Origin of the sequence: Haloferax marisrubri (genome assembly GCF_001469875.2) — an archaeon.
GTDB classification, from domain to species: Archaea; Halobacteriota; Halobacteria; order Halobacteriales; family Haloferacaceae; genus Haloferax; species Haloferax marisrubri.
This window is the reverse complement of sequence record NZ_LOPW02000010.1, coordinates 706,293-762,025: the sequence shown is the minus strand read 5'-3', so window position 1 is coordinate 762,025 and position 55,733 is coordinate 706,293. Positions and strand designations below refer to the sequence as shown.

The 55,733-nt window shown below is 67.0% G+C and carries 56 protein-coding genes and 3 tRNA genes (1 of these 59 only partly in view); 27 read left to right on the top strand and 32 right to left on the bottom strand.

Going from position 1 to position 55,733, the window contains the following annotated elements; genetic code table 11:
* Positions 1-55, top strand: the 3' end of a protein-coding gene (locus tag AUR65_RS10855) for an RNA-guided pseudouridylation complex pseudouridine synthase subunit Cbf5 (protein ID WP_058566907.1). The gene continues 815 nt to the left of window position 1, outside the view; 55 of the gene's 870 nt are visible here — the last part of the coding sequence; its start codon lies beyond the left edge, outside the window; it ends in the stop codon at positions 53-55.
* A 7-nt stretch (positions 56-62) separates the two neighbouring features.
* Here the strand turns inward: AUR65_RS10855 and AUR65_RS10850 are convergent, their stop codons facing one another.
* Positions 63-347 (bottom strand): hypothetical protein, encoded by a 285-nt coding sequence (locus AUR65_RS10850; protein ID WP_058566906.1) that lies wholly within the window; start codon positions 345-347, stop codon positions 63-65.
* 173 nt (positions 348-520) lie between these two features.
* Here AUR65_RS10850 and AUR65_RS10845 point away from each other — a divergent pair.
* A tRNA-Pro gene (locus AUR65_RS10845) sits at positions 521-591 on the top strand.
* Between the two features lie 428 nt (positions 592-1,019).
* Here AUR65_RS10845 and AUR65_RS10840 read toward each other — a convergent pair.
* A complete protein-coding gene (locus AUR65_RS10840) occupies positions 1,020-1,289 on the bottom strand; it encodes a DUF7571 family protein (RefSeq protein ID WP_004042445.1) in 270 nt (89 codons plus the stop codon).
* A gap of 298 nt (positions 1,290-1,587) precedes the next feature.
* A complete protein-coding gene (locus tag AUR65_RS10835; protein WP_058566905.1) occupies positions 1,588-2,109 on the bottom strand; it encodes an HPP family protein in 522 nt (173 codons plus the stop codon).
* Between the two features lie 162 nt (positions 2,110-2,271).
* Here AUR65_RS10835 and AUR65_RS10830 point away from each other — a divergent pair, with 162 nt between their 5' ends.
* Positions 2,272-2,856: a GNAT family N-acetyltransferase gene (locus AUR65_RS10830; protein WP_058566904.1), complete on the top strand. Its 585-nt coding sequence runs from the start codon at positions 2,272-2,274 to the stop codon at positions 2,854-2,856.
* Position 2,857: 1 nt separating this feature from the next.
* On the opposite strand, the gene asd is transcribed toward AUR65_RS10830, so the two are convergent.
* Positions 2,858-3,892 carry an aspartate-semialdehyde dehydrogenase gene (asd, locus tag AUR65_RS10825; protein WP_058566903.1) on the bottom strand — a complete coding sequence of 345 codons (1,035 nt, stop codon included), beginning with the start codon at positions 3,890-3,892 and terminating at the stop codon, positions 2,858-2,860.
* Between the two features lie 197 nt (positions 3,893-4,089).
* Between asd and pccA the strand changes: the two genes are divergently transcribed.
* Positions 4,090-5,889 carry a propionyl-CoA carboxylase biotin carboxylase/biotin-carboxyl carrier subunit gene (pccA, locus tag AUR65_RS10820; protein WP_058566902.1) on the top strand — a complete coding sequence of 600 codons (1,800 nt, stop codon included), beginning with the start codon at positions 4,090-4,092 and terminating at the stop codon, positions 5,887-5,889.
* A 63-nt stretch (positions 5,890-5,952) separates the two neighbouring features.
* Entirely contained in the window at positions 5,953-7,011 is a 1,059-nt protein-coding gene (locus AUR65_RS10815; RefSeq protein WP_058566901.1) for a biotin--[acetyl-CoA-carboxylase] ligase, read from the top strand.
* 38 nt (positions 7,012-7,049) lie between these two features.
* Here the strand turns inward: AUR65_RS10815 and AUR65_RS10810 are convergent, their stop codons facing one another.
* From AUR65_RS10810 to AUR65_RS10790, 5 genes are all read right to left on the bottom strand, one after another.
* On the bottom strand, positions 7,050-7,616 hold the full coding sequence (locus AUR65_RS10810; protein WP_058566900.1) for a universal stress protein: 567 nt from the start codon (positions 7,614-7,616) through the stop codon (positions 7,050-7,052).
* A 126-nt stretch (positions 7,617-7,742) separates the two neighbouring features.
* Positions 7,743-8,756 carry an amidohydrolase family protein gene (locus AUR65_RS10805; RefSeq protein WP_058566899.1) on the bottom strand — a complete coding sequence of 338 codons (1,014 nt, stop codon included), beginning with the start codon at positions 8,754-8,756 and terminating at the stop codon, positions 7,743-7,745.
* A gap of 52 nt (positions 8,757-8,808) precedes the next feature.
* The gene (locus AUR65_RS10800; RefSeq protein WP_058566898.1) at positions 8,809-10,032 is read right to left on the bottom strand and encodes an HD domain-containing protein; all 1,224 of its coding nucleotides are present in this window, start codon (positions 10,030-10,032) and stop codon (positions 8,809-8,811) included.
* Positions 10,033-10,102: 70 nt separating this feature from the next.
* A complete protein-coding gene (locus AUR65_RS10795) occupies positions 10,103-11,275 on the bottom strand; it encodes an HD domain-containing protein (protein WP_058566897.1) in 1,173 nt (390 codons plus the stop codon).
* Between the two features lie 93 nt (positions 11,276-11,368).
* Entirely contained in the window at positions 11,369-11,971 is a 603-nt protein-coding gene (locus AUR65_RS10790; protein ID WP_058566896.1) for a hypothetical protein, read from the bottom strand.
* Positions 11,972-12,098: 127 nt separating this feature from the next.
* Between AUR65_RS10790 and AUR65_RS10785 the strand changes: the two genes are divergently transcribed.
* From AUR65_RS10785 to AUR65_RS10755, 7 genes are all read left to right on the top strand, one after another.
* Positions 12,099-12,359 carry a hypothetical protein gene (locus AUR65_RS10785; RefSeq protein ID WP_058566895.1) on the top strand — a complete coding sequence of 87 codons (261 nt, stop codon included), beginning with the start codon at positions 12,099-12,101 and terminating at the stop codon, positions 12,357-12,359.
* A gap of 105 nt (positions 12,360-12,464) precedes the next feature.
* Positions 12,465-13,457: a 2-phospho-L-lactate transferase gene (cofD, locus tag AUR65_RS10780; RefSeq protein ID WP_058566894.1), complete on the top strand. Its 993-nt coding sequence runs from the start codon at positions 12,465-12,467 to the stop codon at positions 13,455-13,457.
* Entirely contained in the window at positions 13,457-14,248 is a 792-nt protein-coding gene (locus tag AUR65_RS10775) for a tRNA-dihydrouridine synthase (RefSeq protein WP_058566893.1), read from the top strand. The genes cofD and AUR65_RS10775 overlap by 1 nt, the downstream gene beginning before the upstream one ends.
* Positions 14,248-15,108, top strand: a complete 861-nt coding sequence (locus AUR65_RS10770) for a triphosphoribosyl-dephospho-CoA synthase (protein WP_058566892.1) — start codon at positions 14,248-14,250, stop codon at positions 15,106-15,108. The genes AUR65_RS10775 and AUR65_RS10770 overlap by 1 nt, the downstream gene beginning before the upstream one ends.
* Positions 15,105-15,779: a DUF447 domain-containing protein gene (locus AUR65_RS10765; protein ID WP_058566891.1), complete on the top strand. Its 675-nt coding sequence runs from the start codon at positions 15,105-15,107 to the stop codon at positions 15,777-15,779. The genes AUR65_RS10770 and AUR65_RS10765 overlap by 4 nt, the downstream gene beginning before the upstream one ends.
* 24 nt (positions 15,780-15,803) lie before the next feature.
* Positions 15,804-15,992 (top strand): 30S ribosomal protein S17e, encoded by a 189-nt coding sequence (locus AUR65_RS10760; RefSeq protein WP_004042417.1) that lies wholly within the window; start codon positions 15,804-15,806, stop codon positions 15,990-15,992.
* Between the two features lie 193 nt (positions 15,993-16,185).
* The gene (locus AUR65_RS10755) at positions 16,186-16,842 is read left to right on the top strand and encodes a glycerophosphodiester phosphodiesterase (RefSeq protein ID WP_058566890.1); all 657 of its coding nucleotides are present in this window, start codon (positions 16,186-16,188) and stop codon (positions 16,840-16,842) included.
* Position 16,843: 1 nt separating this feature from the next.
* Here AUR65_RS10755 and AUR65_RS10750 read toward each other — a convergent pair whose 3' ends face one another.
* From AUR65_RS10750 to AUR65_RS10720, 7 genes are all read right to left on the bottom strand, one after another.
* On the bottom strand, positions 16,844-17,146 hold the full coding sequence (locus AUR65_RS10750) for a hypothetical protein (RefSeq protein WP_058566889.1): 303 nt from the start codon (positions 17,144-17,146) through the stop codon (positions 16,844-16,846).
* Between the two features lie 63 nt (positions 17,147-17,209).
* A complete protein-coding gene (locus tag AUR65_RS10745) occupies positions 17,210-17,479 on the bottom strand; it encodes a hypothetical protein (protein ID WP_058566888.1) in 270 nt (89 codons plus the stop codon).
* The gene (locus AUR65_RS10740; RefSeq protein ID WP_058566996.1) at positions 17,476-19,020 is read right to left on the bottom strand and encodes an acyl-CoA carboxylase subunit beta; all 1,545 of its coding nucleotides are present in this window, start codon (positions 19,018-19,020) and stop codon (positions 17,476-17,478) included. The genes AUR65_RS10745 and AUR65_RS10740 overlap by 4 nt, the downstream gene beginning before the upstream one ends.
* A gap of 221 nt (positions 19,021-19,241) precedes the next feature.
* Entirely contained in the window at positions 19,242-20,660 is a 1,419-nt protein-coding gene (locus AUR65_RS10735; protein WP_058566887.1) for a sodium-dependent transporter, read from the bottom strand.
* 172 nt (positions 20,661-20,832) lie between these two features.
* Positions 20,833-22,170, bottom strand: coding sequence for a sodium-dependent transporter (locus AUR65_RS10730; protein WP_058566886.1), 1,338 nt, complete (start codon positions 22,168-22,170; stop codon positions 20,833-20,835).
* A 251-nt stretch (positions 22,171-22,421) separates the two neighbouring features.
* Complete coding sequence (locus AUR65_RS10725) at positions 22,422-23,129, bottom strand: SDR family oxidoreductase (RefSeq protein ID WP_058566885.1); 708 nt, start codon at positions 23,127-23,129, stop codon at positions 22,422-22,424.
* 90 nt (positions 23,130-23,219) lie between these two features.
* Positions 23,220-24,185 carry an NADPH:quinone reductase gene (locus AUR65_RS10720; RefSeq protein WP_058566884.1) on the bottom strand — a complete coding sequence of 322 codons (966 nt, stop codon included), beginning with the start codon at positions 24,183-24,185 and terminating at the stop codon, positions 23,220-23,222.
* A 135-nt stretch (positions 24,186-24,320) separates the two neighbouring features.
* Here AUR65_RS10720 and AUR65_RS19485 point away from each other — a divergent pair, with 135 nt between their 5' ends.
* The 3 genes from AUR65_RS19485 to sucD all read left to right on the top strand — a co-directional run bounded on the left by AUR65_RS19485 (position 24,321) and on the right by sucD (position 26,640).
* Entirely contained in the window at positions 24,321-24,509 is a 189-nt protein-coding gene (locus tag AUR65_RS19485) for a hypothetical protein (protein ID WP_146047402.1), read from the top strand.
* A 119-nt stretch (positions 24,510-24,628) separates the two neighbouring features.
* On the top strand, positions 24,629-25,774 hold the full coding sequence (sucC, locus tag AUR65_RS10715) for an ADP-forming succinate--CoA ligase subunit beta (RefSeq protein ID WP_058566995.1): 1,146 nt from the start codon (positions 24,629-24,631) through the stop codon (positions 25,772-25,774).
* A complete protein-coding gene (gene sucD / locus AUR65_RS10710; protein ID WP_007274603.1) occupies positions 25,771-26,640 on the top strand; it encodes a succinate--CoA ligase subunit alpha in 870 nt (289 codons plus the stop codon). Before sucC ends, sucD begins: the two co-directional genes overlap by 4 nt.
* Before the next feature lie 47 nt (positions 26,641-26,687).
* On the opposite strand, the gene AUR65_RS10705 is transcribed toward sucD, so the two are convergent.
* Positions 26,688-26,981, bottom strand: a complete 294-nt coding sequence (locus AUR65_RS10705) for a hypothetical protein (RefSeq protein ID WP_058566883.1) — start codon at positions 26,979-26,981, stop codon at positions 26,688-26,690.
* Positions 26,982-27,141: 160 nt separating this feature from the next.
* Here AUR65_RS10705 and AUR65_RS10700 point away from each other — a divergent pair, with 160 nt between their 5' ends.
* The 3 genes from AUR65_RS10700 to AUR65_RS10690 all read left to right on the top strand — a co-directional run bounded on the left by AUR65_RS10700 (position 27,142) and on the right by AUR65_RS10690 (position 30,499).
* The gene (locus tag AUR65_RS10700; protein WP_058566882.1) at positions 27,142-29,445 is read left to right on the top strand and encodes a methyl-accepting chemotaxis protein; all 2,304 of its coding nucleotides are present in this window, start codon (positions 27,142-27,144) and stop codon (positions 29,443-29,445) included.
* A 1-nt stretch (position 29,446) separates the two neighbouring features.
* Positions 29,447-29,884 (top strand): CBS domain-containing protein, encoded by a 438-nt coding sequence (locus tag AUR65_RS10695; RefSeq protein WP_049967686.1) that lies wholly within the window; start codon positions 29,447-29,449, stop codon positions 29,882-29,884.
* A 105-nt stretch (positions 29,885-29,989) separates the two neighbouring features.
* Positions 29,990-30,499 (top strand): DUF2062 domain-containing protein, encoded by a 510-nt coding sequence (locus AUR65_RS10690; RefSeq protein WP_058566881.1) that lies wholly within the window; start codon positions 29,990-29,992, stop codon positions 30,497-30,499.
* 2 nt (positions 30,500-30,501) lie between these two features.
* On the opposite strand, the gene AUR65_RS19985 is transcribed toward AUR65_RS10690, so the two are convergent.
* The 3 genes from AUR65_RS19985 to AUR65_RS10680 form a co-directional block, all read right to left on the bottom strand.
* Complete coding sequence (locus tag AUR65_RS19985) at positions 30,502-30,651, bottom strand: hypothetical protein (protein ID WP_199180590.1); 150 nt, start codon at positions 30,649-30,651, stop codon at positions 30,502-30,504.
* A gap of 407 nt (positions 30,652-31,058) precedes the next feature.
* Positions 31,059-31,133 (bottom strand) — tRNA-Val (locus AUR65_RS10685).
* A gap of 45 nt (positions 31,134-31,178) precedes the next feature.
* Positions 31,179-31,253 (bottom strand) — tRNA-Val (locus AUR65_RS10680).
* 240 nt (positions 31,254-31,493) lie between these two features.
* On the opposite strand from AUR65_RS10680, the gene trpD reads away from it, so the two are divergent.
* The 4 genes from trpD to trpG are packed head-to-tail and all read left to right on the top strand — an operon-like array spanning position 31,494 to position 35,338.
* Positions 31,494-32,489, top strand: a complete 996-nt coding sequence (gene trpD, locus AUR65_RS10675) for an anthranilate phosphoribosyltransferase (RefSeq protein WP_058566880.1) — start codon at positions 31,494-31,496, stop codon at positions 32,487-32,489.
* 1 nt (position 32,490) lies between these two features.
* Positions 32,491-33,156 (top strand): phosphoribosylanthranilate isomerase, encoded by a 666-nt coding sequence (trpF, locus tag AUR65_RS10670; RefSeq protein ID WP_058566879.1) that lies wholly within the window; start codon positions 32,491-32,493, stop codon positions 33,154-33,156.
* A complete protein-coding gene (gene trpE / locus AUR65_RS10665; RefSeq protein WP_058566878.1) occupies positions 33,153-34,727 on the top strand; it encodes an anthranilate synthase component I in 1,575 nt (524 codons plus the stop codon). The genes trpF and trpE overlap by 4 nt, the downstream gene beginning before the upstream one ends.
* Positions 34,724-35,338, top strand: a complete 615-nt coding sequence (gene trpG / locus AUR65_RS10660; RefSeq protein ID WP_058566877.1) for an anthranilate synthase component II — start codon at positions 34,724-34,726, stop codon at positions 35,336-35,338. Before trpE ends, trpG begins: the two co-directional genes overlap by 4 nt.
* Positions 35,339-35,452: 114 nt before the next feature.
* On the opposite strand, the gene AUR65_RS10655 is transcribed toward trpG, so the two are convergent.
* On the bottom strand, positions 35,453-35,665 hold the full coding sequence (locus tag AUR65_RS10655) for a hypothetical protein (protein WP_058566876.1): 213 nt from the start codon (positions 35,663-35,665) through the stop codon (positions 35,453-35,455).
* A gap of 535 nt (positions 35,666-36,200) precedes the next feature.
* On the opposite strand from AUR65_RS10655, the gene AUR65_RS10650 reads away from it, so the two are divergent.
* Positions 36,201-39,302 carry an adenosylcobalamin-dependent ribonucleoside-diphosphate reductase gene (locus AUR65_RS10650; protein ID WP_058566875.1) on the top strand — a complete coding sequence of 1,034 codons (3,102 nt, stop codon included), beginning with the start codon at positions 36,201-36,203 and terminating at the stop codon, positions 39,300-39,302.
* A 787-nt stretch (positions 39,303-40,089) separates the two neighbouring features.
* On the opposite strand, the gene AUR65_RS10645 is transcribed toward AUR65_RS10650, so the two are convergent.
* Positions 40,090-42,837, bottom strand: a complete 2,748-nt coding sequence (locus AUR65_RS10645; RefSeq protein WP_058566874.1) for a BGTF surface domain-containing protein — start codon at positions 42,835-42,837, stop codon at positions 40,090-40,092.
* A gap of 718 nt (positions 42,838-43,555) precedes the next feature.
* Between AUR65_RS10645 and AUR65_RS10640 the strand changes: the two genes are divergently transcribed.
* Positions 43,556-43,984: a type IV pilin gene (locus AUR65_RS10640; protein ID WP_058566873.1), complete on the top strand. Its 429-nt coding sequence runs from the start codon at positions 43,556-43,558 to the stop codon at positions 43,982-43,984.
* Entirely contained in the window at positions 43,985-44,464 is a 480-nt protein-coding gene (locus tag AUR65_RS10635) for a type IV pilin (protein WP_058566872.1), read from the top strand.
* Positions 44,465-44,625: 161 nt separating this feature from the next.
* Here AUR65_RS10635 and AUR65_RS10630 read toward each other — a convergent pair whose 3' ends face one another.
* The 4 genes from AUR65_RS10630 to AUR65_RS10615 all read right to left on the bottom strand — a co-directional run bounded on the left by AUR65_RS10630 (position 44,626) and on the right by AUR65_RS10615 (position 46,984).
* Positions 44,626-44,814 (bottom strand): hypothetical protein, encoded by a 189-nt coding sequence (locus AUR65_RS10630; protein WP_058566871.1) that lies wholly within the window; start codon positions 44,812-44,814, stop codon positions 44,626-44,628.
* Between the two features lie 52 nt (positions 44,815-44,866).
* Positions 44,867-45,427 carry a DUF1684 domain-containing protein gene (locus AUR65_RS10625; protein WP_058566870.1) on the bottom strand — a complete coding sequence of 187 codons (561 nt, stop codon included), beginning with the start codon at positions 45,425-45,427 and terminating at the stop codon, positions 44,867-44,869.
* Positions 45,428-45,485: 58 nt separating this feature from the next.
* Positions 45,486-46,469, bottom strand: coding sequence for an aldo/keto reductase (locus tag AUR65_RS10620; RefSeq protein WP_058566869.1), 984 nt, complete (start codon positions 46,467-46,469; stop codon positions 45,486-45,488).
* A 248-nt stretch (positions 46,470-46,717) separates the two neighbouring features.
* On the bottom strand, positions 46,718-46,984 hold the full coding sequence (locus AUR65_RS10615) for a hypothetical protein (protein ID WP_058566868.1): 267 nt from the start codon (positions 46,982-46,984) through the stop codon (positions 46,718-46,720).
* Positions 46,985-47,328: 344 nt separating this feature from the next.
* Here AUR65_RS10615 and AUR65_RS10610 point away from each other — a divergent pair, with 344 nt between their 5' ends.
* On the top strand, positions 47,329-47,610 hold the full coding sequence (locus AUR65_RS10610) for a hypothetical protein (protein ID WP_058566867.1): 282 nt from the start codon (positions 47,329-47,331) through the stop codon (positions 47,608-47,610).
* A gap of 9 nt (positions 47,611-47,619) precedes the next feature.
* Here the strand turns inward: AUR65_RS10610 and AUR65_RS10605 are convergent, their stop codons facing one another.
* The 6 genes from AUR65_RS10605 to AUR65_RS10580 all read right to left on the bottom strand — a co-directional run bounded on the left by AUR65_RS10605 (position 47,620) and on the right by AUR65_RS10580 (position 54,848).
* Entirely contained in the window at positions 47,620-48,555 is a 936-nt protein-coding gene (locus tag AUR65_RS10605) for a DMT family transporter (RefSeq protein WP_058566866.1), read from the bottom strand.
* Between the two features lie 114 nt (positions 48,556-48,669).
* A complete protein-coding gene (locus AUR65_RS10600; RefSeq protein ID WP_058566865.1) occupies positions 48,670-50,001 on the bottom strand; it encodes an ABC transporter ATP-binding protein in 1,332 nt (443 codons plus the stop codon).
* Entirely contained in the window at positions 49,994-51,187 is a 1,194-nt protein-coding gene (locus tag AUR65_RS10595) for an ABC transporter ATP-binding protein (protein WP_058566864.1), read from the bottom strand. Before AUR65_RS10595 ends, AUR65_RS10600 begins: the two co-directional genes overlap by 8 nt.
* Before the next feature lies 1 nt (position 51,188).
* Positions 51,189-52,253, bottom strand: a complete 1,065-nt coding sequence (locus AUR65_RS10590) for an ABC transporter permease (protein ID WP_058566863.1) — start codon at positions 52,251-52,253, stop codon at positions 51,189-51,191.
* Between the two features lie 6 nt (positions 52,254-52,259).
* Complete coding sequence (locus AUR65_RS10585) at positions 52,260-53,258, bottom strand: ABC transporter permease (RefSeq protein WP_058566862.1); 999 nt, start codon at positions 53,256-53,258, stop codon at positions 52,260-52,262.
* 3 nt (positions 53,259-53,261) lie between these two features.
* Positions 53,262-54,848: an ABC transporter substrate-binding protein gene (locus AUR65_RS10580; protein WP_233194358.1), complete on the bottom strand. Its 1,587-nt coding sequence runs from the start codon at positions 54,846-54,848 to the stop codon at positions 53,262-53,264.
* Between the two features lie 199 nt (positions 54,849-55,047).
* On the opposite strand from AUR65_RS10580, the gene AUR65_RS10575 reads away from it, so the two are divergent.
* Entirely contained in the window at positions 55,048-55,686 is a 639-nt protein-coding gene (locus AUR65_RS10575; protein ID WP_058566860.1) for a ribonuclease H family protein, read from the top strand.
* Positions 55,687-55,733 lie beyond the last annotated feature (47 nt).

Sequence of the window (55,733 nt, the reverse complement as noted above, 5' to 3'; positions counted from 1 at the left end):
CGATGCGGACGCCGACGCCGGCGAGGTCGTCTCGCTCGAAGCCGTGTTAGTCTGAGGGCGCGCTACTTTCTTCGGCGCTTTTTGTCCGCGTCCGCGAGCGTCTCCGCCTGTTCGTTGACCGACGCGACCTCCCGTTTCGCGTCCGATTTGTCGAGGTCGTAGACGTAGCGCCACGACGCCAGCGGGTAGCCGTGCGACTCCTCGTCCCGGTCCGCGGCCGGTTCGGACCCGCTCCCGCGGCGTATCGACCACCACCGGGCGGCCGCGACGCCCAGCGCGAGGAGGACGAGGAGCATCACGACGAACGGGAGGAGTCCGAGCGGGACGCTCTGGAGGGACGTGAACATGCGTTGTCATTACTCGCCGCGCGACAAAAGCGTACCCGCGGGCCGACTCCGCCGACTCGGAACCGGTCGAACCGCGGGACGACGGTGCGATACCGTGGCACGGCAGAGCCTCGCGTCGCCGCGACGAAACGAAGGGCTTAACCGCGAGACACGCATCGCTTTGAATGCACCCTGGGACCGTGGGGTAGTGGTATCCTCTGCCGATGGGGTCGGTAGGACCTGAGTTCGACTCTCAGCGGTCCCACTCCACCTTTTTACTTCGTTGACTATCGCTCGAAGAGCGACAGTTTCCTCGCAGAAGCCTGGACGAAAAACGTCCCACGAAGACTCGCTTCGCTTGCTCGCGGTGCAGAAATCGAGTCCGTCTGTGGTCCACTCACGCGTCACGAGAGAACTCCATCCGAACGAGAACTATCTAATCTGCCACGCTCGCCGTCCACTCGATGTTCACCTCCTGTAGAACAGATACGAAAACGCCAGAAACGCTAGCACCGACCCGATAGGAGAAACGCGCCGCGTTGCCACTCCTCGACGAACTCGACCACACTCTTTTCATCCATACAACAACCCTCGCATCGTCGGGAAAAATCTCGTGCAACGCCGGAACCGACGCGGCGTGAATCCTCGTCACTCACGGATGACAGCCGCAAAAAACCGGTCGAGAACCGCTACTCAGGTCGAGACGGCATCGCAGGTCCAGCCGGGGTCGCTCCCCGTCCGCCGGATGAGGTCCGCGCGGCACGCCGGACAGTAGTCGGGGACCGTCGTTTCGCCCCGCGGGACATAGACGCCACCGCCGCATTCCACGCACGCATCGGCGACGACTGTGGTGCAGTCCGCACACAGGTTGAAGTCGTCAACCGTGAGGTCGCGCAGCACTTCGAGCTTTTTGTCCAGGATGTACTCGTCGATAACCGCCTGACAACTGTGGCACGGCTTCATAGCGATACAGCGTGCCAAATGTGACCATGGCACATATACTTGTCGTCGTCGGTGTCTCTTGTCGCGGAATGTCAGTCGGAAACGAACCTCTCCAATGACGGATTTTGCCACGTTCACGCGCGAGCGACGCTAGCGCGCCCGATGCGAACGTGTTTCACAGAAATCATAAGTGACTCGGTGACGAGTTAGTATTTGCTGCTGTCAGAGGCACATCAGGGCGACGACTCGTTCGTTCGCCCGCCACACACCCCATTCTCCCGCACCGTCTGTTTCGAGCGATATCACCGACGACGAAAACTCAACTCCGCGAACCCGCATCTGCCGGAGCGTCTCCGCGCGTCTCGCCGAGGAGCGCGTTCGTCCCGCGGTGGACCCCCACGAGGAGCACCACGCTCGCGACGATAGTTGCGACCGACTGCGGCGTCGAGAGCAACCCGAGCGAGATGATGAGCGTCGTCGCACAGGCCGGCGGGTGGACCGCGTCGAGTTCGACCATCCCCCAACTCGTCGCGGCGACCGACACCGCCGCGCTCGCGACGAGTCGAAGCGTGTCCGTCGACGCGACCGGAAGCGACGGGGTGAGCGTCACGCCCGGGGCGACGAGCGCGTAGGCCGCGAACCCGACGACGGCACCGACGGCGTGGCCGCCCACGATGCGAGTCGAACGGGAGCGCCCGACGCGTCGCTGGAAGGCGAGCACGAACGCCGTGGGGCCGAGGCTCGGAAAGACGAACGGTTCGCCGGTTACCCACGCGACGCCGCCGAGCGCGGCGACGAGCAGACCGGCGGAGAGCCCCGCTTCGAGGCCGCGTCGGGACATGCGAAACGCTCTGTCGGCGCGGCGTGAAAACCGTGTCTAACTCGGGACGGATGGACGAGGGGCGCGAAGGTGGCGTGTGACTGTTATGCTGTGCGGCTGGTACGCGAACGGACGGTACCAGACACGCCCACGTTGAAGTGCGGCCGCGACGACGGACGGGGTATGTCCGGAGCCGCGTTTCTCGAAGGCAACCGCGTCGAGCTCAGAACCGTCGAGTCGGAGCACGTCGAGTTCCTCCACGAGACGGTCAACGACCCGCGGGTCCGACAGGGAATCGCCGCCGTCGACCCCGTGACGCGCGCGGCGGAGCGCGAGTGGGTCGAATCGCGCGGCGACGGCGACGACATCAGTTTCGTCGTCTCGGTCGGCGGCGACCCGGTCGGGACAATCGGCCTCAAACCGCCGAACGTCGTCACCGGCGCGGCCGAGGTCGGCTACCTCGTCGCGCCCGACTACTGGGGCAACGGCTACGCGACCGACGCGTTGCGGACGCTCTGCGGCTACGCCTTCGGCGAGCGTCGGCTCAACAAACTGTACGCGAACGCCTACGAGACGAACCCGGCGTCGACCCGCGTGCTGGAGAAAGCCGGCTTCGAGCGCGAGGGCGTCCACCGAGAACAGGGGTTCGTCGACGGGGAGCACGTCGACGTACTTCGGTACGGTCGGCTCGCCGACGAGTGGCGAGACGAAGAGAGTGCCCGTGGCGCCGAAGTCGGGGTCGCAAGCGACGCCGACGGGTGGATATAGCCTAAATCCAGCCCTCTTGGGCGAGGAGTTCGCCGTTGAGGACCGACGCGCCGGCCGCGCCGCGAATCGTGTTGTGCGCGAGGCAGTTGTACTTCACGCCGTTCTCGGTGGCCTGGATGCCGCCGGCGGAAATCTGCATGCCGTCGCCGCGCTCGCGGTCGAGGCGGGGCTGCGGGCGGAAGTTGTCCTCGAAGACGTGGATGAGCTGTTCGGGCGCGCTCGGGAGGTCGACGCCGGGGTACTCCCGCATCGCGGCCGCGACGTCCTCGGGGGAGGCGTCGTCGGCGAGGTCGGCGAAGACGCTCTCGAGGTGGCCGTCGAGCGTCGGGATGCGGTTACACGAGGCGTTGACTTCCGCGCCGTGGAGCGCGACTTCCGCGCCGTCGAACGAGCCCAGAAGTTTGCGGGACTCCGTCTCCATCTTCTCTTCTTCGCCGCCGATGTGCGGGATGGCGTTGTCGATGATTTCCATCGAGGTGACGCCGTCGTAGCCCGCGCCGGAGACGGCCTGCAGAGTCGTGACGTCGACGCGTTCGAGGCCGAACTGGTCGAGCGCGGCGAGCGTCGGGACCATCGTGATGGTCGAGCAGTTCGGGTTCTTCACGAGCGCGCCGTCCCAGCCGCGCTCGTCGCGCTGGACCTCGATGAGGTCGAGGTGCTCCGGATTGATCTCCGGAATCGTGAGCGGCACGTCGGGGGCCATGCGGTCGTTCGAGGAGTTCGAGGAGACGACGTAGCCCGCTTCGAGGAACTCGGGTTCGACCTCGGCGGCGACCGACGACGGGAGCGACGAAAACAGGAGGTCGATGTCGTCGGGCACGTCCGCGGGGTCGGTGCTGCCGACTTCCATCGCGGCCACGTCGTCCGGGATGGGCGTGTTGACGCGCCACTTCGCGGCCTCGTCGTATCGCTTGCCCGCGCTCGACTCGCTCGCGGTCAGCGCCGCGAGTTCGAACGTCGGGTGGTCTTCGAGGAGTTGGATGAATCGCTGTCCGACTGCGCCGGTTGCACCGAGGATGCCGACTCGTACTGCCATTACCCGTGTCGTAGTGTGGCACACGCATAAGGCCGTTTGGATTTGAACCAGTATTCGCGGCGTATAGTGCCAGAGAAGTGTAAGCTCGGTCGTTCCTTCACGGTCGAACACGTAAATCGTCGTCTGTCGAATCGGCCACCGACGTGCGTTGGTAAAATCGATAGAATAACGTGCGGTTCCCTGAAAGACTACCGCAAATGTTCAGCAAGGTTCTCGTCGCCAACCGAGGCGAGATCGCGGTGCGCGTCATGCGCGCCTGCGAGGAGCTCGGAGTCCGAACCGTCGCCGTCTACAGCGAGGCGGACAAACACGGCGGGCACGTGCGGTACGCCGACGAGGCGTACAACATCGGTCCCGCCCGCGCGGCCGATTCCTACCTCGACCACGAGTCGGTCATCGAGGCCGCGCGGAAGGCCGACGCAGACGCCATCCACCCCGGCTACGGCTTCCTCGCGGAGAACGCCGCGTTCGCCCGGAAGGTCGAGGAGTCCGAGTTCAAGTGGGTCGGTCCGTCGGCCGACGCCATGGAGCGCCTCGGCGAGAAGACGAAGGCCCGCGCGCTCATGCAGGACGCCGACGTGCCGGTCGTCCCCGGCACGACCGAGCCCGCCGACTCCGCCGAGGACGTGAAGGCCGTCGCCGACGAGTTCGGCTACCCGGTCGCAATCAAGGCCGAGGGCGGCGGTGGCGGCCGCGGCCTGAAGGTCGTCCACTCCGAGGACGAGGTCGACGAGCAGTTCGAGACGGCAAAGCGCGAGGGCGAGGCGTACTTCGACAACGCCTCCGTCTACGTCGAGAAGTACCTCGAAGCGCCGCGCCACATCGAGGTGCAGATTCTCGCCGACGAGCACGGCAACGTCCGCCACCTCGGCGAGCGCGACTGCTCGCTCCAGCGCCGCCACCAGAAGGTCATCGAGGAGGCCCCGTCGCCGGCACTCTCCGACGACCTGCGCGAGCGCATCGGCGAGGCCGCCCGCCGCGGCGTCCGCGCCGCCGACTACACCAACGCCGGCACCGTGGAGTTCCTCGTCGAGGACGGCGAGTTCTACTTCATGGAGGTCAACACGCGCATCCAGGTCGAACACACCGTCACCGAGGAAGTGACGGGTCTCGACGTGGTGAAGTGGCAACTGCGCGTCGCCGCCGGCGAGGAACTCGACTTCTCGCAGGACGACGTGGACATCGAGGGCCACTCGATGGAGTTCCGCATCAACGCCGAGGCCCCCGAAAAGGAGTTCGCGCCCGCGACGGGCACGCTCGCGACCTACGACCCGCCGGGCGGTATCGGCGTCCGCATGGACGACGCCGTCCGCCAGGGCGACGAAATCGGCGGCGACTACGACTCGATGATTGCCAAGCTCATCGTCACCGCCTCGGACCGCGAGGAGGTCCTCGCCCGCGCCGAGCGCGCGCTCGCCGAGTTCGACATCGAGGGGCTCCGCACGGTCATCCCGTTCCACCGTCTCATGCTCACCGACGAGGCGTTCCACGAGGGGAGCCACACGACGAAGTACCTCGACGAGGTGCTCGACCCCGACCGCATCCAGGCCGCCGTCGAGCGCTGGTCGCCCGAGGCCGTCGCCGACGATGACGACGACGACGAGGTCACGGAACGCACCTTCACCGTCGAGGTCAACGGCAAGCGCTTCGAGGTCAGCCTCGAAGAGCGCGGCGCGCCCGCCATCCCGGTCGGCAACGCGTCCGCGGGCGGTTCCAACTCCGCCGGCCCGCGCAAGCGCCGCGACGACGGCGACGACGACTCCCAGCAGATTATCGAGGGCGACGGCGAGTCCGTCACCGCCGAGATGCAGGGGACCATCCTCTCCGTCGAAGTCGAGGAAGGCGACGAGGTCGAACCCGGCGACACCGTCTGCATCCTCGAAGCCATGAAGATGGAAAACGACGTGGTCGCCGAGCGCGGCGGCACCGTCTCGCAGGTCCTCGTCTCCGAGGGCGACAGCGTGGACATGGGCGACGTGCTGCTCGTCCTCGAATAGTCCCGCGGCCGAAGCGACGCTCGAACCGCGAACCTCTTTTCCCGTGCGCCGGTACCGACCTCCATGAGCGACACGCGACGCGCCCTCCTCGACGCACTCGCCGCGGGTCCCGTCTCCGGGCCCGACCTCGCCGACCGACTGGGCGTCTCCCGCGCCGCGGTCTGGAAGCACGTCGAATCACTCCGCGACGAGGGGTTCGGCGTCGAGAGCGCCGGCGACGGCTACGTCGTCACCGACGTGCCGGAGTACGGCGGCCCGGCAATCGAGTACGGTCTCGACGCCGACTACGACGTGGAGTTCCACGAGACGCTCGACTCCTCGAACGACCGCGCCCGCGACCTCGCCGCCGAGGGCGCGAGCGACGTAGTCGTCGTGGCCCGCCAGCAGACCGCCAGCCGAGGCAGGAAAAATCGGGAGTGGTCCGCGCCCGACGGCGGCGTCTGGATGAGCCTGCTCGTCCGCCCGGACGAACCGCCGGCGTACGCCCCGCTGTACACGCTGGCGATGGCCGTCGCCGTCTGCGACGCGGCGCGCGAGGCCGGGGTGGACGCGAGCATCAAGTGGCCGAACGACGTTATCGTGAGCGAAGCGAACGATAACCCGTCGGGCGCGAAAGCGTCCGACGGTGTCTCCGCGAGCGAAGCGAGCGGAGGTTCACCGGCTCACGCCGGTGACCGTTCGAACGACGCCGACACGCCAGGCGACCGCGGCTACCGGAAGCTCTGCGGCATCCTCACCGAGATGGAAGGCGAGGCCGACCGCGTCTCGTGGCTCGTCATCGGTGCCGGCGTCAACGTCAACCTCGACCCCGCTTCGCTTCCCGAGGGCGCGACGAGCGTCGCCGCCGAGGCCGGTCCCGTCGAGCGCCGCGTGTTCGTCCAGCGGGTGCTCGAACGCTTCGACGAACTGCGCGGCGACCTCGACGCGGTCCTCCCCGCGTGGCGCGAGCGGGCGGACACGCTCGGCAGGCGGGTCCGCGTTCACACCGCGAGCGGCGTCGTCGAGGGCGACGCAATCGACGTCGAACACCCCGGCACGCTCGTCGTCCGAACCGACGAGGGCGAAAAACGAGTCCACGCCGGCGACTGCGAACACCTGCGCCCGGCCGACGGCGGGCGCTGAAACCGCGACCGACCCGCACCGCTGTTTCTGCTGTTTCGCTACTCTCCGCCGTCGGCGGTCGCCGTCGAGTCGGCGGCCGCGTCCACCTCCCCAGGCGACTCGGTGGGCGACTCCGGCGCGGCGTCGTCCGGCACCTCGACGGCGTACTCGTCGGCGTCGTCGTCGCCGCCCTCGATGCGGACGGTCAGGACGGGGACTTTCGACGCCCGGACGACCTTTTCGGCGACCGACCCGAGGAGGAGGCGGTCGATGCCGCCGCGGCCGTGGGTCCCCATCACGATGAGGTCACACTCGCCGCGCTCGGCGAACTCGACGATTTCCCGGCTCGGCGTCCCTTCGAGGACGTGCGTCTCGGCCGGGACGCCCTGCGATTCGGCCGCGCGCTCGACTTTGTCGAGCGCCGACTCGGCGTCGGCGCGCAGCATGTCGTCGAGCCCCTCCCACGACGATTCCATCGGGAGCCCCGCGAAGCTCCCCGCGTTCACCACGTACACACCGTGGAGTTCCGCACCGTGGACGGCCGCTAAGGCCGCCGCGTGGACCGCGACTCGCTCGGAGCCGGCGGAACCGTCGATGGGAACGATGATTCGGTCGTACAACACCATGACACTTGATAACATATTCTCGGGGTCGGTAATAACCCTTTGCTACGGGAGGAGTACTGCGAGAATAGGTCGGCGTTCGTGAGCGTTCTGCGACCCGGACGGTCCGGGCGCGGTCGTCGTCCGAACTCAGAGGTACACGTCTTTCACGTCCGCCTGCCCGGCGCGGCGGACGACGGCGCGGACCACGTCCTCGACGCCCGCGAGGTTGTCCGTGTCGCCGTCGAGGACGAGCAGTTTGGCGTCGCGGCCCTCCTCGACGAGGCCGTAGTTCAGCCCGGCGATTTCGGCCCCGTTGACGGTCGCCATGCGGAGGACTTCGGCGGCGGAAACGTCCGCCAACTTGGAGGTGAACTCCATCTCGCGGAACATCGAGGGGCTGTTGAGCATCACGTTGTCGGTGCCGAGCGCGACGGTGGTGCGGTCGACCAGTTCGCGAATCGGCGCGACGCCCGCGTCGGTGACGAGGTTCGACCGCGGGCAGATGACGATGGGTATCTCGCTGTCCTCGACGCGTTCGAGGTGGGACGCCTCGGGGTGGACCATGTGGACGAGGAAGTCCGGTTCGAGGTCCAACGCGGCGCTGATGTCGTGGGGGTCGCGCTCGCCCGCGTGGATGCCGAACAGTTTTCCGGCGGCCTCGGTCGCGTCCCGGAGCGCGCCGAACTCGCCGTCGCGCGCACCCGACGCGCCGAACCCGTCTGCGATTTCCATCGCGTCCGCCGTCTCGCGCCCGAAGACGACCGCCTCGATGTCGCGGCCGTCGAGCGCCCGTCGGATGACGTCGACGCCCTCGACGCCGCCCTCGCGGAACTCCAGACAGGCCGCCGTCCCGCCGGCCTCCATCATCCGGAGCGACCGGTGCATTGCGGCGGCTTTCTCCTCGGTGCTGGCCGCGCGGAGGAGCCGGTGTTTCAGCCCGTCCGGCGGCGCGACGAGGTCGTCGAGCGACAGTCCCTCGCCGGCCTCCTTGGCGATGGAGTCGCCGAGGTGGGTGTGAGCGTTGACGAACGCCGGGAGGATGATGTCCGTCGAATCGGTCGCCGTCTCCTCGATTGCGGTTATCGTGCCCTCTTCGACGACGACGCGCCCCTCGACCGGGTCGAAGTCGCGGCCGCGGAGTATCGTACCCTCGAGTTGCATCGCTCTCGAATGCGTCTCGGCGGTGCTTGAACCTCCCGTCTCGGGACGGCGGCTACTCGAACTCGTCGAGCGTCGCGTTGAGGCCGCTTCTGACCTCGGCGACGAGCGCGCCGTCCACGTCGAGGCCGAGCACGTCGGCGGCCGCGCGACCGACTCGTTCTGTCTCCTCGCGCGGGGCGTAGACGCCGAGTCGCCACTGCTGTTCCTGTGCGGTCCGGAGCGCCTGCACGAGCGGCGACTCCCGCTCCAACTGCCGAATCTCGCCGTTGACCATCACCCGCGACGACGACTCGGTCATCGACGGGCGCGAGGGCACGTCGAGGATGACCGACTCGGGCGACACGTCGGCGGCGTCGGCGATGTCCCGCTCGAACCCCGCGAGCGCGTCGTGTTCGGCGTCGATAATCGAGTCGGGGACGTTCGGCAACTCCGCCCAGACGGCCCGCTTGTAGAGGTCGCGGGTGGCCAGTCGCTCGGCGAAGGCGCTCGTCGAGTCGGTGAGTTTGAGCGCGACGAGCAGGTCGGAGTCGTCCATTCGACGGAGTTCCTCGGCGTCGATGTCGGGCTCGGCGAGCAGTCGCTCCGACGCGCGCCGGAGCATCGCCTTCGAGATACGCGCGACGTGGTGCTGGTAGACGGTCGGGTTCATGAGCGCCCGCGCGAGCAGGAGCGATTCGGCGGTCTGGACGTTCCCCTCGGCGAGGACCAACTCGCCGTCGACGAAGGTCAGTTCCCGAATCAGGCGCTCGTGGTCGATGGTACCGTAGGGGACGCCGGTGTGGTGGGCGTCGCGCACGAGGTAGTCCATCCGGTCCACGTCCAACTCCCCGGAGACGAGTTGCCCGAACTGGCCGTCGCCCTCGACCAAGGCGGCGACGCGCTCGGGGTCCAAACCCTCGGCCTCCAGCGTCTCGCCGACGGTTCCGCGGGCGACGAGTTCCTCCACGTCGTCGTGGTACTTGCCGGTGTAGCGGTGGGTCACGTCCTCGATGTTGTGGCTGTAGGGGCCGTGACCGACGTCGTGGAGGAGGGCCGCGGCCTCGACGTGGGCGGCGGCGTCGCCCTCGATACCGAGATGCGAGAGGGCGCGGGAGGCGAGGTGGTAGACGCCGAGGCTGTGTTCGAACCGCGTGTGGTTCGCGGAGGGGTAGACCAGTTGGACGGTTCCCAACTGCTTGATGCGCCGGAGTCGCTGCATCTCCGGCGTATCGAGGAGGGCTTCGGCCGCGCCCTCGACCTCGATGTGGTCGTGGACGCTGTCCTTGATGGTCGTCATTGTGGGTGAATCGGCCGCCATCGGTGAAAAAGGGTCGGACGGGAGGTGTGTCTCCGGCTCTCCCCGCGCCTCAGGCGGGCGTCGTCACGCGAACCGGAAGTCCGAGCACGTCCACGGCGGCCGCGGCCACCTCGTCGCGGACGGCTTCGGGCGCGTAGACGCCGAGTCGCCACTGGGTCCGCTCGGCCGACCGGAGCGCGCCCACGAGTTCCGAGGCGTCTTCGAGCCGTCGGACGACGCCGTTGACGACGACGCGCGACCGGGACTCCTTGATTCGCGGCCGCGACGGTGCATCCACGATGACCGACTCGGGCGACACGTCGGCGGCGTCGGCGATGTCCCGCTCGGCCGCCCGCGTCGCCTCGAAGTCGAGTTCGACCACGTCGGTCGGCACGGCGTCGATAGGGGCCCAGACGGCCCGCTTGTAGAGGTCGCGGCGCTCGATTCGGCGGCCGAGGTCGGGCACGCGCTCGCCGAGGGCGACGAGCAGGTCGTGGTCGGCCATCCGGACGAACTCCTCGATTGGCACGCCGTCGTCGACGAGGCGCTCGGAGGCGCGTTCGAGCATCGCGCCCGCGATTCGGGAGACGTGGTGGCGGTAGACGGTCGCGTTCATCAGCGCCCGCGCGAGCAGGAGCGACTCGGCGGTCTGGACGTTCCCTTCGGCCAGTACGAGTTCGCCGTCCCGGTATCGGAGTTCGCGGACGAGTCGCCCGTGGTCGATAGTGCCGTAGGGGACGCCGGTGTGGTGGGCGTCGCGCACGAGGTAGTCCATCCGGTCCACGTCCAACTCCCCCGAGACCAACTGACCGAGGCCGCCAGCGCCGTCGACCATGTCGGCGACGCGGTCGGGGTTGAGGCCGTGGCCGGTCAGAACCTCGCCGACCTCGGTCCCGTCGAGCAGATGGTGAATCTCGTCGTGGTCGCGGCCGGTCCGCCGGCGGATGAGGTCCTCTGTCTGGTGGCCGTAGGGGCCGTGGCCGACGTCGTGGAGGAGCGCGGCGGCGCGGACGTGGGCGGCGCGGTCGCCGTCGACGCCGAGATGCGAGAGGGCGCGGGAGGCGAGGTGGTAGACGCCGAGGCTGTGTTCGAACCGCGTGTGGCTCGCGGAGGGGTAGACGAGCCGGACCGTCGAGAGCTGTTTGATGTGTCGAAGCCGCTGGAACGCGGGCGTATCGACGAGTTCGGCGGCCACGGGGTCGAGCGAGATGTAGTCGTGGACGCTGTCCTTGACGGCGGTCATAGCGGGTGTTGCACGAGAGGAATCAAATAGCCGAGCATTCGGGTCGGCGCGGGGGCAAGGTGGCCGTCCGTACGACCGCCCGTGCCGCCCGACTCACGCGTCGGGGAACTGCCCGACGACCTGTTCTGCGGTCGCGTCGGCGACGACGCCGACGAGGTGGTCGCGGTAGGCGGGTCGGCTGACGACCCCGGTTCCGGCGCTTTCGACCGACGCTTCGACCGACCCCGCGAGGTCGGGGCCGTCGGTGGACTCGAAGACGAGTGGGTCAACCGACAGCGCCGCATCGATGTGTCGTGCGTGGCCGCCCGCATCGAAGGCCGCGCGCCACGCCACCGACCCCGAGGGAGCGATCGGGTTCCAGCGCGAGTCCCACTCGTCAACGACGACGACCACGACCGGGCCCTCAGCGTCCCCCTCGCGGGCGTCGGTCGGTTCGAGCGTCACGCCCCGCTCCGCGAACGACTCGACGAGTGCCGCCGTCAGGTCGTCGCGGACGGCCTCGGGCGCGTCAACCACGAGGACGCCGTCGGTAATCGGCGGGAGCGAATCGACGTTCGACCCGCCCGACGCGGCGGTCGCGGAGGCCGTCGTCTCGTAGCTCGCCGCCTCGAAATCGAGGGCGAGCAGGCCGCCGGAGACGGCCGCGACGACGAGAACGAGCGCGACCACAACCGCGGTTCGAGGGGACAATTCCATGGGGTGTACTCGTCTCGCGGCGGCGATAGCCGTTCTGTGGCGCGTGTTGTCGGTGGTCTGTCAGTCCAACGGCAGCGTGATTCGACCGCCCACAAACCGTTTCACTCGGGGACGAGGATGCGGGGACATGAGTCTCCGCTCGGCCCTCGGAAACGCCGTTGGCTACGCCCTCCTCGGTCTCGCGTGCCTGTTCGTGGCCTTCGCGGGTTACTGGGCCGCCATGAGCGCCCTGGCCGGCGTGACCGCCGGGCGCGTGATGTTCGTCATGTCCGGCCTCGGCGCGGGGCTGATAACTGGTTTCTCGGGATACTTCGTCAGGAAGGTGGTCACCGGACAGGTGATGCCCTCGGAGTTCGACGTGTCGGTGGCCTATCGCGGCGGTCGCTGAGGAGGACTTCGTCGGTCTACACGGCCGTATCGCCCTCGCCGCCCGCGACCGGCCGGCGTCTCCGGTGAAGGAACTTTCAAACGGACACTCGTCCTACGGCGCACCATGGTTACCTTCCTCGCCGGGGGCACGGGCACCCCCAAACTCCTCGACGGGGCCGCCGGGGTGTTCGACCCCGCCGAGACGACCGTCGTCGCCAACACCGGCGACGACGTGGAACTCGGCGGCCACCTCGTCTGTCCCGACGTGGACACCGTCCTCTTCGCCGGCGGCGGCGTCCTCGACACCGACCGCTGGTGGGGCGTCGCCGACGACACCACCGCGACCGACGACGAACTCCACCGCCTCGCCGACGCGGCCGGCCTCGAATCCGGCCCGCGCTACCTCCCCGAGTCGGCCCAGACCGTCGGCCGCGACATCGCCCGCTGGCGGCGCTTCTCCGGCGTCGCGGAGTTCATGGAAATCGGCGACCGCGACCGCGCGGTCCACATCACCCGCACCTCGCTTCTCGACGAGGGGAACTCGCTCACCGAGGTCACTCGGACCCTCGCCGCCGCCTTCGACCTCGACGTGTCGCTCCTCCCGATGAGCGACGACCCCGTTGCGACCCTGATTCACACCGACGAGGGGACGATGCACTTCCAGGAGTACTGGGTCCACCGCCGCGCCGACCCCGCCGTCCGAGACGTGGAGTTCCGCGGCGCTGACGACGCCGCCATCACCGACGAAGTCGCCGACGCCCTCGCAGAACCGGTCGTAATTGGCCCCTCGAACCCCGTCACGAGCATCGGCCCGATGCTCGCCATCGACGGCTTCGCGGACGCCCTCGCCGACACGCCGGTCGTCGCCGTCTCGCCGTTCGTGGAGGACACCGTGTTCTCCGGCCCCGCCGCCGACCTCATGGCGGGCGTCGGCTACGAGCCATCGACCGCGGGCGTCGCCGAAGCCTACCCCTTCGCCGACGCGTTCGTCCTCGACACGGACGACGGCACCGACCTCGACCGCCCGGTCGTCAGAACCGACACCCGAATCGACGGCCCGGAAGACGCCGAGCGCGTCGCCCGCGCCGTCGCCGAGGGGCTCGCGGAGGTGTCGTGATGTTCGCCCCGCGGGTCGCCGTTTCGAGCCTCAGCGGCGAGTCTGATGCCGCGTGGGCCGACGCCGCGGCCCCCCACGTCGGTGCGGCGTTTCTCGGCGGCGTCGCCCTCGACGACGCCTCGCAGGCGGCGGCCCGCGACCTCGTCGCCCGCGGGCGCTCGGAGTTCCTCGCCGACGACCCGGTCGCCTTCGTTGCCGACCAACTCGATTCCCTCGCCGGATTCGACGGCGCAGACCGCTTCGTCGCCGTCAACGTCAGGGCAACCTCGTCCGGCCCGATTCGGGAGGTCGCGGCCGTCTGCGCCGACCGCGGCGCGGGCGTGGAGATAAACGCCCACTGCCGACAGGACGAACTCTGCGCCGTCGGGTGCGGCGAGACGCTCCTGCGCGACACCGACCGTCTGGCCGAGTACGTCGCGGCGGCCGCCGAATCCGACGCGCCGGTCGGCGCGAAAGTCCGCGCCGAAATCGACGGCGTTGACCTTCCGAGCCTCGCGGTCGCGCTTGACGACGCGGGGGCCGACTGGCTCCACGTCGACGCGATGGACTCCGAGGCCGTGATTGCCGACGTGGCCGCCGCCGCACCGGACCTCTTTCTCGTCGCCAACAACGGCGTTCGCGACCGCGAGACGGCGACCGAGTACCTCGACTACGGGGCCGACGCGGTGAGCGTCGGGCGGCCGAGCGACAATCCGGCGGTCCTCCGCCGGGTCAGAACCGCCGTGGACGACTGGTTCGCCGGGCGCGAGGGCGACGCCGAGTCGGGCGACGAGAGCGGGGTGTCCGCCTGATGGTCGCGCCCGTCTCCGACCGCGGGTTCGGCCCCGCGCGTCACGCCGAACTCGCGCTCCTGCTCGAAGTCGCGGGCACGCCCAAGCCGGGGAACGTCGACCGCCGACGCGACCTCTCGGACCTGCACTTCGAACAGTTCCTAACGGGCGCGGTCGGCTCCGCGCCCGGCCTCGAACTGGCCGCGTCGGGCGCGCCGGTCGGCGAGGCGTTCGAGGAGGCGGTCGCCGGGATGAGCCGACAGGGCGGCGGCAACACCCAGTTCGGCTGTCTCCTGCTTCTCGTCCCGCTCGTCCGGGCGGCGGCCGCAGACGACCGCGACCTCTCGCCCGCCGGCGCGACCGCCGTGGTCGAATCGACCACCATCGCCGATGCGGTGGGGTTCTACCGCGCCTTCGAGCACGTCGACGTGGCCGTCGGCGACGTGCCCGATGACGCCCCGGACCTCGACGTTCGGCGCGGTGGCGACGCGGCCGACGCGCTCCGAGACCGCGGATTCACGCTGTACGACGTGATGGACCTGAGCGCCGAGCGCGACGCCAACGCCCGCGAGTGGACCGGCGGCTTCGCCCGGACCTTCCGCGCGGCCGAGGCCATCCTCGCCGACGACGGACCCGTCACCGACCGCGTCGCTCGCGCGTTTCTCGACCTGCTCGCGGAGGAACCGGACACGCTGGTGGCGACGAACCACGGCGAGGCCGTCGCCCGCGACGTGATGGACCGCGCAGCCGATGTCTCCGACCTCGGCGAGGCAGAGGAACTGGCCGACGAGTTCGTCGCCGAGGGAATCAACCCCGGCACGACCGCCGACATCGCCTGCGCGGCGACGTTCGTCGCGCTGGAGCGGGGGGTCCCGCTGTGAGCGACGAGCGAGAATCCGAGCGCGAAACGGCGGCCGACTGGCCCGTCGAACTCCGCGGCGTCACCGAGACGGTCGTCGCCACGCTCGGGCCGAACGACCGGTGGAACTTCGCGGCGCTCGGCGTCCACGCGCCGGAGTCCGGCGACGTTGACGACGATGTCTCTCCCGGGTCGCTCCCACCCGCGACGGCGACGACGTGGGGCAACACCCGAACCCGTCGGAACTTCCACCGGCAGGGCGGCGGCGTCGTTCAGTTCGTCTCCGACCCGCGGGCGTTCGTCGAGGCCGCGATGACTATCTACGAGCGTGACTCGCCAGTCCTCGACTCGGTGGACGCGTGGGCCGAAGTCGAGGCGACGCCGGTCGATTCCGGCGAGGACGGCGGGACCGACTGGGAGAAGTGGGACCTCCGGCCCGTCGATTCCGCGGTCGAGCAGCGCCGACCGTTCACCATCAATCGGGGTTTCGGCGCGGTCATCGACGCGACGGTGGCGGCCTCGCGCCTCGACGTGCCCGCTTTTGACACCGACGACCTGCTGGACCGACTCGACTACTTCGCCGAGACGGTCGAGAAATGCGGCGGGAACAGAGAGCGCGAGGCGTTCGCGCGAATCGACGAGTTGACGGGCTGGCGCGAGCGGGCGGCCGCGAGACGGAACGAATCGTTTTAGTGTTCGTCCGGGGAATCTTCCGACATGGCAATCAAGCCCAAGTACGTCAAGCAGCTTGGTAACATCCTGCTGGAGCGATACCCGCAGGCGTTCAACACGGACTTCGAGACGAACAAGGACAGCGTCGAAGAACTGACCACGGTCGAGTCGAAGGGCGTCCGTAACCGCATCGCCGGCTACATCACGCGCAAGAAGGGCGGCCAGGGCGCGTAAGTTCGAGTCAGTCGATTCTCTCTGCGAACACATCTTCTCCAGCCCACGCGGAGCGGCCGCGCCGGTCCTCGCGCGCGCCGGTACTCAGTAAATGATACCCGTACAAATCGCTCCCCTCCGCTCCCCACCGCTCCGCACCGCCTTCGACCGGTCCGGAGGAAGCGTTTAGTCCGCCCTCCCGCGATGCTCCGACATGCGCGTCATCGGTCACCGCGGCTGCCCCGCCCTCGCCCCCGAAAACACGCTCGCCGCCTTCGATGCGGCCGCGAAGCGACTCGACTGGGTCGAACTCGACGTCCGACGGTGCGGCTCCGGCGAACTCGTCGTCTTCCACGACGAGACGCTCGACCGCGTGACTGGCGCGCCCGGCCGTGTCGCCGAGACGACTCTCGCGGAGTTGCAGGCACTCACAATCGGCGACTCCGACGAGTCGATTCCGACGCTCGCCGCGGTGTTCGACGCCCTGCCGGACCGCGTCGCGGTCAACGTCGAACTGAAGGAGGCCGGCCTCGCCGCCGACCTCGCGGCTATCGTCGGCGACGCGGGAAACGAGATACTCGTCTCGTCGTTCGACGCCGAGGCGCTTCGGGAGGTGCGCGAGACGACCGCGCTCCCGGCCGCCTTCCTCTTCGCGGCCGACTGGGAGAGTGCGCTGTCGGTCGCCGCCGACCTCGACTGCGCGGCCGTCCACCCACACTACGACCTGCTCTCGTCGGCGCGGGTCGAGGAGGCGCACGACCGCGGCTTCGAGGTCAACGCGTGGACGGTCCCCGACCGCGAGGTCGCGCGGCGATTCCGAGAGTACGGCGTCGACGGCGTCATCGTCGACGACCCGGCACTCGCGGAGTGAACTACCGGGTCCGAGCGTCGCCGCGGAACGCTTGAAACGCCGTCTGGTCCCGTTGTACGCTGACCGCGAGCGAGACGAGCGCGACGACGATGCAGACCCCGACAACGGCGGTCGGAAGAACGCCGTCGGGGAGGTAGCCGTTCGCCATTCCGAGTTCGACGCAGGTCCCGGCGAAGACGGCGACGAGCGCCGCGGAGACGAAGTCGGGTTCGCCCTCGTCGGCGTAGTGTGCCGCGACAGCGACGGCGGCGAAGCCGGCGAAAACGGCGTTGAGAAACAGCCAGACGAGCGCGGTTTGGACCATGTTGGCCCGATTGACGTCGGACGAGAATGTGATTGTTCTGTCGTAAAGCCGCAGGCCCCCCGCTCAGAACCGGTCGACGCGGCCCGAGGCGGCCCACGCGTCGGTCGGCGCGCCGGAGGGGACGCGACGGCCACAGCCGGTGACGGATTCGAGGCGACCGGCGTACCGCCAGCGCTCCTCGTTCCACGTCTCCTCGCCGTCGTCGGCGGCCGCGGCGGCCGCGGCGACCGACTGGTCGTGGAGGTGCGCGCCGACGGCGGCGGCGATGGCCGCGGCCTCCTCGGCGTCGGCGTCGTCCGGAATCGACAGCCCCGACAGCAGGTCCCCGCTCATAGCGGGATGTTGCCGTGTTTCTTGTCGGGTTGGGACTTGCGCTTGGAGTTCAGCATCCGGAGGTCGGAGATGAGGCGCTCGCGGGTCTCGCCGGGTTCGATGACGTCGTCGATGAAGCCGCGGTCCGCGGCGGTGTAGGGGTTGGCGAACTCCTCGCGGTACTCCTCGATGAGTTCGTCGCGGCGGGCGTCGGGGTCGTCCGCGGCTTCGAGTTCGTCGCGGTAGAGGATGTTGACCGCGCCCTGCGGGCCCATCACGGCGATTTCGGCGGTCGGCCACGCGTAGTTCACGTCCGCGCCGAGGTGCTTCGAGGCCATCACGTCGTACGCGCCGCCGTAGGCCTTGCGCGTGATGACGGTCATGAGGGGCACCGTCGCCTCGGAGTAGGCGTACAGGAGCTTCGCGCCGTGGCGGATGATGCCGTTGTGCTCCTGGTCGGTGCCGGGCAGGAAGCCGGGCACGTCCACGAACGAGAGGATAGGGATGTTGAACGAGTCGCAAAAGCGGATGAAGCGCGCGCCCTTCTCCGATGCCTCGATGTTGAGGGTGCCGGCGTTCACGCGGGGCTGGTTGGCGACGATGCCGACCGAGTGGCCGTCGAGGCGGCCGAAGCCGACGACGATGTTCTTCGCGAAGTCCTCCTGGACGCCGAAGAAGGAGCCCTCGTCGAGGACGCCGTCGAGCACGTCGTGGATGTCGTAGGGCTTTCGGGGCTGGTCGGGCACGACCTCGGCGAGGTCGTCGTCGACGCGTTCGGGGTCGTCCCACGGCTCGACGCGCGGCGGGTCCTCGACGTTGTTCTGCGGGAGGTACGAAAGCAGGTGGCGGATGTCGTCGAGCGCCTGTTCCTCGGTGTCGGTGGCGAAGTGGGCGACCCCGCTTGTCGAGGTGTGGGTCGTCGCGCCGCCGAGTTCGTCGAAGGTGACCTCCTCGCCCGTGACCGTCTTGATGACGTCCGGGCCGGTGATGAACATGTGGCTCGTGTCGCGGACCATGAACGTGAAGTCCGTCAGCGCGGGGGAGTACACCGCGCCGCCCGCGCAGGGGCCCATGATGGCCGAAATCTGCGGGATGACGCCCGACGCCTCGGTGTTGCGGCGGAAGATTTCGCCGAAACCGCCGAGCGACTGGACGCCCTCCTGAATCCGCGCGCCGGCGGAGTCGTTGAGGCCGACGACGGGCGCGCCGACCTCCATCGCCTTGTCCATCACCTTACAGACCTTCTCGGCGAACACCTCGCCGAGCGAGCCACCGAAGACGGTGAAGTCGTGGGCGAAGACGAAGACGGTTCGGCCGTCGACCTCGCCGTAGCCGGTGATGACGCCGTCGCCGGGGAGTTTCGTCTCCTCCATCCCGAACTTGTGGTTGCGGTGGGTCCGGAACTGGTCGAACTCGCGGAAGGTGCCGTCGTCGAGGAAGTAGTCGATGCGCTCGCGGGCGGTCATCTTGCCCTTGTCGTGCTGGGAGGCGATTCGGTCCTCGCCGCCGCCCTTCAGGGCTTCCTCGCGCTTCTCGCGGAGTTCGTCGATCCGGTCTTCCATCGTCATGCCAGACCACCTTCGCTCATTGAAACATCGGTCCGCAGTCCTCGGTCAAAGGAGTTCCGCAATCCGGCAACCCTTACTTCGACAGTTGTCGAATAATAGGTGGAACAATCATCATAGTTCTCGGCGGGAGTACGGGCCGCTCCTCGGGTCGAGTCGGCCGAAAATGGAGCAGTCGGAGTCGAATCAGTGCGCCGAACGCGGCGGGGAGACCCTACTCAGACGACCGAGTCGGGCTGTCGGAGGCCGAAGAAGGCGGCGGCGGACGCGACGACGGCGACGCCGACGGTCGGCCAGAAGCCGATGGTCGTGTCCACGCCGAAGTGCGTGAGGAGCGTGAAGACGAGGAACAGCGGGAGGACGACGCCGACGGCGAAGAGCCACGGCGTGCCGAGGGACTTCCCGAAGTCACCCGCGCCCGCGGCGAACTCTTCGAGCGCCTCGCGGCCCATGACCCAGCCGACGAACAGGAGGAACGCGGCGAGGCCGGCGGTCAGGAGGACGTTCACGAGCGGGCCGGCGACGAAGCCGAAGATGCCCGGGTTGAACGCGCAGACGGTCCCGGTGACGGCGACGAGCGCGGTCATCCCGGCGACGGCGCGTCTGCGAGAGACGCCGTACTCGTCGACGAGGAACGCGACGGGGATTTCGAGCATGCTGATGGAACTCGACAGCGCCGCGAGCGTCACGACGGCGAAGAACGCGGTGGCGATGAGCGTCCCCGCGGGGAGTTGCGAGAACGCCCCGGCGAGGCCGACGAACAGCGCGCCCGGTCCGGTCCCGGTCTCGGTCGGGTTGATGCCCTGCGAAAACAGGAGCGGGAAGACGACGAGGCCGGTGATGACGCCGACGCTCGTGTTGAGGATGGCGATGGCGCTCCCGTCGAAGGGAAGCGAGCGGTCCTCGTCGAGGTACGAGGAGTACGTTATCATCGTGCCCGCGCCGAGCGAGAGCGTAAACAGCGCCTGTCCGGCGGCGGGCCCGAGGATGGCGAAGAAGTTCTCGGTGATGACCGACGGGTCGAAGCGGAGGAAGAAGGCGTAGCCCGCGGCCGCGTTAGGCTGGGTCGCGGCCCAGGCGGCGAGGCCGCCGAGCAGGACGAGTACGGCGGGCATCATGACCTTCGTCCCGACTTCGATGCCCTTGCGGACGCCCGCGAAGACGATGAGCGCGGTCAGGCCGAGAAACAGCAGATGGTAGAGCGCGGCGTCGACGCCGGCGGAGACGCCGCCGAAGTACTGTCCGGGATTCGTGAAGTACGCGGGGTTTCCGCCGACGATTGCGGCCCCGCTTTCGAGGAGATAGCGGAGAATCCACCCGCCGACGACGCTGTAGAACGAGAGCAACGAGATGCCGGTGACGACCGAGAACGCGCCGACGACGCCCCACTTTTTCGACCCCGAGAGGTCCCGGAGCGCGCCGACCGGCGACTTCTTCGCGCGGCGGCCGATGACGAACTCGCCGAGGAGTCCGGGAACGCCGACGAGGAGTACGATGCCGAGATACACGACGAGGAACGCGCTACCGCCGTTTTCGGCGGTCTGCCACGGGAACCGCCAGATGTTCCCGAGACCGACCGCGCTACCGACGGCCGCGAGGATGAACCCGAGCCGTGTTGCCCATGTTTCTCGTGCCATTGCCACCCATTGCCAGTCCACCGGTAAAAGGGCTTTCGAACCGACGATACGTCATCGGAGAAATTTAACGGTTTTGGGTGGTCTACGCGTGAAAATCGCCTTCGAATAGTCGGGTGAAACGCGTCGCTACCGATAATTCCTAACCGCTCGAAAAGCGGGACCGTTCGCCGCCTCAGAGGGGCGGGACGATGGCCGGGCTCTCGCCGAGGAACAGCGTCTGGAGGCCGAGGGCGAGCGTCGCCACGACGGCGACGATGACGAGCGTGCGGACCAGCCAGAGCCACGTCAGGCCGACGCCGTCACCGAGTCCGCTGCCCTTCATCAGTTCGTCGATGGCGGGCGCGCCGTAGACCCACGCCGCGAAGACGAGGATGCCGAGGACCGAAAGCGGGAGGAGAAGTTGGTAGGCGAGCGTGTCGAACCAGCCGAGCCACGCGGTGTCGATTGCCGACGGGACGCCGAGCAGGAAGATGACGCCGCCGAGACCGACGGCCATCTGCGGGCGGGAGACGTCGTAGTTGTCGATGGCCCACGAGACGACGACTTCGAGGAGGCTAATCGCAGACGAGAGCGCCGCGATGAGCACGACCGCGAAGAAGACGAGGCCGATTATCTGACCGCCGGGGATGTCGCCGAACGCGCCGGCGACGCTGATGAACACCGCGCCCGCGCCGCTCGTGTTGGGGTCGATTCCCTGTGCGAACAGGAGCGGGAGGACGACGAGACCGGCGAGGATGCCGACGAAACTGTTCAGGAAGACGATGGTGATACCGTCGCCGAACAGGCTCTGGTCGCCGTCGATGTAGGAGGCGTAGGTTATCATCGCGCCCATGCCGAGCGACAGCGAGAAGAACGCCTGCCCGACGGCGAAGGGGACGATTTCGGCGAAGTTCTCCGCGAGCACGTTGAAGTCCGGCGAGAGGAAGTACGCGTAGCCCGCCGACGCGCCGGGGAGCGTGAAGGCAAAGGCCGCGAGCACGCCGAGGATGACGACGATGCTCGGAACCATCAGTTTCGTCGCCTTCTCGATGCCGTCTTCGATGCCGGCGGCGACGATGCCGACGACGAGCGCCATGAACACGGCGTGGAGCGCGAGCGCATCCATCCCGGCGGACACCTGTCCGAAGTACTCTGCCGGGGCGGCGAAGTACGCGCCGGTCAGGCTGCCGCCGATGTACCGGAGGACCCAGCCGCCGACGACGCTGTAGTACGACAGAATCCAGAAGCCGGTGAACAGGCCGATAGCGCCGACGACGCGCCACTCCTTGTAGCCGAGCTTCTCGAAGGCGCTGATGGTGTTCAGGTTGGCTTTGCGTCCGATGACGAACTCGGCGAGGATGGCCGGGAGGCCGATGCCGAGCGCCGCGATGATGTAGACGATCAGGAAAGAGGCACCGCCGAACTGAGCGGTCTTGAACGGGAACTGCCAGATGTTCCCGAGGCCGACCGCGCTGCCGACGGCCGCGAGGATGAACCCTGCCCTGGTTGCCCACGTTTCACGTTCGGTCATGTCTATCACCCTGTTGCCGATGTGGGTGTGATAAATGACGCGGTATGCCGTCGCATATCGGAGCGAAAATCGACATAATTCTCCAACCAACTATACTATGTGGCACGTTCGTCCGAATTCAGACCTCGATTAGCCTCATTTTTCTAACGAGTGTCGTGTTCGTGAATCTCTTGCGCACCGCGTAAAAATTCGTGCGCACCACAACGAATGTCATACCCTATCGTGGCGAATGTTGCCACGAAACAGGGTGGTCAGGCCTCGCCGTAGACCGGGACGGCCGCGCCGCTCGTCACGGGAGTCGCGTCCGAACAGAGCGCGAGGACGGTCCGGGCGATTTCCTCGGGTTTCACCCACTTCTCGAAGTCGGCGTCGGCCATCATCTCGCGATTCATCGGCGTGTCGATGACGCTCGGCATCACCGCGTTCGCGCGCAGGACGCCGCGGTTCTCCTCGGCGATGGTCTCCGTGAGGAGACGGACGCCTGCTTTCGAGGCCCGGTAGATTCCGTCGCCTTCGCCGCCCTCCAACGACGAGCGGGCCGAGACGCTCACGACGGAGCCCTCGGTCTCCCGGAGGTGCGGAATCGCGTGTTTCGACGCGAGGAACATCGTCTTGAGATTCACGTCGAACAGGAAGTCGAACGTGTCCGCCTCCGTCTCGTCGATGGGCGTCCCGCCGCGCCACGTCCCGGCGATGTTGGCGAGGTGGTCGAGGCGGCCGAAGTCGGAGACGACCGCGTCGACGACGCGCGCCACATCGTCCTCGTCGGTGAAATCTCCCTCGTAGAACCGGACTCCCTCGGCCTCGAAAAAGCCGTCCTCGTCGTCGGGTTCGACCACGTCAGCGGCCGCGACCGACGCGCCAGCATCGTGAAACGCGCGGGCGATTGCGCCGCCGAGCGCGCCGCTCGCGCCGGTCACGAGAGCGACTGTTCCGTCGAAGTCGAATGTCACGTCCATGCCCGTGCGGTACGTGCGCACGGGACATAATTCGGTCGCGGCTGTGCGCCCGTCGGCGACCGGCCGCGTCGTCACCCTTCCGCGCCGGCGTCAGGGCGTGATGACCAGCTTTCCGAGGAAACTGTCTTCCATGACGGCGCGGTGGGCCTCGGCGGCCTCGTCGAGGTCGTAGGTCCGCGCCACGTCGATTTCGAACTCGCCCGCGCCCATCTGTCCGGCGAGTTCGCGCAGCGGGGCCGACAGGTCGGGCGTGTTGAACATGCTCATCATCGTCAGCGAGAGGTCCTTGCCCCGGGCCGACGACGACAGGTCGAAGCCGACTTCCGGGTCGTTCTCGCCGATGCCGACGACGCGACCGCCGTGGGCGGCCACGTCGGCGTCGAACTGGAGGTAGTCGTCCAGCCGGTGGTCGAGCGTCAGGTCAACGCCGTCGCCCGTCGCCGTGTCCACGACGGCGTCGGCGAGGTCGTCGCGGTCGTAGTCGAGGACGACGTCCGCGCCGAGTTCGGCCACCCGGTCGTGGTAGTCGGGCGCGGCGGTGGCGATGACGCGAGCGCCGGACGCGGCGGCGAGTTGGACCGCGGCGTGACCGACGCCGCCGGACCCGCCGTGAATCAGGACCGTGTCGCCGAGTTGCATCCCACCGTGGTCGACGAGGGCGCGCCACGCGGTGACGCCGGCGACGCCCGCGCCGCCGGCCGCGACGAGGTCCACGTCGTCCGAGAGGACCGCGAGCCGGTCGGTCGGGACGGCCGCGAACTCGGCGTAGCCGCCGTAGTGGTCCTTGCCGATGCCGGTGCCGACGACGTGGTCGCCCTCGGCGAAGCCGGTGACGTCGGCCCCGACAGCCGCGACCGTCCCGGCCACGTCGACGCCGGGAATCATCGGCATCGCGAAGGGTTGGTACGAGCCCTCGCGGAAGTACGTGTCCACGGGGTTGACGCCCGCGGCCGCGACTTCGACGAGAACCTCGCCCGCCGCCGGTTCGGGCGTGTCGATGTCGTCTACCTGAAGCACGTCGCGTCCGCCGTGGTCGTGGAATCTGACAGCGCGCATGGCGAACGATGGGTCCGGGCGGGTGATAAATTCGGACGACTCGGAGCGAATCGCGGCGTTTCGACGCGGCGGTCGAGTCAGTCGGTCCTCACGGGTGCCGAAACGAACATTCTCCCCCCGAGACAACGCCAGTTCGTGCCTCCAAGAACGTGCCCCGACTGCGACGTGTCGATGGTGTCGGTCGGCCACAAGACGACGTACAACGGCGACGGCCTCCGCGTCGACACCGATGGCGGCCTGCTCGGCGCGCTCGACCTCCGGGGGTCGTACGTGCAGGCGTACGTCTGCGAGTCCTGCGGACTCGTCCGATTCTACGCCGAGTGAGCGGTCGCGTCGAACCGTTATCTCGGCGGCGAGTAAACGCCCTGCGGCAATTTTCTCGGTCGTACCTGAACGTAGATGAATGGGATTTAAGCGCGTGCCTTTCCCTCCCACGCATGGTAATGAAGCTTCACGAATACCAGGCGAAGGACATCTTCGCAGAGGCTGGGATTCCGGTGCCAGAGTCCCGTCTCGCGTCGTCGGTAGAGGAGGTCATGGAGGCGGTCGAGGAGATCGGATACCCCGCCGCCATCAAGGCGCAGGTACACGTCGGTGGGCGTGGCAAGGCCGGTGGCATCAAAATCGCCATGGACGAGGACGAGGCTCGACAGGCCGCAGAGGACATCCTCGGGATGGACCTCAAGGGCTACACGGTCGACCGAGTGCTCGTCGAGGCCGGCGTCGACTTCGAAAACGAGCTGTACGTCGGCATCACGATGGACCGCAGCGAGGGCAAGCCCGTCGCGATGGTCTCGACGGAGGGTGGCGTCAACATCGAGGAAGTCGCAGAGGAGAACCCGGACGCAATCGCCCGCGAGCACATCGACCCCGCGTTCGGCCTGCACCCGTATCAGGCGCGTAAGGTCGTCTTCGAGGCGGGCATCCCCCGCGACGTCGCCTTCGACGTCGCCTCGTTCCTCACGACGCTGTACGACCTCTACGAGTCGAACGACGCGTCGGACATCGAAATCAACCCCGTCATGATCACGTCCGACCGCGACATCGTCGCCGCGGACGCCGTCATGAACATCGACGACGACGCCCTGTTCCGCCACGACGACCTCGCGGCGATGGAAGAGGACGCCTACGAGAACGACCTCGAGGCCAAGGCCGGCGAGTACGGCTTCGACTACGTCCGCCTGTCGGGTAACGTCGGCATCATCGGCAACGGTGCCGGGCTCGTCATGACGACGCTCGACCTCGTGGACTACTTCGGCGGCGAACCCGCCAACTTCCTCGACATCGGCGGCGGCGCGAAGGCCGAGCGCGTGGCGAACGCGCTGGACATGGTCTTCTCCGACGAGAACGTCGACTCCGTCGTGTTCAACATCTTCGGCGGCATCACCCGCGGCGACGAGGTCGCCAAGGGTATCAACGAGGCGCTGGAGAGCTTCGACGAGATTCCCAAGCCGGTCGTCGTCCGCCTCGCGGGCACGAACGCCGAGGAGGGCATGGAGATTCTGAACACGGACCTCGTACAGGTCGAGGGGACGCTGGAGGACGCCGTCCAGCGTGCCGTCAAGAACGCACAGGAGGTGTCCCAATGAGCATTTTCGTCGACGACGACACGCGAGTAGTTGTACAGGGTATCACGGGTGGCGAAGGCAAGTTCCACACCCGGCAGATGGTGGAGTACGGCACGAACGTCGTCGCCGGGACCTCCCCCGGGAAGGGCGGTCAGGACGTCGACGGCATCCCCGTCTACGACACCGTCGAAGAGGCCGTCGACGAGGAAGACGCCAACGCCTCCGTCGTGTTCGTCCCGCCGGCGTTCGCCGGCGACGCCATCTTCGAGGCGCTCGACACGGACCTCGACCTCGTCGTCGCCATCACCGAGGGCGTCCCGACGCAGGACATGGCCAAGGTCAACAAGCGCCTGTCGGAGACCGACACGCGCCTCATCGGCCCCAACTGCCCGGGCATCATCACGCCCGGCGAGTCCAAGCTCGGCATCCTCCCCGGCAACATCTTCGAGGAGGGTAACGTCGGCCTCGTCTCCCGCTCCGGCACCCTCACGTACCAGGTCGTCTCGAACCTGACCGAGCGCGGCATCGGCCAAACCACCGCCATCGGCATCGGCGGCGACCCCATCATCGGCACGTCGTTCGTCGACGCTCTCGAAGCGTTCGAGAACGACCCCGACACGCACGCCGTCGTCATGTGCGGCGAAATCGGCGGCGAGGACGAAGAGCAGGCCGCGAAGTTCATCGCGGAGAACATGGACACGCCCGTCGCCGGCTTCATCGCCGGCCGCACGGCACCGCCGGGCAAGCGCATGGGTCACGCCGGCGCTATCGTCTCCGGTTCGGGCACGGGCACCGCGGAGTCCAAGATTTCCGCCCTCAACGACGCGGGCGTCCCCGTCGGCGACACCCCCAACGAGGTCGCCGACCACATCGAAGACTTCCTCTAAGTCCGACCGAACGCGGTTTTCAGTAGCTTCGGTTTCTTTTTCGCGCGCTATCGCAACGCCGCGCCGCACAGTCCACAGCGTCCGCCGTCGGCCGCGTTCGGCGCGCCGCACTCCCGGCAGACCGCGGTCCGCCGGCGCGACTTCTCCTGTGCGGACCGCAGGAACATCGTCGGGTCGAGCGCCGTCCCGGTCGGCCCGTCGCCCTCGTCGACTCTGTCGAGGACGCGCTCGACGAGGTCGTCCTCGCGCATGGCGTCGAGCAGTCTGACGAACCCGACGAACAGGAGCGACGGCGCGACGATGCAAAAGCCCGCCACGAGCAGGCGGAACTCGGTTTCCATGTGGTCTGCTAGCGTCCAGCAGACGTATGGTTGACGCTCGGGCTGAATCGGTCGGTATTCAGCGGCCGCGGACTCTGTCCAGCCGTCGCCGCGACACCATATTATCTCGTTTGATATTCGAATGCACGGATTTATGCACCGCATTCGGGTCGGTACGGTAATGGCCGAGAATCTCGTTTTGGAGGCCGAATCACGGCTTCCTGATGCGATTACGGAGAGCTACGTGCGGCGGCTCGTCGCCGCGATGCTACTCGTCTCAGTCCTCGTCGCCGGCGTCGGTGTCGTCCAGTATCAACAGACGGCATCCACGATAGACGAGGACGCCCGGGCCGACCTGCTCACCGAGGCCGAGCGCGAGGCCCTGCAGGTGAACACGTGGTTCGACGAGCGCGAACGTCTCGTGAGCATCGTCGCCGACGACCCCTCCGCCGGGAGCACCCTCGACGGCCGGTCGTCGGCCACGCTGACGGCCGCGAAAGCGGACATGCCTGCGGACGTGGCCGCCCTCCACTTCGTCGACACCGAGACGACGACCGTCATCGGGTCGTCCGAGGAGGGCGCGGTCGGGACGGCGCTGTTCGAAAGCGGGTCGCTTCCGCTCCCCGGGAGCGCCGACCTCTCGGACGACGGCGTCGAGCGGACCACGGTCTACGTCGAAGACGGCGTCGCCTACATGGGCTTCGTCGCGCCGCTCCCGTCTATCGAGCCCCGCGCAATCGTTCTCGTCGCCGAGGCGTCCTCGCTCGGGGCCGCGCTCGACGGGAATCACATCGACGGCGGCTTCACCCAACTCGTCACGACCGACGGCCGCGTCCTCTACGACGGCGGTGGCGGCCAGTCCAACGTCGCCTACCCCGCCGCCGAGGCGTCGGAACTCGACGCCGCCTTCGCCGGCGAGACGGGCGTCTCCCGCCTCGCTCCCGTCGAGGGCTTCGTCTCCTCGCCGCACGTCGTCGCGCACGTTCCCGTCTCCGGCGGCGTCCTCCTCCTGCACGCCCCCGCGAGCAGCGTCTTCGCGCTCTCCCGGAGCGTCGGTCTCCAGATTGCGACGCTGCTCGCGCTTTCCATGCTCGGTTTCGTCGCCTTCGCGCTCATCGTCCGCGGGAACACCGCGCGCCCGCTCGTCGACCTCGCGTCGACCGTCTCCGCGCTCCGCGACGGCGACCTCGACGTGGAACTCGAAACAGACCGCACCGACGAGTTCGGACAGGTCGTCCGCGGCATCGACAACCTCCGGGACGACCTCCGCGACCAGCGCGCCGACGCCCGCGCCTACAGCGAGGCGATGACCCGCGCGGCCGACGGCGACCTCCGCGTGCGCCTCCCGACCGACTCCGAGAGCCGCGACATGGCGACGGTCGCCGCCGCGTACAACGAGATGATGGACGACATCGAACGGACCGTCGGCACGGTCAAGACCTTCGGCGAGGACGTGGCGACGCTCGCCGACCGCGTGGCCGACCGCGCCGACGACGTGTCCGCCGCGAGCGAGGAGGTGTCGGCGTCGGTCCAGCAGATTTCCGAGGGCGCGAGCGAGCAGACGGACAGCCTCGTCGCCGCCGCCGACGAGATAAACGACCTCTCGGCGTCCATCCAGCAGATTGCCTCGTCGGCCGACGAACTCGTCCGCCTCACCGAGGAGGCAGAGGCGCGTTCGCTCGACGGGCAGACCGCCGCCACCGAGGCTCTCGACGACATCGACGCCGTACGCGCCGAGACGGAGGCGACCGTCAGCGAGGTCCGCGAACTCGACGACCGCCTCGCCCAAATCGAGGAAATCGTCGAGGTCATCACCGACATCGCGGAACAGACCGACATCCTCGCGCTCAACGCGAACATCGAGGCCGCCCGCGCCGGCGAGGCCGGCGAGGGGTTCGCCGTCGTCTCCAACGAGGTCAAACAGCTCGCACAGGAGACGAAGTCCTCGGCGGGCGACATCGAGTCGCTCGTCGCCGAAATCGAGACCCAGCGCGACGCCGTCGTCTCCCGCATCGAGCGCATGCGGGCGCAGGTCGAAGAGAGTGCCACCTCGGTCGACGAGGCGCTTTCCTCCTTCGACGGCATCGTCGAGCGCGTCGAGGAGACGACCGCGAGCGTCCACGAGATTTCGGACGCCACGGGCAGTCAGGCCGACTCCTCCCAAGAGGTGCTCTCGATGACCGACGAAATCGCGGGCATCTCGGAGGAGACCGCCGCCGAGGCCGAGAACGTCTCCGCGACCGCACAAGAACAGAGCGCCGCGCTCGTCGACGTCAACGGGGACGTGCGCGAACTCTCGTCGCACGTGAGCCACCTCGACGACCTCCTCGACGCGTTCGAAGTCGACGACGGAGAGAAGGTCTCGGCGACCGTCGACGACGTACTCGGCGACGAGGCCGAGACGGACGCGGCCGCCGACCCGACTCGGTCCCGCTCCGCATCCGACCCCCATCCCGAGCGAGAACCCTCGCCCGCGGACGACTGAGATGCGCGTCGACGAAATCATGACCGAGGAGGTTGCGACCGTCGGACTGGGGTCGAGCGTCGCCGACTGCGCGCGAACCATGCTCCGCGAGGGCGCTGGAAGCGTCGTCGTGATGGCCGACGGCGGTCCCGCGGGCATCGTCACCGAGTCGGACGCGCTCCGCGCTGGCGTGGCGAGCGGGAAGCCGCTCGCCGCGGTCCCGGCCCGCGCGGTCATGTCGAACCCCATCAAGTGGGTCCGACCGGACTCCACCACGCGCGTGGCCGCGGAGAAGATGCGCGACCAGCGGGTGAAAAAGCTCGTCGTCGTCGACGGCGCGGAGATGGTCGGCATCGTGACCGCGACGGACATCGCCTTCCACCTCTCGGACGTGGCCCGCGGCGTCGGCCAGATGATAGAACTCAAGGACAAGTGGGAGTCGGACCGCCGATTCCGCTGACTACAGACCGCTGCTGGCCGGTCGCCGGCCGTCTCACGACAACTGCTACCGTTTACCAACTCCGGCGAAGCGTTGATAACGTCGTCTCGCTTCTAGTCGCGACGAGTGTACGACCGTCTCGCGTCGATTCGTCCCCGCGTCCGGTCCGGCCTCGAACGAGCGTTCGCGGCGGACCACAGCCCTCACGAGGTCGCCGCCAGTTTCGCGTTCGGCGTCTTCTTCGTGGCCATGCCGACCGCAGGGACCGCCCTCGCGCTGTTCGCCCTCATCGCCTACTTCGTCGAGCGGGCGAGCCGACTCGCGCTCGTCGCCACGCTCGTCGTCTTCAACCCGCCCGTCAAGTGGGCGGTCTACGGCGCGAGCTTCTGGCTCGGGTCGCACCTGCTCGGCCCGGTTCCGGGCGCGTCGGTCGCCGACGTGTCGCTCAGCGCCGGTCTCGACATCCTCCTCCGACAGCTCCTCGGCAACACGATTCTCGCCGTCGTCCTCGCCGTCGTCGGCTACGCGGTGACGCTCCAACTGGCGCGTCTGCACCACCGACGACAGCGGTCGGCGGCACCCGCTCGCGGCGCGGACGCCCGGAGCGACGACGCCCGGTCCGACGTGTCGTCGTGACGCTACCGCTGTGACTGCTCTTCTCTGCCTTCTTCGAACGCCCGGAGCGACTGGATGAGCTTGTAACCCAGATAGACGAGCGCGAGCGGGATGAGGAGCAACAGCGCGAGGATGACGAGTTCCGGACCACCGGGGATTTGCAGGAGGGTCATGGGCGGAGTTCGCGGGCGGAAAGCATAGTGGTTGGGTGGGACGTGGTGTTGTGTTGGGTGACACGCTCGCTCCGCTCGCGTGAACCTCACTCGCAACGCTCCGCGACTCACGGCTTCGCCGTTCGTTTTACTGCGACACTACGTGTCGCACGTTGCTCGCTGGTTCAAATCTGCCCGCGACACGATTGCACGCGACTCGTGGCACCGAGCACACGCTACGCGGTGCTCGGGAGGCAATTCGTCGCGAGAAAGTAGTGGGTTGGGGCAGATTTGAACTTTGGTCACTCCGCTCACTCTGCTCGCGTCGCTCCCGAGTTCAAACAGCCCCAAGAAGTTCGCTCGTCTCGAACGGACACTCACACACGAGGCTCCGCCTCGGTGTTCGTTGAGTTCTCGAAGAAGTGAAATGGGTTGGGGCAGATTTGAACTGCCGGCCTCCTCCATGTCAAGGAGGTGTCATAACCAGACTAGACCACCAACCCGGTGTGTTGCGAACATCGCCGAACGCCGAAACGCGGGAAGAGGAGTGGGTTGGGGCAGATTTGAACTGCCGGCCTCCTCCATGTCAAGGAGGTGTCATAACCAGACTAGACCACCAACCCGGTTACGGTGCTTCCCGCGCCCGTTCGGACGCATCTCTCCGTTGTCCGGGGTTACAATTTAAGCTTTCGAATCGGACTACGTGCGGCGATTCGGGTCACAACGCGCTCCCGCCGTCCGTCGCGGTCGATTCGCCCCGAGCGGCGACCGTCCGATGGCGGCGATTTTCGCCAGCCCGACACGCTTAAGCCGATGTACGAATTTGTACATCATAACCCGAAGAAGTACATCGGTGATTACCAATGCAGGATTATATCGAACGTGTGACCGGCGGTGCGGACTTGACTGTCGAGGAGGCGCGCGACGCCGCGCGGGCGGTCTTCGAGGACGCGACCGAGGCGCAAATCGGCGCGCTCCTCGCCGCGCTCCGGGCGAAAGGCGAGACCGAGGCCGAAATCGCGGGGTTCGCGCAGGGAATGCGCGACGCCGCCCTGACCATCGAGCCCGACCGCGGCCCGCTCGTCGACACCTGCGGCACCGGCGGCGACGACTACAACACCATCAACGTCTCGACCACGAGCGCGCTCGTCGCGGCCGGCGCGGGCGCGGCGGTGGCCAAGCACGGCAACTACTCCGTCTCTTCATCTTCTGGGAGCGCCGACGTGCTGGAGGTCGCCGGCGTGAACGTCGAGGCAGAACCCGAGTCCGTCGAGGCGTGCATCGAGGACAACGGCGTCGGCTTCATGCTCGCGCCCGTGTTCCACCCCGCGATGAAGGCCGTCATCGGCCCGCGGAAGGAACTTGGCATGCGGACCATCTTCAACGTCCTCGGCCCGCTGACGAACCCCGCCGGGGCCGACGCGCAGGTCCTCGGCGTCTACGACTCCGACCTCGTCCCCGTCATCGCCGAGTCGCTGTCGCACATGCCCGTCGAGCGCGCCCTCGTCGTCCACGGCTCCGGCATGGACGAAATCGCGCTCCACGACGCGACCACGGTCGCCGAAATCGACGGCGACGAAATCACCGAGTACACCCTCACGCCCGCCGACCTCGGCCTCGAACAGGCCCCCATCGAGGAAGTCGCCGGCGGTACCCCGCAGGAGAACGCCGACGACCTCGAAGGCATCCTCACCGGCGACGTGACCGGCCCCAAGCGCGACCTCATCCTCGCCAACGCCGGCGCGGCAATCTACGTCGCCGACCTCGCGGACTCGCTGGAGGAGGGCGTCGAAGTCGCCCGCGACGCCATCGAATCCGGTGCCGCGAAAGCCAAACTCGACGCGCTCCGGGAGGCGTGAGATGACCCGCGTCAAAGTGTGCGGCGTCACCGACGAAGCCGACCTCGCCGCCGTCGACGCGGCCGGTGCCGACGCGGTCGGCGCCATCTGCGACGTGCCCGTGGACACGCCCCGCGAGATTCCTCGCGAGCGCGCCCGCGAACTGTTCGCCGCCGCGCCGCCGTTCCTCACGACCGTCCTCGTGACGATGCCCGACTCCATCGACCACGCCCGCGACCTCGCCCGCGAGGTCGGCCCCGACGTGCTCCAACTCCACGGCGACTTCGCGGCCGACGACCTCGACTCGCTCCGCGCGACGGGCGTCCGCGTCGTCCCCGTCGTCGATGCAACCGACCTCGGCCGCGCACGCGACCTCGCACCCGTCGTCGACGCCATCCTCGTCGACACGCCCTCCGCGTCCGGCGCGGGCGGCACCGGCGAGACCCACGACTGGGACGCCTCGCGCGAACTCGTCGCGGCGGTCGACGTGCCCGTGGTTCTCGCGGGCGGCCTGACGCCCGACAACGTCGCTGAAGCGGTTCGGACGGTCGAACCCTACGGCGTCGACGTCGCGAGCGGCGTCGAGGCCTCCGGCGGCGTCAAGGACCACGACGCGGTCCACACCTTCGTCGCCGCGGCGAAGGCGGCCCGTGGAGAGTCCGACGACCACGAGGAGGTCGTCGCGTGACGGCCCCCGACACCGACCGCGACGAGTTCGTCGACCTCGTCGGCGACGCGGACGAACCGGTCGTGACGCACCTCGTGGCCGACCTCGACGTGTCCGTGGACCCGCTGGCCGCGTACACGACGCTCGCCGACCGCAGCGACTACGGCTTCCTCCTGGAGAGCGCCGAGAAGGTCTCCTCCAGCAACCCGCAGGGCGCGTTCTCCGCGCCCGCGACGGTCGCCGACTCGCACGCCCGCTTTTCGTTCGTCGGCTACGACCCCGAAGCGGTCGTGACGGTCGGCCCCGACGGCGTCGACGTGACCGACCTCGGCGGCCCCGCCGCAGAGTTCGTCGGCGCGGGCGACGGCGACGTGCTCGACTCCCTGCGCGGCGCGCTCCCCGACCTCCCGCGCGTCAACTTCCCCGAGACGGACCGCCAGACGCTCACCGGCGGCTTGGTCGGCTTCCTCGCCTACGAGGCCGTCTACGACCTCTGGCTCGACGAGGTCGGCCGCGAGCGCCCCGACACCGACGACCCGGACGCCGAGTTCGTCCTCACGACCCGGACTCTCTCGTTCGACCACCGCGAGGACGCCGTTCGCCTCGTCTGTACCCCCGTCGTCTCGCCCGACGACGACCCCGGCGAAGTGTACGACGGCGTCGTCGCCGAGGCCGAACGCGTCGCCGAAAAGCTCCGGGCGGCGGACGACCCCTCGCCCGGCGGCTTCGAGCGGACCGGCGAGGAAGCCGGCTCCCGCGAGGAGTACGAGGCCGCGGTCAGGAAGACGAAAGAACACGTCCGCGACGGCGACATCTATCAGGGCGTCATCTCGCGCACCCGGAAGCTCCACGGACAGGTCGACCCGGTCGGCCTGTACGCCTCGCTGCGCGAGGTGAACCCCTCGCCGTACATGTACTTGCTCCGGCACGGCGACCGGCGCGTCGTCGGCGCGAGCCCCGAGACGCTCGTCTCCGTCAGGGGCGACCGCGTCGTCGTCAACCCCATCGCGGGCACGTGCCAGCGCGGGGCCGGCCCGGTCGAGGACCGCCGTCTCGCCGGCGAACTCCTCGCCGACGCGAAAGAGCGCGCCGAGCACACGATGCTCGTCGACCTCGGCCGCAACGACGTGCGCCGGGTCTCGACGCCCGGCAGCGTCCGGGTCGAAGACTTCATGAGCATCATCAAGTACAGCCACGTCCAGCACATCGAATCGACCGTCTCGGGGACGCTCGACCCCGACTCGGACGCCTTCGACGCCACGCGCGCGACGTTCCCCGCGGGGACGCTCACCGGCGCGCCGAAGGTCCGCGCGATGGAGATTATCGACGACCTCGAAGCCGAGCCTCGCGGCGTCTACGGCGGCGGCGTCGGCTACTACTCGTGGACCGGCGACGCCGACATGGCAATCGTCATCCGGACCGCGACGGTCGAAGCCGGCGGCTCGGAGGACACAATCACCGTCCGTGCGGGAGCAGGCATCGTCGCCGACTCCGACCCGACCTCGGAGTACGAGGAGACGGAACAGAAGATGGGCGGGGTGCTCGACGCCGTCCGCCGCATCGAGTACGGGACCGAGGAGGTGTCGCAATGATTCGGCTCGTCGTCGTCGACAACTTCGATTCGTTCACGTACAACCTCGTGGAGTACTTCTCCGAGCAGACCGTCGAGGGCGAACCGCTCGACATCGAGGTGCGAAAGAACACCGCGTCGCTCGACGAGATACGCGACCTGAACCCCGACGCCATCGTCATCTCGCCGGGGCCGGGCCACCCGAAGAACGACCGCGACGTGGGCGTGACGAACGACGTGCTCACGGAGCTTTCGACCGAGGTTCCGACCCTCGGCGTCTGCCTCGGCCTCGAAGCCGCAGTATACGCCTACGGTGGCACTATCGGCCACGCGCCGGAGCCGATTCACGGCAAGGCGTTCCCGGTCGACCACGACGGCGAGGGCGTCTTCGCCGGCCTCGAAGACGGCTTCCCGGCCGGACGCTACCACTCGCTCGTCGCCACGGAAGTCCCCGACTGCTTCGACGTCTCGGCGACGACCGACCACGACGGCGAGGCGCTCGTGATGGGCGTCCGCCACCGCGAGCACCCCATCGAGTGCGTCCAGTTCCACCCCGAGAGCGTACTCACGGGGTCGGGACACGGCGTCGTCAGAAACTTCCTCACGTCGGTCGCCGGCTTCGACGTGGCCTGAGACGGGGCAGATTCGGCCACGCCTCGGCGCGGCCAGCGGCCGGCGACTTGCGAGTGGCGGATGCGACCGCAGCCTTCCTGTTTTCGAACCGCCCCGGAGACCGCGCTCCCGCGGTTACAGGACGTTGATGCCGAAGAACGAGAGCAGCAGCAGGGCCCCGACGATGATAGCGGCGATGGTGACCAGTCGCCACGCGACTTTGAGGAACAGTCGGCCGACGAGGATGACGACGGCGACGGCCACGAGCACCACGAGCATCTGACCGAGCGGCCCGGAGAGCAGGCCGCCGAGCTGTAACGGGGTGAGCGCGAGGGGAGTCAGTACCATACCCCGATATGACACCCGTAGAGCGGATAAGCTTGTGGGCGGTCTCGTCTCGCGGTTCCGGTGTGATTTCCCCGCCGAAACGACCGATTTCGGCACCCCTGAGCGACTGCGGGATTGGTACATACGAATTCTGATAACTATGTGGATGTCGACTGTCCGGTCTCCCTTTATATCCTCTCCGGTGATGCGGGACAGTTCACCATGTGACGGTTTCAGAGCCGTCGTCTCCCCCCTCACGTTCTACTGGATATCGCCGCTACGTCTTGCGATTTCTTGCGTCGTGATTTTACTTCCGCTCCGCTCTAACTACGGTTATGTGGTTTCCGTCCGTCCTATGAATCCGTGCACTTCGGACCCGGTCGTCGACCGTCGGCGTAACTGCACTAATTATGATACGTTCGGCGGTCGAACCTCCGAGTTCGAAGCCCTTAACCAACCACGCAACACACACCAATATCGTCACCAATGAGCGGAATTTCCGGACACTATCGATGCGACCTCGCCCGAACGCGGCTCGGGCGGGAGGGACAGTAAGATGAGCGACGCGAACCTCTCGACGGACGAACTCGTGCTTCCGGTCAAGCGGACCGAAGGCGAGACCCTCGAAGCGCGGATGACGGGCAACGCCTACAGTAACATTCTCCCCGCCCGCTACCTCCGCAAGGACGCCGACGGCGACCTCGTCGAGACGCAGGAGGACCTCTTCCCCCGCGTCGCGAAGAACATCGCGCTCGCCGAGGCCGTCTTCGAGGCCGAAAAGCGCGACACCGAAATCACGGTCACACCCGACCTCATCAAGCCGGACCACCCGCGCCGCGACGAACTCGCCGCGGAGGTCTTCGGCAAGGGCGTCACGGCCGACGACGACGACGCCGAGGCGACCCTCTCGGTCTACAACGTCAACAAGTTCGCCTACGACACCCTCGTCCCCGAACTCCCCGAGGAGGTACGCGACGTCGTCGTCGAGAAGCGCGAGACGTTCGAGGAACTGATGGAACAGCTCTCCTTCATGCCGAACTCGCCGACGCTCATGAACGCCGGCGACGAACTCCAGCAGCTCTCGGCCTGTTTCGTCGACTCACCCGCCGACGACATCACGGACATCCACCAGACGGCCAAGGAGGCCGCCGAGGTGTTCCAGTCCGGCGGCGGCATGGGCTACGCCTTCTGGAAGCTCCGCCCCTACGGCGACGCGGTCGGTTCGACCGGCGGCATCGCCTCCGGCCCCATCACGTTCATGCGGACGTTCGACCAGATGTGCGAGACCATCGCGCAGGGCGGCGCGCGCCGCGGCGCGCAGATGGGCGTCATGCGCGTCAGCCACCCCGACGTCATCCAGTTCCTCCACGCGAAGAACAAGGACGTGTCGCTCGCGCACACGCTCCGCCTGAACGACCCCGACGACTTCACCCACACCAAGTTCGTCGACGCGCTCGACGAGGCGCGCGAACTCATCGACGAGGACGGCCGCGTCCCCAAGCACCTCCGTAACGCCGTCGAGGGCCACCTCTCGAACTTCAACATCTCCGTCGGCATCACCGACGGCTTCATGGAGGCGCTGTACAACGACGAGGAGTTCGTCTTCACGAACCCCCGCACCGAAGAGCCGCACATCGCCACGCCGCAGACGAAGGAAATCTACGACATGTTCGGTCTCGGCGGGTACGTCGAGGTCGGCGAGGTCCTCTCGGTCCCCGCGAAGGAACTCTGGGACCAGATTATCGAGGGCGCGTGGGAGAACGGCGAACCCGGCGTCGTCTACCTCGAACGCGCGAACAAGCAGCACTCCTTCGACGTCGAAAAGCACCCCGACCACCGCATCCTCGCGACCAACCCCTGCGGCGAACAGCCGCTCGAGGAGTACGAGGCGTGTAACCTCGGTCACATCAACCTCTCGACGCTCGTCGCCGAGGACTCGCCCGACTGGCGCGTCTGGTACGACGCCCACGGCGACGAGTACGACTCGCTGGAGGCCGCGACGGAGGCCTTCCTCGAAGACGCCGTCGACTGGGAGGAGTTCAACCACCGCATCGAAAGCGGCACGCGCTTCCTCGAAAACGTCGTCACGATGTCGGACTTCCCGGTCGAGAAGATCGAGGAGAAGGTCCGCGAACTCCGTAAAATCGGTCTCGGCATCATGGGTCTCGCTCAGCTGTACATCCAGCTCGGCGTCCGCTACGGCTCCGAGGAGGGCAACGAAATCGCCCAGCAGCTCATGACCCACATCAACCACGGGTCCAAGCGGGCCTCCCACGAACTCGCCGAAGAACGCGGCCCGTTCGAGGCGTGGGAGGACTCGAAGTACGCGAACCCGACCGAGTACCGCGAGTGGTTCGAACACCACACCGGCGAATCCGCCGACGACTGGGAAGACGGCTACCCCATCCGCAACCACAACACGACGACCATCGCCCCGACGGGCACCACGTCGATGGTGTCGAACACCACCGGCGGCTGTGAGCCCATCTACAACGTCGCCTACTACAAGAACGTCTCCGACGACGTGCAGGGCGACGAGATGCTCGTCGAGTTCGACGACTACTTCCTCCGCGTGCTGGAGGCCAACGACATCGACGTCGAGGCCGTCAAGCGCGAGGCCCAAGACCAGATGGCCAACAACGAGTTCGACGGCGTCGCCTCGCTGTCGACGGTTCCGGACGCCATCTCCGAACTGTTCGTCGTGACCTCCGACCTCGCAGGCATCGAGCACGCGGGCGTCCAGTGCGCCCTCCAGAGCGGCGTCGACTCCGCCATCTCGAAGACCTGTAACTTCCCGAACAGCGCCTCGAAAGAGGACATGGACGAGGTCTACCGCTACATCTACGACCACGGCGGCAAGGGCGTCACCGTCTACCGCGACGGCACCCGCTCGAAGCAGGTGCTCACCACGCGCGCGAAGAACACCGAGTTCTCCGACGACGAGGAGGCCGCCGAGGCCATCGTCTCGCAGATTCGCGACGTGTTCGGCGACGTGGAGGCGTTCCTCGAATCCGAGGAAGTCTCGGACCTCATCGGCAGCGAACTCGAACTCGCCTTCGCCGACTCCCCCAGCGACGTTGGCAAGAAGCGCCCCCGCCCGGACGTGCTGTACGGCGTCACCCAACGCATCGACACCGGCTACGGGAAGCTCTACGTCAACATCAACGAGGACGAACACGGCGAGCCGTTCGAGCTGTTCGCCAACATCGGTAACTCCGGCGGCTTCACCGCCTCCTTCACCGAGGCGCTCGCCAAGACCGTCTCGACGTCGCTCCGCTCGGGCGTCGACCCCGAGGAGATTGCGAACGAGCTGAAGGGTATCCGGAGCCCGAAGGTCGCCTGGGACAAGGGCGAGCAGATTAACTCCATCCCGGACGCCATCGGCACCGCGATGCGCCGGTATCTCGACGGCGACATCGACAAGGGCTACCCGCAACAGCAGAACCTGACCGAGGTCGAAGCCGAGGCCGCCGCGGCCGAGGACACGGACACCGACGGCGGCGTCGCCGTCGACGACGGGTCCGACGGTAACTCCGACGCCGTCGCGGACCTGCTCGCGGCGGGCGAGAGCCCCGAGTGTCCCGAGTGCGGCGAGATGGACCTCTACTACTCCGAAGGCTGTAAGACCTGCCAGAACTGCGGCTGGTCCGAGTGCTGAACACGAGACAGTAGCCGTCCCGTCGCTGTCTCGTCGCTCGTATTCCGCTCTTTTCTTTTGTGCGCTGCCCCCACGAGTCCGTACTGTTCCGTTCCGTTCCGTCGGTGTTTCGATGGACGGTATCGTTGGGTTCAGCGAAAGAGACACGCCGATAGCGGACGCTCTCGTCCGTCTCCCCTTCGCTCGCGGACGACCATCCTTCGGATAGCCATCGAACCGTCCTGACGGGGTGCTCGTCAACGAACGAGGGAACGCAACGAGGACGAGTACCGAGTCCACTCCGACTGTGGAGTGGAGGCTGTGCTCTCGTCTTTCTGCTCTCCTCTCGGTCGTGTGACCCACGCAACTGAGGCGGTGCGCGTCGACCGACGAGGCGAGTGGTACGCGACTCGCTGTTGCCTCGATTACGCCTCAGCTCTGGGTGCCGCGAGCGTGCCAGTTCACCCTCAGTCAGCCACGGGTGCTCTCGGACTCGGTTCACTCACGTCGGTGGCGGCTCGCTCGGCTCGGACCGTTCGCCGACGGTCGCTATCAGAGCGAAGGCCGGCTTCGGACTCACAGACAGTAAGAGAAGACGGACCACCTCGATGCGACCGCGCGTCTCGGTTTGGTGTCTCGTCAATCAACTCGTCGCCAGTCGGTGCTGGCGGAGTACTGACTTCGAGGCTCGCACGTGTAGCACTCTGCCGTTGCGTGCGCGAGGACTATCGATACCGAGCGCTGCGGCTCTCGGGTCAGCGTCGAAAGAAAGGAAAAGCGCCGGGAAGGTCCCGGTGGTTAGCTGTCGTTAGTTGTCGCGGCGGACCGCGAGGAGCGCAGCGGCGACGAGTGCGACGAGAGCGACGATGACACCGAAGCCGGGCGTCTGGGACGACGTGGTCGTCTCATCCGTCGGCTCGGCCGTGGTCGTCTCGGTCGGCTCAGACGTGGTCGTCTCAGTCGGCTCGTCGGTCGTCGTCTCAGTCGGCTCGTCGGTCGTCGTCTCAGTCGGCTCGTCGGTCGTCGTGTCGACCGATTCGACGACGTTGCCGTCGACTTCCTCGTCGGACGCGACGCCACCGTCAGCCGTGACGGTGAACGTGTCGCCGACGCTCTGCTCGGAGAAGTCGAAGCTACCGGAGAACGTGCCGTCTGCCTGGACGTAGACCGTAGCGGTCTTCAGGAAGCGCGGCTGCGTGTCTCCGTCAGACTCGACGCGGAGCGTGAGTTCCGTACCGGGCGCGACGTTCGAGGAGCCAGTAACCGTCTGCTCCGCGGCGTTCGTCACGTTGACCGGGTCAGCGTCGAACGAGTGTTCGGCTTCGAGGAACTCGTAGGAGTCTTCAGCGGACGAGTTGTCGTCAACGAGGGCAAGACTGGAGGAGACATCGTCCTCACCGATCATCTTGAACTCGACGTTGAACGAGTCGTCGTCGTCAAGGTCGACTTCGTTGGAAGTCGTGATTTCGCCGCTGTCGAGCACACCGTCGTCGTCGTCGTCACGGTATGCCTGGATCTGCTCGGACTCGAACACGACGAAGTACGTGTCGTTGTCGCTGTCCGCAACAACCGAGGCGTTAGCGACGTTGATGATCTTCGGGTCGCGGTTCGGGTCCGGGTTCGTCTGGTTGATCGTCAGACGGTAGGAGTCGTCGTAGCCGTTGCTGGTGTCGAAGAAGTCAGGCGTTTCGTCGTCCTGAGCGTCAACCGTACCTTCGAGACCAGAGGCTTCGATCTGGACGACAACCTTGTCGCCGAAGGCGATCTGGCTGTCTTCCGTGATGTTACCGTTCTCGAGCGCGTCGGTGACCTCTTCGAGGTCCGTCAGCGACTCGCCGGACGGGGCGGTCCACGTGCGGACTGCGGAGACGCCGCCTTCCTCGAGGACGAGGGTTGCGACGTTTTCGCTGTCGGAGACCGTGCTACCCGTGCGGATTTCGAGGTCGTAGTCGCCAGCGTCGACGAGGTTGCTGGTGGCGAGGCCGACTTCGGCCACACCGTCGCTACCAGTCAGGATGTCGTCGTCGCTGTCGTCAACGTCGAAGACGTTGCTCGGGTTGTTGGTACCGGAGACGGTGGACTTCGAGGAGTCCCAGAGCAGGATGACTTCGCCGTCGTCGTTACCGTCTTCGACGGTGACGTTCGCGACGTAACCCTGGTCGTTGCTACCGATGGAGACCGTTGCGGTGTCCGTGTTTTCGACCGTCACCGGGATGGCGACGACGTCGCCGCGCTGCTCGGTGATGACGGACTCAGCGAAGTCTGCGGAGCCCTCACCGGCGTCTTCCACGGTGATGGTGTCGGATTCGACAGTAACACCGGAGGCCGTGTCGGTCACTTCAACCGTGTAGTCGCCGGTGTCGAGGTCGAGTTCGCTTGCGTTGAATTCGAAGTCGTACTCACCCTGACCGTTGAGGTTAACGGTCATGGAGCCGTCGTCGACTTCGTCGCCATCACTGTCGAGAAGCGTGATCTCGACGTCCTGGCGGTCGGAGTTAGCGCTGACCGTACCTTCGATTTCGTCCTCGTCGGTGACGTTCAGGTCGTCGATGGAGACCTCGAGGCCGAGGTCACGGACCCGAATCTTCTCGTCGAGGGTGCTACCGATGGTGACGTTGTAGCGCTGTTCCTGGCGGTCAGCCGTGTTGAACGTGTAGACTGCGGAGGTCGCGCCGGTGGAACCGGAGCGGAAGAAGCTCTCCACGTCGTCCTGCGTTTCGTCGGACTCGACTTCGACAGCCGTGCCGATGTTACCGTTCGTGGCTGCGACGACTTCGCCCATGTAGGCGTCGGTGATGGAGACGGAGTTATCGTCCGTAACCGTAACCGTCGCGACGGTGATCGTCGAGTTGTAGTCGTCGTCGAGACCCTGTTCGAGCTGGTTGCCCTCGGTGTCCTCGACGCCTTCGAGGTTCACAACGAGGTCGCCCGTGTAGAGGTCAGTCGTGTTGATGATGACCTGACCAGGGTTGTTCTGGGTCGGACCAGAGGCAACAACGTCGCTGGTCACGTCAACGTCGTCCTGGTAGACCTGGATGTTGCCACCGAGGTTCTGAACTTCCTCGTTGAAGGAGAGTTCGAGGACGTCGTTACCGAAGTTGTCGTTGTAGTGAACTGCGGAGACGAGCTCAGGGTCGTCGTTGTTCGTGACTGTGGCCGTGACGCTCAGGTCTTCGGACGTCGTGCCCGTGACGGGAGCGCCAGCGGTCTCAGCCGCGGCGAGCTCGTACTGGCCGGCCGTCAGGTCAGAGACGTCGAGGCCGCTGACGAGAACGTCAGTAGCCGTACCAGGAGTATAGGAGTCGTTAGTTGCGACCGGTTCGCCAGAGTCGAGCGTACCGTCGTCGTCAAGGTCGATCCAGACGGTGGTGTTGTTGTCACCAGCCGTGGCGTCGACCGTGACGTTGACGGTCGCGCTACTTCCGCTCACCGTCGTGGTGTTGATGGAAGTAGCAGCAGCAGCAGCACTACCCGTAAACGCGATGGACCCGGCGAAGACCGAGAAAACCATCAGCGCAGCGAGGAGTACCGCGCGGATTTGCTTATTGCGTGTCATTGTTGATGGGTGTTGCAGTCGGGGACATCGTTTTCGTCGACCCTCGGACGGAACCAAGCCGGGCAGAACCCGGGCCGAGGCGAGGTACTCGCAGATGCCTCCATGGGCAGGGGTACAGTTTGCTCTGTTGACCGTTCGCGGTAAATACTTTGTGTGATTGAACCATCTCTGAAACGTTACCAATCGTGTCACACAGGCCTCGAAACCCGAGTTTACCCCACAAAGCATATGTACGTCTATTGAAAATATATCTAGCGCGTGCGCACGCCACCTTGGGTAGGAACGGCGTCCCCGGTTCGCCGGGGGCGTACTCGTTCTCGACAACTAATCGTCGAGCGCCAGCTGTCCGCGTAATATCGACATCACGGCGCGCCGTCGCCTCACGCACGTACGCTAGATGAGTAATCTCTGTCCCAGACTGGGCACACCGAGCGTCGATACGAATGAACACTCCGAAACGTGTCAACTGTTCTTTACAACCACGCTCGGAACTGGTGTCATTAGGGACTTAAACACCATATAAACACTATATTAATGTCCGAATCGAGGTGCGAAACCATCCATTAATCTGGCACGTAGATTTAAGTTACCCCGGGGATACGAGTCGATTGGACACACCGCGACGGGTGCCGGGCAGGGATGCTGGTCGCACAGCGGCGAACGCGTGCGACCCGGCGTCTTCGGCGAGCGATACCGTCCCGGGTGTCGGACACAACGCATGCAACTCAAACATCTATTCACGGAAGACCGTGCAGTCAGTCCCGTTATCGGGGTTATCCTGATGGTGGCAATTACAGTTATCCTCGCGGCCGTTATCGGAACGTTCGTCCTCGGTCTCGGCGACCAAGTGAGCGAGACGTCCCCGCAGGCGAGCTTCAGCTTCGATTACGATGGATCTAGCGCGCTGACGATCACTCACGAAAGCGGTGAGCAGATTCCAGCAAACCAAGTTACCGTAACCGGTGACTTCGACGGCCCGGGTAATGCCTGGACATCTTACGCCGGGTCTGACCCAATTACTGCTGGTGGTTCAGCAGTTGTCAACAAAAGTGGTGGCTTCAACGACGGTGACACCGTCCGCGTCGTCTGGACTTCCGAGAGTGGCAGTACGTCGTCCACCCTTCAGAAGTGGACCTACAACGGATAGATGAATTTCAAGCAACTCCTCGCTGAGGACGACGCGGTATCACCAGTCATCGGTGTTATCCTCATGGTCGCGATTACGGTCATCCTCGCGGCCGTCATCGGGACGTTCGTCCTCGGCCTCGGTGACCAGGTCGGCGACACCGCCCCGCAGGCGAGTTTCAGCTTCGACTATCAGGACGCCTCCGGGAGCAACGATAATCTGACCGTAACCCACGATAGCGGAACCGCGATAGATAGCGAGAACATTAACCTCACCGCGTCCACGAACTTCGACTTCATCACGTCCGGAACGCCGGACGGAACGGAGATGAACAGCTCGAAGTCCTTCTCGGATATGGGCGTCTCCGGTGACGTGACGGCAGGAACGTCCGTCCAAGTCGGCAACAACACCTTCGACAGCGCAACGTTCCGCATCGTCTGGACCTCCGAGAGTGGCAGTAACTCCGCCACGCTCCAGAAGTGGTCCGGCCCCGACGCCTAGACACGACACAACCTTCGCGGCATCGTTTTCTTCGGACCGACCAACCACGGAGCGTCGCGACTGGCGAGACTACTACGGACGGCGTCGCTACCGCTACCGGGGCGAACGAACTCCCGCGAGAAAAGACGGTTCTTCAGTCGGTACGACGACGAACGCCGGACTCAGACCGGGCGGCCGCCCTCGGACGTGCCGACCAGCCACGTCCCGAGCGTGAGCGCGCCGGCACCGAGCGCGAGCGCGTAGGACATGACCTGTGCGGCGTTCGGCAGCATTCCCGGCAGCATCGCGAGCGTCCCGACGATCATCAGCGCCATCCCGATGACGGCTTTCTTCGAACTGAGCAGTCCCATGTCGGTCTCTCCGGAAGCGTCCGATATGGAACTTGCGCTTTTGCTTCGCCGATTACTCGTAGTCTCGCTCCCCGGCGGGGACGACTACGTCGAGCCAGTTCTCCTCGGGGGGGAGCGGACACTCAAACGTGTCGGTGAACGCGCAAAACGGGTTGTACGCGAGGTTGAAGTCCACGACGACTTCGTCCAACTCGTCGAGGGGCGCGTCGGGCGTGAGTTCCATGTACCGACCGCCGTTGTAGGTCTGCTGTCCCGTCGTCTTGTCGCGGAAGGGGACGAACAGCGTCGGCGAGTCGTCGTGTTCCTGGCGATACGCGCCGAGGGTGAGTTCGGTGTCGCGGAGTTCGAAGTGGAACGTGGCGACGCGGAGATACCGGACCTCGCCGTCGGTCGAGGTGTCCATCGTCACCGGTTCGGGGTCGTCGTGCGTCTCGACCGACGCGGTCACCCGGTAGTCGGGGTCGGGGTCGAAGTAGTCGAGACCATCGAAGTCGTCCCGGTCCGCCGGCGGAATCGGCGACTGGGGGTGCGACCCGAAGAAGTCGTCTTTCTCCTCGCGCTTCGCCCGGAGTTCGGAGACGTAGGCGTCGGCGTCGAACGCGTCGGCGGTCATACGCGACGATACCCGCCGGCGACACCTACACCTGACGGTTCGGGGGCGCTGTCACGTGCTACGCGGACAGGTGGCGCTTGGCGGTCGAGATGCGCTTGAACTGCTCGCCCGTGAGGTCGATGTCCGCGGCCACGACGTTCTCGCCGAGTTGGTCGACCGTCCGCGCCCCGATAATCGGCGCGGTGACCTGCGGGTGGTGCATGAGCCACGCGAGACTGACCTGTGCGGGCGACGCGCCGACCGTCTCGGCGACCTCCTCGACCACGTCGAGCGCGTCGAAGTTCGACGGCGTGAGATACGAGTCGGCGAACCGCTGGTCGTTCGCCGCGCGGGAGTCCGCGGGCGGGCGCTCGTCGCGGGCGTACTTCCCCGTGAGAAAGCCGCCGGCCAGCGGCGACCACGGGACGACGCCGATGTCGTAGTCGGCGCACATGTCGAGGTAGTTCCCCTCTATCTCGCGGTTGACGGCGTTGTACCGCGGCTGGGCGACCGTGAACGGTTCGTAGCCGCGCTTGTCGGCGAGTTCGTTCGCCTTGACGACCTTCCAGGCGTTGGGTTCGAGCGTCGAGGTGCCGAGGTAGTTCACCTTCCCGTCGCGGACGAACCCGTCGAGCGTCCGCATGAACTCCTCGACCGGCGTCTCGTCGTCCCACCGGTGGATGTACAGCAGGTCGACGTAGTCGGTGTCGAGTCGGTCGAGGATGCGGTCCATCTGGCGGCGGAGATGCTTCCGGTTGAGTCCGCGGCCGTTGGCGTCTTCGCGCGTGGGCCAGAAAATCTTGGACGCGACGACGAAGTCCTCGCGGTCGCGCTCTCCGAGCCACTCGCCGATGTACCGCTCGCTCGCGCCGTCGCCGTACATGTCGGCGGTGTCGATGAAGTTCCCGCCGGCGGCGGCGTAGGCGTCGAGCAACTCGTGGGCGCGGTCGCGGCCGACCTCGACCTCGCCGTCGTCGTTCTGCCGACCGAACCGCCACGTCCCGAACGCGAGTTCGGAGACCGTCGTTCCGGTCCGTCCTAGTGGAACCATCGCGAGCGACATACCGAATCCGAAGACCGGGGCGCGGTAAAGCCACTCGATTCCCGATGGTCGAAGATGAGGAACGTTCGTCGGTGACGGGTCGCGACCCGAACTCCGAGAGACGAGTGCGAGCGCGATAGAGAAGCAGTAGAGAGGGGGAAGCAGGCTGCGAAACGGAGGGGGGAGGACGTGGAGGGGAAAAGCGGACCGCGTCGGTGCTCGGGTCGTCGCGTCCGACGACGCGCACGCGCGTGTCGGCGTGGTGTCGCCTACGACCGGGCGTAGTTGTGCCCGAGCACGAGCGCGAGCGCGTTGAGCGCGAGGAGCGCTCCGAAGACGGTGAACTCGCTCGCTTCGAGGCCGCCGAAGAGCAGGGGCAGATACAGGAACGGGAGGGCGACCGCGGCCCAGAAGCCGACGAACCGGAGCGGTGCGGCGACGAGTTCGAAGCCGAGGCGGAGCGGTTGTTCTTCCGTTACGACGTCGCGGAGTTGGGAGAGGCGTTCGCGGGGGACCGTGGATGGGGAGTTCGACATTGGTTGGGGGGCACCTACGACTCCATCATGGAGTGGAGGGGTCATAATTACGTGCGAGAATTCCATTCGTTTCATACTCGTTTACTGGTGACTATTCGATAAATGTGAAATTTCATAGAGTTGCGAGCGATCCTCTAATACTTTATAACCGCCTCTAATTCTTTTATTCGCGCAACAGTCAAGCGTTCTTGAACAGTCGCGGAACCCTGAATTTCCGCGGGTTTCGCCCGAACGAACACGTCCCCGATTCACTCGGTGGCTCGACACGCAGTTCGTCGGGCGGGCACGGATTCGACCGTCGTCGGTCCGTAGGGATTTAGCCCGCGAGCGCGACTGTCGGTGCGATGCCAGAGCTCAATCGCGTCGCAAAGCGCATGTACAACATCCACCCGAACGCCATGCACCTCGTCGTCGGCGAGGAGATAGCCGGCACGTTCACCCTGGAAAGCGCGGAGTTCTTCCAGACCGACTTTCAGGCCGAAGGCCGGCGCGACGGCGACGAGGCAGTCTACCGGTTCGCGACGACGGAGGACAACGACGCGGTCGTCGTCGGCCGACAGCGACCCGGCGAGGAGGGGTGGACGATGGTCGGAGAAGTGGACTCGGTCGAGCGGACGGACGCGTAGCCGCCCTTTTCAGTCGGTCGAGCGGACGCCGTCGCCGAACCGGTATCTGAGTTCGCGTCGAATCGCCCCGCGCTTCAGGAGGACGAACCCGAGGAAGATGAGCGCGAACCCGCCGACCGTGGACGGCGTCGGAACTTCGCTCAGGAGCGCCCACCCGGAAAGCGCCGCGAAGACGGGCGCGACGTACGAGACGAGGTTGATTTCGATGGGGCCGAGGCGGTCGAGCAGGTCGAAGTAGATGAGGAAGCCGAGCGCGCTCGCCGCGAGCGAGAGGTACGCGAGCGCGGCGACCGACTGGACGTTGAGGACGACCGAGCCGAGGCGCTCGCCGAGGCGGACGGAGACGACGTGCATCAGGGCCGCCCCGAGGAGCATCGACCACGCTTCCATCGTCTCGATGGGCATCTCCGAGTCGACTCGGCGGGTCAGCACCGACCCGAGGGCGAAGGCGGCGGCCGCGCCGAAGATGAGAAGCTTCGCGACCGTGCCGCCGGCGAGGAGGTTGCTCGGGTCGAGTTCGGAGAGCACCGCGACGCCGACGAGGCCGAGGAGGAGGCCGACCACGCCGAGCGCGGTGAGCCGTTCGCTCGGGAGCAGGAGTCGCGCGAACCCGGTGGTGAGAACCGGGCTGAGGCTGACGATGACGGCGGCGGCGGCGCTCGTCACGTTCGGGTCGGTCTCGCCGATAAACAGGAGCGCGTGGTAGGCGGCGATGAGGAACACCGCGCCGATGGCGATTTCCGTCCACTCGGCCCTGCCGCGCGGGACCGGCGAGTCGGTGGCGTACAGCGCGTAGGCGAGCATCACGACGCCGGCCACGTCGTACCGGAGGGCGGCGAACAGCACCGGCGGGAAGAAGTCGAGTCCGGCTTTTATCGCCATGAACGCGGAGCCCCAGACGGCGGCGAGGACGACGAACAGCCCGAGGTTTCGGTACCGTGTCACAGCGATGGTGCGCCCGGTGGGTGCCTGAACGTTTCGTTACGGGGCGGTTTCGCCGGTGCCGCGAGGGCGGCGTCGGCCGATGTCAGTTCCCGCCGTCCGTCCGCTGAACCCGAGTCAGTCGTCGGCCTCGGCGGCCGCGCCGGCGGTCGTTCCGATGACCGTCACCTCGTCGGAGCCCTCGTAGAGGTGACACGCCGCGGGGTGCGACGCGTCGCCGACGGCGGGCCGCTGCGTCTCGCAGGGGCTCTCGAAGCGCTCCCGAAGCGTCTCGGCGGCGCGGTCGGGTTCCCCTTCCGCGAGGTGGCCGAGCGCCGTATCGACGACGCCCGCGACCTCGCCGCGGAGTTCGCCGTCGATGTGTCTCGCGCGCGCCTCCTCGATGAACGCCTCGGTGTCCGCCCGGTCGGGGTCGGCGGCGTCCCAGATGTGGTCGGGGTTCACGTCGCCGACCGCCAGCGCGTCCCGGAGGTCCATCACGGCGCGGTAGGTCTCCTGTTCGATGTCGAGGTCGTCCGGGGGGATGACCTGCGGGCACCGCGTCCGGAATCGACAGCCGGACGGCGGGTTCCGAGGCGACGGCACGTCGCCCGACAGCGCCTCGACCCGGCGGCCGTGTTCGGCCGTGGACGGTCGGGGAACGCTCTCCAACAGCGCCTTCGTGTAGGGGTGTTTCGGCGACTCGAACAGCTCGTCGGTCGGGCCGAGTTCGACCACGTTCCCGAGGTACATCACGGCGACGCGGTCGCAGATGTGGCGGACCACGGAGAGGTCGTGGGCGATAAACAGGTACGTCAGCCCGAACTCCTCCTGCAAATCGTCGAGCAGGTTCAGCACCTGCGCCTGCACGGACACGTCGAGCGCCGACACCGGCTCGTCGAGGACGATGAACTCCGGTTCGAGTGCGAGCGCGCGAGCGATGCCGACGCGCTGGCGCTGGCCGCCGGAGAACTCGTGGGGGTAGCGGTCGAGGTGGTTCGCGGAGAGGCCGACCCGCTCTAACAGGTCGGCGACCTTGTCGCGCCGCCACTCGCGTTTCGACTCGCCGTCGGCGGACTCGGGTATCCCGTGAATCTTCAGCGGTTCGGCGACGATGTCGCCGACGGTCATCCGCGGGTCGAGGCTCGAAAACGGGTCTTGGAAGACGATTTGGGCGTCCCTGCGGAACGCCTTGAGTTCGTCGTCGTCCATCTCGAAGACGTTCGTCCCGTCGAAGGTGACCGCGCCGCCGGTCGCCTCGCGGAGTCGGAGCAGGGTCTCGCCGGTCGTGGACTTCCCACAGCCGGACTCGCCGACGAGGCCGAGCGTCTCGCCGCGTTCGACCTCGAAGGAGATGCCGTCGACGGCCTTGACGCTCGTCGGGTCGCGCCCGAGGAGGCTGTCGACGAACGAGTCCTGCTCGGAGTAGTACTTCTGGAGGTCCCGAACCGCGAGAAGCGGCTCAGTCATCGGCGCTGACCTCCTGGTCGGCCGCGTCGGTCGCGTCGGCCGAATCGACGGCGTCCGCGGGGTCGTACTCCTGTTCGGCGAGGACGCACCGGACGCTGTGTCGGCCGTCCAGTTCGTACTCGGGGATGCGGGTCAGACAGTCGGTCATTGCTTTGGGACACCGGTCGGCGAAGTAACACGCGTCGGGCATCTCCGAGTCGAGCAGGCTCGGCACGTTGCCCGAGATAGGTTCGAGGCGCCCCGAGGGGTCGTCCACGTCCGGAATCGACCCCAACAGCCCCTGCGTGTACGGGTGGACGGGGTTCTCGAAGATGTCGGCGAGCGGGCCGCGCTCGACGACTTCGCCGGCGTACATGACGCCGACGCGGTCGCACATCCGGGCGATGACGCCCAGGTCGTGGGTTATCATCAGGATGCTCATCCCCTCTTGTTCCTGCAGGTCGCGCAGGAGGTTGAGAATCTGGGCCTGGATGGTCACGTCGAGCGCCGTCGTCGGTTCGTCGGCGATGAGGATGTCGGGTTCGCCGGCGAGCGCTTGCGCAATCATCGCGCGCTGGAGCATCCCCCCGGAGAACTGGTGGGGGTACTCGTCGGCGCGGTCTTCGGGGTCGGGGATGCCGACCTGGTCGAGCAGTTCGACCGCGCGGTCCATGCTCTCGTCGTCGACGTAGCTCTTCGAGGGGAGAAGCGAGTCCACGAGGAGCGAGCCGAGGCCGTAGCCCTGCGTGCGCGAGCGCGTGCTGCGCGGGTTCGACCGGGCGCGGCGCTGGACCTCGACCGCCTCGGCTATCTGCTCGCCGACGGTTATCGAGGGGTTGAAACTGCTCATCGGGTCCTGAAACACCATGCTGAACGACGGGCCGCGGAGCGACCGGCGGACGCCCTTCGGGAGCCGTCGGATGTCCACGAGGTCGCCGTCGACGGCCTCGGGCTTCGACCCGCGGAACTCCTCGGCGAGGTCGGCGTTGCGGTACCATATCTCGCCTTGCGTCACGCGGCCGGGCGACTCGATGAGGTCGATGACCGACAGCGCGGTCACGGACTTGCCGGAGCCGGACTCGCCGACGATGCCGAATATCTCGCCGTCTTCGACGTCGAACGAGACGTTTTCGACCGCGTTGACCTGCCCCTCCTCGGTGAAAAAGCGGGTCGAGAGGTCGCGGACGCTGAGAATCGTGTCGGCCATCTCAGACGCCCCCCTCCCCTTCGATGCCGGGGTCGAGCGCGTCTCTGAGCCAGTCGCCGACGAGGTTCAGCCCGATGACCGTCACGACGATAGCGAGGCCGGGCATCGTCGAAATCCACCACGCGGTGGACTGGTACTGCCGGCCGAGGGCGATGTCGAAGCCCCACGACACGTCGGCCCCGGAGAAGCCGAGGAACGACAGCGCCGATTCGAGCAGGATGATGGCGGCCACCTGAATCGTCGCCAGCACGAGGATGGGCGTGATGGCGTTGGGGAGGACGTGTCTGAGCACCGTCCGGCCGTCGCTCGCGCCGAGGGCCTTCGCGGCCTTCACGTACTCCTCCTCGCGGATGGAGAGCGCCTCGCCGCGGGCGACGCGGGCGAACCACACCCAGTTGACGAGCGCGACGACGACGATGACCGTCCCCGGGAGGACGACCGTCTCCGGCATGCCCGTCGGTAACCCGACCGCCGAGCGGAACGCCGGGGCGATTCCGGTGGCGACGAACGGGTCGGGAATTGGCGCTTGCGCCTGTCCCCAGACGCCGACGAGGGCGATTGCGAGGACGAGCGAGGGGAACGCGAGCATGATGTCCGCGCTCCGCATCAGCACGTCGTCCACGCGCCCGCGATAGAACCCCGCTGACAGCCCGACGAGGACGCCGATAAGCGCCGCGAGCGACGTACCGAACAGCCCGACGAGGATGGACGTTCTCGCGCCGTAGATGATTCGCGAGAGGATGTCCCGCCCGTTGCCGTCGGTGCCGAGCGGGTGGGCGAACGTCGCGTTCGTGTAGACGGTCTGCGTCTCGGTGACGACCTGCCCGTCCTCGATGACGACGCTTCCGTTTTCCATCTGCGTCACCTCCCGGGTCTCCGCCGTGCTGAAGCCGAGCGGCGGTTGCCGGGCGTTGTCGAGGTTCTGTTGAGACGGGCTATACGGGGAGATAAACGGCGCGAAGATGGCCATCGCCACCATGAGGATGACGACGACGATGCCAAGCTTCGCGAGGAGACTCCGTCTGAGTTCCCGACGAAGGTTTCTGCGTGTGCGTTCCGATATCATAGAGCGTTAATCGTAGGCCACCTGCGGGTTGACGTAGGCGTACAGGGCGTCGACGAGGATGTTCACGAGGACGAACCCGACCGCGACGATGATGAGCGAGCCCTGTAAGACCGGCCAGTCGCGGGCGTTGATGCTGTTGATGATGAGCGTCCCGAGCCCGGGCCACGCGAAGACGGCCTCCGTGATGACGGCCCCGCCGATGAGGGTGCCGAGCTGGAGACCGATGACGGTGATGACCGGGATGAGCGTGTTCCGAAGCGCGTGCTTGTAGCGGACCAGCGTCTCCGGGAGCCCCTTCGCCCGCGACGCGCGGACGTAGGTCTGTCCGAGTTGGTCGAGCATCCCGCTGCGGGTGAGCCGCGTGATGAGCGCGGTGAAGTACGTCCCGAGCGTGATTGCGGGCAGCGTGATGTGCCACAGCCACGTCACGAACCCGTCTACCGCCGCGCCCACGTCGCCGCCGGCGAGAAGCATCGCGATGCCGTCGAGGCCGATAGGACGCTGGCTCGTGGGGAACAGGTTCAACTGGACCGCGAGCACGAGGATGAGCATCACGCCCAGCCAGAAGTTCGGCGTGCTGATGCCGACCAGCGAGAATACGGTCGCGCCGTAGTCCGCGGGCTGGTGACGCCGCGTGGCCGACAGGACGCCGAGCGGAATCGCGATGACGACGGCGACGATTGTCGCCGCGATGGCGAGTTCCATCGTCGCCGGGAGCCTTGCCACGACGCGCGCCGCGACCGGTGTTCGGGTCACGAGCGACAGGCCGAGGTCGCCGAACGGGATGCCCGAGATGAACTGCCAGTACTGCACGTACAGAGGCTCGTTCAGCCCGAGTTCGGCGATAACCTGCGCTCTGACCTCGGGGTCGACGTCGGGCGGCAACAGCACGTTCGCCGGGTCCCCCGGCGAGATGAACCGGAGGCCGAAGACGACCGTGATGACCCCCCAGATGACGAACAGCCCCTGGAGCGAGCGTTTGATGAGGAACCTCGACAGCGACATCGACTACTGCTGGCTCATCGCGTACGCGTCGATGCGCTCGTCGGAGCGGGCCTCCCATGCGATGGCGTCGTTGACGCCGTAGACGCTGTACTGCTGGTTCAGGAAGATCCACGGACACTGCTCGTGGGCCAGCGCGTTCGCCTCTTGGAGGGTCGCCTCGCGCTCCTCGCCGGACTGGTTGCCGGCCTGTTCGAGCAGCGCGTCGAACTCCTCGTTTTGCCACGTCGTGAGCGTCCCGTCGGAGGCGAGAAGCGCCTCCATGACGAGGCCGCCGTCGAACGTCGCTTCGCCCCAGCCGATGAGGAACCACGGCGGGCGGGCCTCGATACTGCCCGCGAGCAGTTCGTCGACGAGCGACCCGAAGTCGCGCTGGCGGACCGTCGCCGTGACGTTCGGGAGCTCGTCGATGTAGCCCGCGACCGCCTGCGCGACTTCGAGGTCCTTCAGGTAGCGGCCGACCGGCGTGTGAAGCTCGATTTCCGCGCCGGCGTAGCCGGAGTCTTCGACCAACTGTTCGGCTTGGTCCGGGTCGTACGGGTAGGGGTCGAGGTCGGGGTTGTGCCCGACGAACTCGGGAAGAGTGGGCTGGCCCGTCTGCGCGCCGAAGCCCTCAAGCACGTTCTGGACGATGCTTTCGAGGTCGACGGCGTAGTTCATCGCCTGCCGGAACTCCACCGAGTCGAACGGTTCGAGGTCGTAGCGCATCCCGTTGTAGATGATGCGGGTCGACGGGGACGCCGCGACGCGGGCGTTGTCGGAGTTGGTGACGCGCTGGACCTCTTGGGGCGGGACGTTGACGATGAGGTCGGTCTCGCCCTGCAGGAGTTGGTTGACGCGGGTGCTGGCCTCGGACGCGGCGCGGAAGGTGAGCGTGTCGACCGACGCCGGCTCCTGCCAGTAGTCGTCGTACGCCGTGAGGACGACTTCCTCGTCTTCGGTGTACGAGTCGAGTTGGAACGGCCCCGTCCCGTTCATGTTCTGACTGATGTACGCCTGGTCGTTGTCCTCGACCCACGACTGCTGCATCACGTCGAGGTAGGTCGCGAACTCGGAGAACACGATGGGGTTGAGCGAGGAGTTGTTGACCTTGACCGCGTTCTCGCCCTCGATGACCTCCGCTCCGGCGACGCCGGCGAGTTGGTCGCTCTGCGGGCTGGCGAAGCCGACCTCCTCGTCGACGACGCGGTTGATGCTGTACGCGACGTCTTCGGGGGTGAGTTCGTCGCCGTTGTGGAACGTGACGCCCTCGCGGAGGTCGAAGCGGACCGCGTTTTCCCCGTCGATACGCTCGTAGTTCGTCGCGAGCGCGGTCTGAATCGACCCCGCCGCGTCGCGGGTCAGAACGCCCTCGTAGGCGTGGAGGACGACGATGTCCGTCGTCGTCTCGCGGTGGTCGTGGGGGTCGAGACCGGAGGGCATCTGGCCCTGCGTGATGGTCACGTCGAACGAACCGCTGTCCTCGGTCGTCGTCGGTTCGGTGGTCTCCGTCTCCTCACCGCCAGTCGTCGTCGGTTCGGTGGTCTCCGTCTCCTCACCACCGCCGCCGGAACAACCCGCGAGCGCCGCCGACGCCGCCGCGCCGCCTGCCAACTTCATGTACGACCGCCGACTAATGTGTGAATTGTTATCAGCCATCGAAGGTAGATTGCGTCGGTCGTTCTTATATCCATTGCCTGTGATTCGGCTCCCGCATAGCGTTCTGCCCATATATTGTGCACAGTTATGCTCCCGAGTCATCACCCCCCGAACACGGGGTACGCTTATTAGGGACCATCGCGGAACGATTCGTATGGCCGTGACCGGCCGTCCCACACTTCGGGACTTGTTCGACGAGTCGCCGACGCCCCACATCGCACACCCGCCGCGCACGCACCAACGACACTTCTACGTCGCGACGGACGGGTCGTACCGCCCCAACGGCGGCGGACTCGGTGCGGTGATAGAGACCCGCGACGGCGAGCGAGTCGCCCGTATCGCGCTCCCAGACGTGCCGCCCGACAACAACGTCTCGGAGTATCGCGCACTTCACCTCGGACTGGACGTGCTCGCCAATCGCGCGCCGCCGGGCGCTCGCGTCGGCGTCCTCGTCGACCACGACGACCTCGCCGCGAACGTCAACAACGCGGTCCTCGCCGGCGACCACCCCGACTGGAAGTCGCCGAAGCGCATCGTCGTCCCCGCGGGGAGCGAACACCACTGGCGCGGGATTCAAGCCCGCATCGCCGGGTTCGGTGAGCTTCGTGCCGCGCGAATCGACAGCCGCGAGAACCCCGCGCACCCGCTGGCGAACGCGCCGGGCGAGTACGAACACGTCAACCGGCGCGCCGACCGCTGCGTGCTCCCCGACCCGCCGGAGTTCGAAACTGACTCCGGCACGGACGTGAGCTATCTCCCGCCCTCGCGGTTCGAGGGTCGGGCGAGCGACTGAGCGCGAGGCGTCGCCGCCGACCCGTTCGCCCCGCCCGTCCGGGGCCG

Coding starts and splice junctions, on each gene's coding strand:
- AUR65_RS10650 (WP_058566875.1), top strand. CDS start 36,201: ATGAGCGACGCGAACCTCTCGACGGACGAACTCGTGCTTCCGGTCAAG.
- AUR65_RS10575 (WP_058566860.1), top strand. CDS start 55,048: ATGGCCGTGACCGGCCGTCCCACACTTCGGGACTTGTTCGACGAGTCG.
- AUR65_RS10795 (WP_058566897.1), bottom strand. CDS start 11,275: ATGACCGCCGTCAAGGACAGCGTCCACGACTACATCTCGCTCGACCCC.
- AUR65_RS10745 (WP_058566888.1), bottom strand. CDS start 17,479: ATGAGCGGGGACCTGCTGTCGGGGCTGTCGATTCCGGACGACGCCGAC.
- AUR65_RS10805 (WP_058566899.1), bottom strand. CDS start 8,756: ATGCAACTCGAGGGTACGATACTCCGCGGCCGCGACTTCGACCCGGTC.
- AUR65_RS10840 (WP_004042445.1), bottom strand. CDS start 1,289: ATGAAGCCGTGCCACAGTTGTCAGGCGGTTATCGACGAGTACATCCTG.
- AUR65_RS10610 (WP_058566867.1), top strand. CDS start 47,329: ATGCCAGAGCTCAATCGCGTCGCAAAGCGCATGTACAACATCCACCCG.
- AUR65_RS10640 (WP_058566873.1), top strand. CDS start 43,556: ATGCAACTCAAACATCTATTCACGGAAGACCGTGCAGTCAGTCCCGTT.
- AUR65_RS19985 (WP_199180590.1), bottom strand. CDS start 30,651: ATGACCCTCCTGCAAATCCCCGGTGGTCCGGAACTCGTCATCCTCGCG.
- AUR65_RS10755 (WP_058566890.1), top strand. CDS start 16,186: ATGCGCGTCATCGGTCACCGCGGCTGCCCCGCCCTCGCCCCCGAAAAC.
- AUR65_RS10835 (WP_058566905.1), bottom strand. CDS start 2,109: ATGTCCCGACGCGGCCTCGAAGCGGGGCTCTCCGCCGGTCTGCTCGTC.
- AUR65_RS10850 (WP_058566906.1), bottom strand. CDS start 347: ATGTTCACGTCCCTCCAGAGCGTCCCGCTCGGACTCCTCCCGTTCGTC.
- AUR65_RS10770 (WP_058566892.1), top strand. CDS start 14,248: ATGGTCGCGCCCGTCTCCGACCGCGGGTTCGGCCCCGCGCGTCACGCC.
- AUR65_RS10615 (WP_058566868.1), bottom strand. CDS start 46,984: ATGTCGAACTCCCCATCCACGGTCCCCCGCGAACGCCTCTCCCAACTC.
- AUR65_RS10785 (WP_058566895.1), top strand. CDS start 12,099: ATGAGTCTCCGCTCGGCCCTCGGAAACGCCGTTGGCTACGCCCTCCTC.
- AUR65_RS10630 (WP_058566871.1), bottom strand. CDS start 44,814: ATGGGACTGCTCAGTTCGAAGAAAGCCGTCATCGGGATGGCGCTGATG.
- AUR65_RS10810 (WP_058566900.1), bottom strand. CDS start 7,616: ATGGTGTTGTACGACCGAATCATCGTTCCCATCGACGGTTCCGCCGGC.
- AUR65_RS10645 (WP_058566874.1), bottom strand. CDS start 42,837: ATGACACGCAATAAGCAAATCCGCGCGGTACTCCTCGCTGCGCTGATG.
- AUR65_RS10735 (WP_058566887.1), bottom strand. CDS start 20,660: ATGGCACGAGAAACATGGGCAACACGGCTCGGGTTCATCCTCGCGGCC.
- pccA (WP_058566902.1), top strand. CDS start 4,090: ATGTTCAGCAAGGTTCTCGTCGCCAACCGAGGCGAGATCGCGGTGCGC.
- asd (WP_058566903.1), bottom strand. CDS start 3,892: ATGGCAGTACGAGTCGGCATCCTCGGTGCAACCGGCGCAGTCGGACAG.
- AUR65_RS10800 (WP_058566898.1), bottom strand. CDS start 10,032: ATGACGACCATCAAGGACAGCGTCCACGACCACATCGAGGTCGAGGGC.
- AUR65_RS10700 (WP_058566882.1), top strand. CDS start 27,142: ATGGCCGAGAATCTCGTTTTGGAGGCCGAATCACGGCTTCCTGATGCG.
- AUR65_RS10750 (WP_058566889.1), bottom strand. CDS start 17,146: ATGGTCCAAACCGCGCTCGTCTGGCTGTTTCTCAACGCCGTTTTCGCC.
- AUR65_RS10790 (WP_058566896.1), bottom strand. CDS start 11,971: ATGGAATTGTCCCCTCGAACCGCGGTTGTGGTCGCGCTCGTTCTCGTC.
- AUR65_RS10635 (WP_058566872.1), top strand. CDS start 43,985: ATGAATTTCAAGCAACTCCTCGCTGAGGACGACGCGGTATCACCAGTC.
- AUR65_RS10595 (WP_058566864.1), bottom strand. CDS start 51,187: ATGGCCGACACGATTCTCAGCGTCCGCGACCTCTCGACCCGCTTTTTC.
- AUR65_RS10585 (WP_058566862.1), bottom strand. CDS start 53,258: ATGTCGCTGTCGAGGTTCCTCATCAAACGCTCGCTCCAGGGGCTGTTC.
- AUR65_RS10620 (WP_058566869.1), bottom strand. CDS start 46,469: ATGTCGCTCGCGATGGTTCCACTAGGACGGACCGGAACGACGGTCTCC.
- sucC (WP_058566995.1), top strand. CDS start 24,629: ATGAAGCTTCACGAATACCAGGCGAAGGACATCTTCGCAGAGGCTGGG.
- AUR65_RS10625 (WP_058566870.1), bottom strand. CDS start 45,427: ATGACCGCCGACGCGTTCGACGCCGACGCCTACGTCTCCGAACTCCGG.
- AUR65_RS10830 (WP_058566904.1), top strand. CDS start 2,272: ATGTCCGGAGCCGCGTTTCTCGAAGGCAACCGCGTCGAGCTCAGAACC.
- trpF (WP_058566879.1), top strand. CDS start 32,491: ATGACCCGCGTCAAAGTGTGCGGCGTCACCGACGAAGCCGACCTCGCC.
- AUR65_RS10590 (WP_058566863.1), bottom strand. CDS start 52,253: ATGATATCGGAACGCACACGCAGAAACCTTCGTCGGGAACTCAGACGG.
- AUR65_RS10705 (WP_058566883.1), bottom strand. CDS start 26,981: ATGGAAACCGAGTTCCGCCTGCTCGTGGCGGGCTTTTGCATCGTCGCG.
- AUR65_RS10760 (WP_004042417.1), top strand. CDS start 15,804: ATGGCAATCAAGCCCAAGTACGTCAAGCAGCTTGGTAACATCCTGCTG.
- cofD (WP_058566894.1), top strand. CDS start 12,465: ATGGTTACCTTCCTCGCCGGGGGCACGGGCACCCCCAAACTCCTCGAC.
- trpG (WP_058566877.1), top strand. CDS start 34,724: ATGATTCGGCTCGTCGTCGTCGACAACTTCGATTCGTTCACGTACAAC.
- AUR65_RS10720 (WP_058566884.1), bottom strand. CDS start 24,185: ATGCGCGCTGTCAGATTCCACGACCACGGCGGACGCGACGTGCTTCAG.
- AUR65_RS10655 (WP_058566876.1), bottom strand. CDS start 35,665: ATGGTACTGACTCCCCTCGCGCTCACCCCGTTACAGCTCGGCGGCCTG.
- sucD (WP_007274603.1), top strand. CDS start 25,771: ATGAGCATTTTCGTCGACGACGACACGCGAGTAGTTGTACAGGGTATC.
- AUR65_RS10695 (WP_049967686.1), top strand. CDS start 29,447: ATGCGCGTCGACGAAATCATGACCGAGGAGGTTGCGACCGTCGGACTG.
- AUR65_RS10775 (WP_058566893.1), top strand. CDS start 13,457: ATGTTCGCCCCGCGGGTCGCCGTTTCGAGCCTCAGCGGCGAGTCTGAT.
- trpD (WP_058566880.1), top strand. CDS start 31,494: ATGCAGGATTATATCGAACGTGTGACCGGCGGTGCGGACTTGACTGTC.
- AUR65_RS10725 (WP_058566885.1), bottom strand. CDS start 23,129: ATGGACGTGACATTCGACTTCGACGGAACAGTCGCTCTCGTGACCGGC.
- AUR65_RS10730 (WP_058566886.1), bottom strand. CDS start 22,170: ATGACCGAACGTGAAACGTGGGCAACCAGGGCAGGGTTCATCCTCGCG.
- AUR65_RS10600 (WP_058566865.1), bottom strand. CDS start 50,001: ATGACTGAGCCGCTTCTCGCGGTTCGGGACCTCCAGAAGTACTACTCC.
- AUR65_RS10740 (WP_058566996.1), bottom strand. CDS start 19,020: ATGGAAGACCGGATCGACGAACTCCGCGAGAAGCGCGAGGAAGCCCTG.
- AUR65_RS10815 (WP_058566901.1), top strand. CDS start 5,953: ATGAGCGACACGCGACGCGCCCTCCTCGACGCACTCGCCGCGGGTCCC.